Raw genomic sequence first — 57,140 nt, forward strand, 5'->3', positions numbered from 1 at the left:
AGGGACTTCTTATACTTCCTGCAGGTCCGAACGTGATTCGTCTCCTTCCGCCTCTCACTGTTACAATGAAACAGCTTGAGGCGGCTTTGCAAATTTTAGATGAAGTATTTCATGACCAATAAATGGTCTCGAATCAAGAACCGAACATTCGAAATGAGGCCCAATATTGTTTTTTTCCTTAGATGAAAACTCTTTTATCGCTCCTAGTTGATTGTCATCTCTACGGGTGGGAGCTTGCCGCGGGCATGACGTAAACTTCCGGAATCTCCCTACGCTCGATTCCGGTGATTTTCCGTTCATGTTTCTCACGCAGGGAAACGAGGAGGCTGAAGGATTGCCCGTGGATAAGCGTCCGCCTGGATATTTCTTTTCAGGGTAACCAAATGTAAAGTGGACAAAACAAAAACCGGACGAGCATGTCCGGTTTTTGCTTTGTCCTATTTTGTTTTGTCTCATACCCTACTTGACTTTTATCTCAGATTCTTTTATCGATCATCTGATACGAAGTTCTGAATCTTTATCGAAGAAGTGTGCTTTGTTCATATCAAGAGCCAGCTCGATCGTGTCGCCACCGTCGATATCCGAACGGGAATCCACGCGGGCTACGAACTCCTGGTCTCCGATCCTTGAATAGAGATAAGATTCTGCACCCATCAGTTCGGCCACTTCAATATAAGTTTCGATTTTTTTATCTGCGTTGGAGTCAAGGAAGAGCTGTTCATCGTGAAGGTCTTCCGGACGTACACCGAGTACGATTTCCTTGCCGACATAACCACCTTCACGTAATGTCTTCATTTTCCCTTCTGGTACAGCTACTTTAGCGCCATCGATTTCCATATGGTCCTCTCCGAGTTTTCCTGAAAAGAAGTTCATAGCAGGAGAACCGATGAAACCGCCTACAAACATGTTTTCCGGTCTATCGTATACTTCCTTCGGCGCTCCGACCTGCTGTATGATTCCGTCTTTCATAACGACAAGGCGTGTCGCCATTGTCATGGCTTCCGTCTGGTCGTGCGTAACGTAAATCGTTGTTGTCTGGAGACGTTTGTGCAGTTTCTGGATTTCAGCACGCATCTGTACCCGGAGTTTCGCATCAAGGTTTGAGAGCGGCTCATCCATGAGGAAGACTTTCGCGTCCCTCACAATTGCACGGCCGAGAGCTACACGCTGACGTTGACCGCCGGACAGCGCTTTCGGTTTACGGTCGAGCAGAGCTTCAAGGCCAAGAATATCAGCTGCTCGTTGCACGCGATCATCAATTTCCTTTTTATCCATTTTACGAAGCTTCAGACCGAATGCCATATTGTCGTAAACGTTCATATGCGGGTAAAGAGCATAGTTCTGGAAAACCATGGCTATATCCCGGTCTTTCGGCGCCACATCATTCATACGGCTCTCATCAATCAGGAAATCTCCATCAGTAATATCCTCAAGACCAGCAATCATACGGAGTGTTGTCGATTTTCCGCAACCGGAAGGGCCTACGAACACTACAAATTCTTTGTCATCGATATGTAAATTGAAATCCTGTACCGCCTGTACATTTCCGTCATACACTTTCTGAATGTTGTTCAAATTAATTTCAGCCATTCTTTATACCCCCAGTATTTTTTGAAATCGCTTTCTTCATATCTCAAAGTCTACCTTAGATAAGGAGGAAAGAAAATGGACAACGTGAACAAGAATACTTACGATTATTTGTGCACCTTTTCAACCGCGTTCGTAGAGAATGGATAAATAGACGAGCATCCCGGTGGGGAAGTATTTAATGTCCATACCGGTCATTTCTGTAAATTTATCGATTCGATACTGCAGACTGTTCCGGTGCATATACAGTTCTTTTGCTGTGGCAGAAACATTCGCTCCGTTCTCAAGAAACACTTTAACAGTATCAAGCAGCTCGGAATCATTCCTTGTTTTACCAAGGATATAAGTAGAAAGCATTTCTTTCCTTTCTTTCTGCACACCGTCCATATAAAGATAAAAAGCGGAATCCAGAGGGGTAGCGAAAGTCCCCGGAATGTATTGATTTGCGAGGTCACCCATTTTTTGCGCAAAGGAGAATTGTTCCTGGATCTTATGAAAATCTTCAAAAAACTCACTGACATAAAAACGTATTTTCATATAAAAATCGCTCATCAGCACATCCATGACTTCCTGAAAAGAAATGTCTTCTTCTTTCGTCCCATTTTTTTCTTCAATGAGGACTCCTTCTCTGCTATTTTTCCATAATACAGGTACCGGGAACGGAAAGAGAGCCTGGAACGCTTCGTGTAACGTCTCCTGGTCTTCTGTCTGATGCTCGGCCGTGAAAAAAATGAAACGGTATCTTTCCGGTTGGGGAGTGATCGTGACGTTGTCCTTATGAAAGAGGAGGCGTTTCCAGGATTCTTCCCGCGTGGAGGCTTCCGGGTGTGCTTTCGGGAAAAGTTCCAGCAGTAAAGTGTGTTCTCTGTCCGGTACTTCTTCGCGGGATATTCCGATTATTCCTCTTTCTGTTTCAAACCAGAAAAAATCATCGTATTTCCGGCTGGAAACTTCTTCGATTGGGGTATAGGAAGAATAGAGCTTCCTTAGATATGAAGCATGCATTGAATGATATCCTTTCTTTTTGTATAATCCCGAGTAATGTAGTAGTATTAGAAGAAATTAGGTAAACACCAAGATGAGGGGGCTCCTTAATGGAAGATATACAGAATAAAAATGAATACGATCAGGACGTCAAAAATCGTTTGAAAAGGGTGGAAGGTCAAGTTCGCGGTGTCCTTAAAATGATGGAAGAAGGCAAAGAATGCAAGGACGTAGTAACTCAACTATCCGCTGCCCGTTCCGCTATGGACCGTTCCCTAGCTTATATTGTAGCAAAGAATCTCGAGACATGTATCCGGGATGCCGAAGATCAGGGAGAAAATGCAGATGAAGTGATAGGAGAAGCTATACAGATGCTCGTAAAAAGTCGTTGAAGCGTTCCGGTTTCCCGGAGCGTTTTTTTGTATCCGGATTTCCCATCTGATAAATAGTGACAATCATGAATTCCCTGCATATGTTCAAGGAAAAAGAGGAAAGAGGAGAAAGAATGCTCAGGGTTCTTTCGTAGATTGAAGGCTTATACTGATTGCGCCGCTTTCCCTGATTAGCTTATACTGGAAAGAAGATAAATGAAATGAGGATTTTTTATGGACCCGATATTTTTCTCGATAATGATGATAGCGATAGGAGCGCTGATAGGGGGAGTGACGAACTCTCTGGCAATTCGTATGCTGTTTCGTCCCTATCATCCTGTCTACATAGGAAAGTTCCAGATTCCTTTTACCCCCGGGCTTATTCCGAAACGGCAGAGTGAACTGGCTAAACAGCTCGGAGAAATGGTTGTAGAGCACCTCGTGACCCCGAGCGGTCTTCGTAATAAACTATTGAATGATACGTTTCGGGAAACGCTGATCAGAGGTTCGCGCCGAGAAGTCGATCGCTTCCTGCAGTCCGAGATGACACTTGGAGAGCTTATTCAACCGGTAGCCCCCGAATTGACGAAGGACAATGTACACGTAGAATTGGAAAAGCAGCTGGAAAAAGGGATCGGTGGATGGCTAGACAGAAGAAAGGATACTGAACTGAAAGATATTGTGCCTGGAGAATGGGAAGAGAAAGGGGAACTATTAACGAAACGTGCGGGTCATTATGTACAATTGAAGATCGCTTCATATCTTGAAAGTGCGGATGGCCGATACCGTGTGAAAGCTCTCATCAATGATTACTTTGAAAAACACGGAATGTTCGGGCAGTTGATGTCTTCGATTTTCAGTTCAAGAAACATGAGTGAACGATTGCACGGAACTATGGTGCGTTATGCCAATAAAGACGAGACGAGACGCTGGATTGAAGACGTAATGATTGAAGAATACCGGCATCTATTGACGATGAAAGTAGAAGACGTGGAGAAGAATATCGACCGGAAAGAAGTGATTTCATCGTTTGCAGAAGCGCTCAGCAGTCTCGTACCTTTAGAGAGATATTGGGATAAGCCCCTTTCTGAGATTTCCACTCCTATCCGGGAAAGAGTAGTAGGAGACGGGGTAGCTTTCATGGTTCCGAAAGCTATTGATTTTCTGTCTGCACAAATGGAAAGTGTCATCAAGCACCTGCACTTATCCGATATCGTGAAAGAGCAAGTGGAAGCATTCGAAGTAGCGAGACTGGAAGATCTTGTTCTCGGAATATCAAGGCGTGAATTCAAAATGATCACGTATCTTGGGGCGATGCTCGGAGGCTTTGTAGGACTTTTGCAAAGTGGGATTGTACTACTGATAGGATTATAGTTTTTTCGCTATACAGATAGAAACTGTTTTGTTATAGTAATAAAAGAGTCAAATTTAGGAGGTATTTTTTTAATGTCTAACATTTATGATTATGCATATGATCTTGAAAAAGCACTAAGAAATAGTGAGGAATTCACTGCACTTAAAGACGCTTATGATAAAGTGATGAGTGATGAGTCTTCCAAGCAGATGTTCGAAGATTTCCGTCAGACACAAATGACGCTTCAGCAAAAGCAGATGCAGGGAGAAGAGATTTCAGAAGAAGAAGTTGAAAAAGCGCAAAGCGTTGTACAACTTGTTCAGCAACATCCTGACATCTCCAAACTCATGGAAGAAGAACAGCGTCTGAACACAGTCATCAATGACGTGAGTCAAATCATCACGAAACCGCTCGAAGACCTGTATGGTACTCCGGAGCAAGGAGAACAGGGAGAACAGTAAAAAAGTCGCCTCAGGCGGCTTTTTTTTATGGGCAATTATCCGGATCCCTACCTGTATTCAGATGAATCTACATCTTCTCTCCCGCTATTCCAGGTATATCCCTTAACCAACCGCATTGTCTTTAAGGCATTGATTTGTCCATATTCTAAAAGGGATTTCCTGTATGTCTGTCGAATATTGAAGGTGAAAGTGTTTTTATTAAAGGAGGGGGAAGAAAAATGAACTTTTTTCGTGTAGAAGAACAGGAATCTTATATCCACATCCGTTTGGCAAGGCCTGATAAGTATAATGCACTGGACACGGCTATGTTGCGTGAATTCAGAGAAGCACTTGGACAAGTCCGGGGGAGTGACAGGAATCTTGTACTTATTTCGGGAGAAGGTCCCGGATTTTGTGCAGGCGGCGATATTTCGATGATGAAGGAATTCTCGGACGAGGAGAAATATAACGATCTTATGGATGATATCGATGCTATTGTGACTGAAATATACACGATGCCGAAGATTGTGGTAGCTGCCCTCCACGGTGCAACAGTCGGACTCGGCTTAAGTATTGCTCTTAGCTGTGATTACATTATTGCCGAAAAGGAATCGGTGATTTCTATGAATTTTATCGGCATCGGTCTTGCTCCGGATGGCGGAGGACATTATTGGTTGAAAGAAAGACTGGGCGTTCATCACGCTAAACAGTATGCCTGGGAAGGATCGAAATTATCCGCCGAGGAAGCCCAAAAACTCAAACTGGTGGATATGGTTACAAGTGACCTGCTTAATCAGGCAGAAGCCCTGATGACGAGCTGGAGCCGACGGCCGCTTCAATCAATGATAGCAACAAAAACCTTGTACCATCAGGCAGGTCTGGAAGAGCTGGAATATTACCTGAAGCAGGAACGGATCAACCAGCGGAAACTGAGTGAAACGAAAGATCATCAAGAAGCTGTGCGTGCTTTCATGGAAAAAAGAAAACCTGAATTCAAAGGTGAATAAAAATATCGGAAGCTATTTCTGAAAAAACGGAGATTTTTAAAAGAAAAAACTCGTTGTCCTTCAGGTGGATGCTCTCCAAACACTATACAAAGGCCTTCCTCAGTTCAGAGAGGAAGGCCTTGCCCATACCCATAACTTTATCTATGGAATAGCACCAGGTGCCCTTCAGGGGCCGCACAGCGATGGGTTTTCTCTTCATGTCCCAATTCACTCAATTTTTCTTTTCCAATCTCAGCAGCTTCCTTGTCGTTTTCTGCTTCAAAGGTTTCGTCGACTATATTTGTACCATCCGGTTCGAATACCGTTAAGAAATAAGTTTTCATAAAATATCCTCCTCTAAAAATGAATGTTCATTCATATTATAAAAGGTTTGAAGATAAAATGAAACGATTTTCCAAAAGAAACATAAATATGTCAGAAGGGAGTTGGAAAGTAATGTTGAAGTTAGAAAATGTAACAAAAAAGTTCGGAGACTTTGCCGCTGTAGACCACTTGTCCTTGGAAATTCCTGCGAAGCAGATGTTCGGATTTCTAGGTGCCAACGGAGCGGGTAAAACGACGACATTCCGGATGATCCTCGGGTTGATGGATCAGACGGAGGGGGATATCTCCTGGAATGATGGAGAAATCGGCTATGAACAAAGCCATCTTATCGGCTATTTACCCGAGGAGAGAGGCCTCTATCCGAAACTGAAAGTAGAAGATCAGCTTGTGTACCTTGCGAAGTTGAGAGGGATGAGTAAGCAGGAAGCGGTTCCTGAAATTAACAGATGGTTGGAGCGCTTCAAGGTGCCGGAATACCGGACGAAGAAGGTAGAGGAACTTTCCAAAGGGAATCAACAGAAAATCCAGTTCATTTCCGCCGTCTTACATAAGCCTAAGCTGCTGATTCTGGATGAACCATTTTCCGGGCTGGATCCTGTAAACGTCGGAATGTTGAAAGAAGCAGTAGTAGAATTAAAGGAGGCCGGCACATCGATCGTCTTTTCCTCCCACAGGATGGAACACGTTGAAGAATTGTGTGAGAGCCTTTGCATTATGCATAAAGGAAAACCGGTGGTGCATGGGGGGCTGAAAGAAATCAAGCGTTCCTTCGGAAAACAGAAGGTGCGGATCGAAGCTGAATTTGATGTCGGTTTCCTCCGTGATAAGGAAGAGGTCCTTCACTACAAAGAAACCTCAGAAGGAGCGATTTGTCAGGTGAAAGAAGATAAGGACGCCGAGGAGCTTTTCGAAGCTTTGCAGGGGAGAGGGTTTGTCCGCCAATTTGTTCTTGAAGAACCATCCCTCGAGGATATTTTCATCGAAAAGGTAGGGGAGTCGTATGAATAAATTTTTTGTTATTCTTTCCCACACTTATACCAATCGCATCAAATCGAGAGCTTTTATAATTACTACTTTGCTTACAATAGCCGCTATTCTCGTAATGGCTAATATCCAGACCATTATGGACACCTTCCAGGAAGAAGGAAGTGGAGAATCTACCACTGCGATTATTGCCGAGGAGCCGGTGGCCTCTGCGCTCAGCTCTTCTATAACCGGAGGCGAACTTTATGAAGGAGGAGAGGAAGAAGCGAAAAAAGCAGTGCTTGAGGGGGAATATGATGGCTTACTTGTAGTTGAAGAAGGGGAAAACGGTTTGCCGGAAGGTCATTATTATATGGATCAGTTCACCTCTTCTTCAGGTGCGGAAGTTCGTCAGGCATTGCAACAGGTGAAGGCGACTATTGCCGCTGAAGAGCAGGAGATTTCCGGGGAGGCGTTAAGTGTTATATCATCCCCTGTTTCTTTTGAAACGACTGCACTGGAGGAAGGGGCGAAGTCGGAGGAAGAGTTGAACCAAGCCCGTGTCATCGTTTATATCATGTTGTTCGTGATGTACCTGGCAGTCGTGATGTACGGTAATATCATTGCAACAGAAGTGACTACGGAAAAATCGAGCAGAGTGATGGAAATTCTGATATCGAGTGTTTCTCCGGTAACACAAATGTTTGCGAAAATTACCGGAGTCGCTCTTGTAGGAGTGACTCAGATCGGTTTATTTATTCTTGCCGGTTTCCTTGGAATCACATTTGCAGATGATACAGAAGGGTCTCTTATTCAGATGGCGGGGCTCAGCAATCCTGATTGGGGGGTCATCAGCTACGCTGTATTATTCTTTCTTCTCGGGTACTTCCTGTATGCAACACTTGCTGCTATGCTCGGTTCTCTTGTGAGCAGAGTAGAAGATGCACAACAGATTGTTACACCGATGATGATGCTCGTCATCGCAGCCTTCTTTCTCGCTATTTCGGCACTCAGCACTCCGGAAGCGACTTATATCATCATCGCTTCTTATATTCCATTTTTCACCCCTTTTGTCATGTTTACGAGGATGGGAGTGGGCGATGTTGCGTTATGGGAAACATTGGTTTCTCTCGGGCTCCTGGTCGGCACAATCTTCCTGCTTGGAATTATCGGGGCCAGAATCTACCGTGGAGGTGTGTTGATGTACAGTAGCGCGTCTTTACTGAAAAATGTGAAAGAAGCGATGCAACTCTCCAAAAAAGAATAAAAAAACATGTTTCCCTGTCCTATCGGCAGGGGATTTGTTTTATAATGAATTAATTCTTGTCGAAATAAGGCGAAGTTTGATTAGTTTTAAAAACTGTCAAAAGTATCAAGCATTTCCTGAAGATTTTTGTTAGAATTAATTGAACAAGTAGGATAGAAAGAAACAGGAGGGGTCCTCCATTGGAATATAAGGATTGGCAACAGTATGAGGAAACGAAAGAAAAATTCATTCAGGTAATCGCGAAAAATATGAATCTCTATGGAGTAACTCCATCCATTGGACGTTTGTATGGAGTTCTTTATTTTGCGCAGGAGCCTATGACTCTCGACGACATGAGAGAAGCTCTTTCAATGAGCAAAACGAGTATGTCCACAGGGGTACGTGCGTTATCAGATATGAAGATGGTGGAACCGGCATTCAAGAAAGGGGTAAGAAAAGATCTGTACAAATCGGAAGAGGATTGGTATAAATCTTTCACCTCTTTATTTTCCAGCAAATGGAAAAAAGATACAGAAACGAATATCGAAGAAGCTGATGAAACGATCGAAGAATTGAGATCTATAAAAAATCGGACGGAAGACCCTCAGTTGAAAGCACATATTGATGAAGATATCCGTAAATTGGTCTATGCCAAAAATTATTATAGATGGCTGATGAATTTTATTAGTGTAGTCGAATCAGGAGAGATATTCAAATATGTACCGAAAGTCGATCAGTCCCTGACGGAAGAGGAGGGGGACTCATGAGTCAAGGTATCGCCCATTATCAGGTCGGAGAAACCTTCGATGATTTTCTGCTGATTATTTCCGCGAATAAAAGTGTTGCGAGTAATGGAAAACCATTTCTCGCTCTGCTGTTACGAGATCGTACAGGAGAGATAGACGCTCGGCTTTGGGGAGCAAAAAAAGAGGACGAGACCCTTTTCACCAAGGGTGTTCTGGTCAAAGTATCCGGGGAGATCGGTCAATTCAGAAACAAACCTCAGCTTAAAATCCACCACATACGTCAAGCTCAGGAAGAAGACGGGGTGGATGTAAAACAGTTTATAGAAAAAGCGCCTGTGAGCGTGGAGTGGCTGGAGGAACAGATAAAGGAATTCCTGTTTGAAATGACGAATGCAAGCCTGCAGCGTCTGACCCGTTACTTCGTGAAGGAATACTATGAAGATCTATTTACGTATCCTGCGGCAACGAGAAATCATCATAATTACGTTTCAGGACTTGCTCATCACATCGTGACTATGCTGAGGATGGGGAAAGAGATAGGGGCAATCTATCCGGAAGTGAATAAAGATCTGCTTTACGCAGGTATTATTGTTCATGACTTAGGGAAAATCAAAGAATTGTCCAACCCTGAGTCTCCTGAATATACGACGGAAGGTAGACTTCTCGGACATATTTCCCTCATGGTGGAGGAAGTGGAAACCGCAGCTCGGGAGCTGCAGATCGAAGGTGAAGAAGTGATGGCACTTAAACACCTGGTATTGAGCCACCACGGAAAAACGGAGTGGGGGAGCCCGAAGCCTCCTTATATCAGGGAAGCGGAGATCCTCCACTACATTGATATGCTGGATTCCCGCATTCAAATGATGAATGCTTCTTTACGGAAAACGAAGCCAGGTACCTTCACTGAAAAGATTTTTCCTCTTGAGCAACGTTCTTTTTATAAACCTTCCTTCGAGTCAGAATAAATAGGCGAAAAAGAAGCGTAGACTTTTAGAAAAAAATAGCCGTTAGCCACTGCTCAGTGGCTAACGGCTATTATTGTTTAGGGAGCGTTATTCTTCAGAAGAATTACCTTCCTCAGAACCGGAAGAATCTCCGCTTTCAGAGTTTTCACTTCCGGAACCTTCAGAGTTGCTGCCTCCGGTTCCTTGTTCTGCAGATTGCTGAGGTTCGAAGAGATTCTGGAATTCATCCAGTTTCACGTCAATTTCAGCATCTTGCATAATTTGGGATACGTGCTGTTGAAGTTGTTGCTGATCGACTTTTTGACTTACAAGAGTACGCTTGATTTCAGATTTAGCTTCTTCATATGGCTTCACGTCTTCTGCTTCACGTTTATCGGTCACTTTAATGATGTGATAGCCGAATTGAGTCTGAACCGGATCACTTACTTCGCCAGCTTCAAGACCGTACGCAGCTGCTTCGAATTCAGGAGCCATTTCTCCAGGACCGAAGTAACCGAGTTTACCGCCTTGCTGGGCAGAGCCATCGGTAGAGTATTCACTTGCCAGATTGCTGAACTCAGCTCCGTTATTGAGTTCTTCCTTGACCTGGTTAGCCGTTTCTTCATCTTCGACAAGGATATGGCTTGCCTGGACTTCAGTCTGCATACGTTCATAGTAATCCTTCATTTCCTGTTCGGAGATGTCTACTGTTTCAGCAGCAGCCTGCTCCTGAAGAAGACTTGAGCGGATCGTTTCTTTGAAGGCTTCTTCGCTTTCAAAACCGCTTTGTTGAAGTACCATCTCAAACTGATCTCCATACTGTTCTTTAAGGGAATCCAGTTCACTTTGTACCGCCTTGTCGCTTACATCATATTTTTCTTCAAGTACTTTATTGGTGACCATCTGTTGAAGGACCTGTTCCCCATGTTTATTTTTCAACTCGTTATAGAATTGTTCCTGAGTGATTTCACTGTTACCGGTCTCCACCACTGTTTCGGAGGATTCATCCGAACTGCATGCCGCAAGGCCGAAGACACTTGTCGCCAGAACAGTCGTCAATATCGCTTTTTTCATTTTAATCGTACACTCCTTGTGTCTAATTTGTAGAGGTTGGCGTTGTTGACTGCCTAAAAGATAATATAACATACTTTTCCTTCTGCTTACTACTATGAATGTATGTAAAAAACTCCACAGATTTCAGTCTGTGGAGTTTCTGGGAAAGTGGGTAAAAATCGTTACGGAAAACCATTCTTTATAAAACAGTTATAACTTCAACGTAAGAAGATATCAATAGAATAGTGATCAGCACATTGATTGTGCGGAACATACGTGATTGTTTTTCTTTTTCCATTTTCGTTTTCAGACATAGGGAATGAGTCAATGAGTTGAAAATGAAAAGTACAACTAAAGCGAATACTCCAAATACGACTGCGAAGTTCACAGACAGCCCCTCCTTTTACTCTTACGGTTACTTTATCAAAAACGGAAAGAAATGAAAAGACAGCCCTATTATAAGAGCTGTCTTATGCTTCTTTTCGCTGGATCAGAATGTCATAGCCGTCTTTCGCATTTTCGATGATACACCGGCGAGGTGCTTTCATGAAATGGTACAGATAAAGAAAGTCTGTAAAAGACATAGCAAAATTCACCGAAGTGATAATCATGAAATAAACGAAATAATCCGGAAACATGAACGCCATCATATAAGAAGGTATGGTGATGAACAGTGTCGGTCCCATTGCCATCAGTATAGATGTGCGTTTCGAGAGTTTTGATTTGCATTGATAGAAGAAAGTCGGAAAGACCCGTCTTCTGAATTTGAAGAACACTTTCATCCGTTTATAGGTGAGCATCAGTGGCAACATGTGCATTAAACGATGCAGCAAAGGTAAAAGGAATAATACGATGACTACTGGTAACAGACCATAGTCTTTGACGTCATTTGATCCATGATACATGGATAAAGGTATGAACAAAAAAAGAAACGATAAAAGTCCGATCAGAGCAGAAAAGATGTAAATACGATTGAGGCCAAATTCTTTATTGATGTTTACTGATTTCCAGCAGTTCATCATATAGAATCCCTCCTTTGCTATATTTATTTAGTAGGCATTTTGTTTAAAACTTAGTATGATAGAAGAAGAACAGTATCTTTTCCCGTCACAAAAGGAATCATAGTATGTTTGAGAAGAAAAAGCAACCGTTTTTTAAAAAGAATTTTCAATGCGTGGGAAAAGGCGTCAGCACAGGCTTGAAGAACTTTTTTCGCAGGAAAATCTATTGGCTGTTTGTGACTGGACAATCCCCCTTTACTATTTGTAATTTTGGATGCAAAAAAGTAAGCCAGTTCTCCATCTTTTTCTGGAAGATATGATTAAGAAAAGGACATCTGGTGAAGTTTATGAAGAAGCGTGAAACTGCTACAGGATTTAGAAGGAAAGTTATGTTCTGATTCATTGGCGTTTCATTATGGAGGGAGGCGGATCGACTTGAACTGAATTCTATTGATACTTCGGCAAAGCCATAAGAAGAGGAGGTCTATGAAGAATTAGTTAATATATTGATGATCTGGGATAAAAAAATAACCGGCAATAAAGCCGATTACTTTTTTGTAGGGAGGGTAAAGACCAGAGATAGTCTCATTTTTTCTGAGAATCGATAAGGTTACAAAAAGCTTCCGCAATCCATTCATGAAAAATCTTCATTTCCTCCGTACGTTCGTACAGATAGTTCGCCTGCTCCGCAATGTTTTCCTTGTGAAAGGTCCGATGACTTTCTCTCATATCCATTTGCAGATGGCTGATGTTGTTTTTGTGTTCGTTAGCTGCCTGCACCCAATTTTCAATAAATGAAGAAAGAAAACTTCGATATAACTCTTCATTAGCCTGGTAAAGGTCTTTTCGTACGCCTTTGACCCAGACTCTTTCTACAAGTCCCTGATCGAGAAGACTACGGATCCCTGTACTCATAGAAGTTTTACTTTTACCGAGAAACTCGCTCATTTCGTCTAAAGTCATCGGAGAGGGGTTAATGTATAAAGTGATAAACAATCGTGCGTCCCCGGGAGCCAGACCGAACATTTCCAGAGTTTTTGAAAATTCATGTATCGTTTTTGTTTGAAATTCCTCTAGCTTGGGATGGTTCGTTTTATCCATAGAATCCTCCTCCAGTGACGAACTAATCATAGAGTACTATAACGGCAAAAAACTCTAAAATAGCAAGTTGGGTAGTATTTTCGAGTAAAAGAGCGGAAAAAAAAGAAAACACCCATATTTATCTTGTACAGTTTAAACTGTACGTAATTTTTGAACTGAATCAGGTGTGTATTTAGTTTGAATTTTTCATATCAAATAGGTTATAGTATTACACGTGCTTAATAAAAACGTAATCAAACGAAACAAAAGACGCTGTTAACGAAAGAGGTGAGGGTATTGCCAGTAATCGACGTAAAGAATTTGTCGAAGATATTTGGTAAGAACGCTAAAAAAGCGACCAAATATTTAGATGAGGGTTTATCGAAAGAAGAAATATTAAAGAAGACAGGTAATACTGTCGGGGTCAACCGCGCGAGTTTCAGTGTGGAAGAAGGGGAGATCTTCGTAATTATGGGTCTGTCCGGAAGTGGTAAGTCCACGCTCGTCCGTCTCGTGAATCGACTGATCGAACCGACGGAAGGAAGCGTAATAGTAGACGGGCAAGACCTGGCTAAGATGGATCAGAAGTCTTTAAGGGAAGTCCGTCGTAAGAAAATGAGTATGGTTTTCCAACGTTTTGCACTCTTCCCACACCGGACAATCGCTGAGAATGCGGAGTTCGGACTGGAAGTTCAGAACATCGATAAAGAAGAGCGAAGAAAGAAAGCGGCGGAATCGCTTGAAATGGTCGGCCTGAAAGATTATATGCACCAGTTTCCCGGCCAGCTCTCCGGTGGAATGCAGCAGCGTGTAGGACTTGCACGTGCGCTTGCAAACGACCCGGAAGTCCTGTTAATGGATGAAGCTTTCTCTGCACTGGATCCACTTATCCGTAAAGATATGCAGGATGAACTTCTTGAACTTCAACAATCAATGAAAAAGACGATTCTTTTTATTACGCACGACCTTGACGAAGCACTCCGTATAGGAGATCGTATCGCTTTGATGAACGACGGTAAAATCGTACAGATCGGTACACCGGAAGAAATTCTGATCAACCCTGCGAATGATTATGTAGAAAGATTCGTGGAGGATGTGGATCGTTCCAAAGTGTTGACGGCAGAACATATCATGAAACGTCCGGAAACGGTGGATATTGAAAAGCACGGTCCTCGTGCAGCTTTAGAGCGTATGAGAAAAGAAGGACTCTCAAGCATCTACGTTACGGATGCCAAACGGAATCTGGAAGGTTATGTCACTGCGGATGATGTATCTGCGGCAGTGAAAAATGATGAGAACAGCCTGAAAAATATTTTACGCACTGAAGTCTTACAGGTTGATAAAGGAACACCAATACACGATATCTTTGCTGTCATTCACGATGCGACAGTACCTGTTGCCGTAGTGGAAGACGGGAAGCTGAAAGGGATTATTGTTCGTGGAGCAGTTATTGCTGCGTTGTCGGGAAGTGAGGTGAGTTTGAATGGGGATCATTCCTGAAATTCCGGTAGCTGAATGGATTACAGCAGCTACAGAGGGAATACAAGAAGCACTAGCACCGATTTTCACATTCTTACGGGATGATTTTGGAGATTTCATTGAAGTATTCGCAGAAGATTGGCTGATGGGAGTGCCGATTTGGTTATTCATCCTGGTCATCGCGGTCCTTGCGTTTTTCGCTACAGGTAAAAAATTCGGCCTGGTCGCTTTTACAGTGCTAGGGTTGTGGTTTGTAGCCAACCAGGGTCTCTGGGAAGAATTGATGAACACTTTTACTCTGGTTATATTTGCCAGTCTGATATCGGTGATCATCGGGGTGCCATTCGGGATATGGATGGCCAAGAGTAAGCCGGTCGAAAGTATTCTGACTCCGGTTCTTGATTTTATGCAGACGATGCCGGCCTTTGTTTACCTTATTCCGGCCGTTGCATTCTTTGGTATCGGTATGGTCCCGGGTGTATTCGCATCAGTCATCTTTGCTACCCCGCCGACGGTACGTTTCACGAATCTGGGTATTCGTCAGGTGTCCGGAGAGCTGATTGAAGCATCTGATGCTTTTGGTACTACCGGAGCACAGAAACTTCTTAAAGTTCAGCTTCCAATGGCGAAGAAAACGATTATGGCTGGTATTAACCAGACCGTAATGCTCGCCCTTTCCATGGTTGTTATCGCGTCCATGATCGGTGCGAAAGGACTTGGTCAATCTGTTATCACAGCGCTTCAACGTGCGCAGGTCGGACCAGGGTTCGTTGCAGGTTTCGGTATCGTTATTTTGGCTATCATCATTGATCGTTTCACGCAGAATCTCAATACACAGCGTGGCGACAATCCATAAAAATTGGAGGAAAGGTGTAACAAGCCTTTGCTATATATTTAAAATCAGAAAAAAGGGGAGATTTACATGTTTAAATTAGACTGGAAACGTCTAAGTATGACAGCCGGTTTGTCTTTGACACTACTAGCTGCAGGTTGCGGATCCGATGAAGGTTCAGATAGCTCTGGAGAGGACTCCGGTTCTGAAGGAAGCGGTGGAGAATCCACTGAAGAAGTGAATTATAGTGAACAAATGAACTATGAAATCACTGGTATCGAAGCTGGTGCCGGGGTTGTAGCTTCTGCTCAGGAAGCTGTAGAAACATATGACAGTCTTTCCGGATGGGAAGTTTCCACTTCTTCTTCCGGTGCTATGGCGACCGCTCTGGGTGAAGCAATCGATAATGAAGAGCCGATTGTTGTTACCGGTTGGACACCACACTGGAAATTCGCTGAATATGACCTTAAGTATCTTGAAGACCCGGAAGGATCTTTCGGTGATGCAGAACAGATCAAAACAATGGTGAAAACTGGGCTGCAGGATGAAAAGCCGAATGCTTATACTATCCTTGATCAGTTCCAATGGGAATCTTCCGATATGGAAACTGTAATGCTTGAAATCCAAAACGGCGCTGAGCCTGCTGAAGCAGCTAAAAACTGGATTTCCAACAACGAAGATACTGTATCTTCCTGGACAGAAGGAACTGAAGAAGTTGACGGTACTGAAGTTGAACTTGTATACGTGAACTGGGATTCTGAGATCGCTTCTACAAACGTAGTAGCTGAAGTTATGAAACAACAAGGATTTGATGTGACGATTACACCATTGGACAATGGTCCGATGTGGAGTGCTGTCGCAAACGGAGAAGCTGACGGTATGGTAGCTGCATGGTTGCCAGCCACTCACGGTTCCCAAATGGAACAGTATGGCGAGCAGATGGAAGACCTTGGCGCGAACCTAGAAGGCGCTAAAATCGGTCTTGTAGTTCCTGAATATATGGACGTAGAGTCTATTGAGGACCTTCAACCAGCTGAATAATGTAATTCAAAAAAACAGGGCCCGGCTACGCCGGGTCCTGTTTTTATAATTAGCTCTGTTATCGTTTATTGTTGATTTTCGTCCCTTCGGGTGGAAGCTTGCCGCGGGCATGACGTAAACTTCCGGAATCTCTCTACGTTCGATTCCGGTGATTTTCCGTTCATGCTTCTCCCGCAGGCGTCTCCACCCTTCGTTCCTAAAATCAACCACAGGCTTTAACAGAGCCTATCCTTTAATAAACAGCATACAAAAAGAGTTTGGACAAAACGAATAACAGCAATCAATAACCGAACATTCGAGACGATGCCCATCCTTTTATGAAGAACAACACAGAGACTCCTGCGGGAACAGCACGTGCTGAAGACCCCCATGATCAAGCGATTTTCTTGATTATGGGGCGGCTTGAAGCCGTGCCCGCGGAAAGCGATGGGTTGTTCTATTAATCCTTTTATAAACAGCGTACAAAACAAAAACCGAACACTATCGTTCGGTTTTTGTTTTGTACTATTTAGTTTTGTCCCAAGCTCGAATAAAAAACACCCATATCGGGTGTTTTTTTATTCTGAATATTCTTCTGATTCGACTGTACGATGCTGTTTCGCTTTTTCTTCAAGATCTGCAAGACTTTCTTCAATCTGTTCAAGGTATTTTTGGATGTTTTTCTGATGAGGGGCAATCGTTTGTTTCCATCCTTCGACAGAGGCACTGATATCTTCGCTCAAATGACGAATGAGGGAAAGGGTTTCTTTCGATGATTTGTTAACCTGTTCTTTGATTTGGCTGCTATCTTCTCTGTATCCGCTTAGAACGCGCGTCAACTCTTTACTTTTTAAAACGGCGTTCGAGCGGAATTCTCTTCCGGAAGAAGGAGTGCTGAATAGAACATATAAAGCACCGGCGGCTCCTCCGGAAACGATACCCATAACAAACGGTTTAATTCGGACCATAGTGATTCCTCCTTTACTCACTAACGTGAACCTACTTATTAATTTCTCCTATTATGTATGCGTTTAAACCTCAACCTCTAAAAATGGGTGTACGGCCGCTCAAAGCGGCCATGCCCTTCAGATTAAGATACGCGGAGTGCCTGTGACGGGGAGTTTCTCATGATTCTCAAAGAAACGGGATGCAAGACCATCATAAGCACAGTATTTAGGAGAGCTGTCGGAAGTACGACAGTAAGGAACATAGCTGTGAATCCTGCGTCCATCAGTCCGATCACGAACAGGATTAGACCGAGAAAGATAGAACCGCTGATGAGAGTTCCTACTGCTGTGAGAACAGCAGCCTTGATACGTTCCTGTTTGAATCTCTGCAGTCCAATAACGAGGGTGAATACGATAAGGCCGGTAAGCGGTTTTTCAATCAGGTTTGCAATTTGACCTCCTGGAGCAGTTGTGGTCAATGCAGAAACGATACCGGTCGCTACAGATAGTACAAGAACATAAGGTATCCTGGGGAACATGATGATTCCGAGGAACATCATCGCCAGAAGCATATCCGGTCTCATACCGAAAAATATCGGCGGCATAACGGCATGCAATACAGCACCTATTCCTACAAACAACGACAGCAACACTAAAATACGGGTATTCATCTAATCTCTCCTCTTCTAAGCTTCTCTTTATTCACTACAGACGTATCCTCGTGATCGACTGCTAGTGTGTTATCAGTATAACAAAAGACCCTTCAACTTTCTAAGAAATCTTTTCTTTGATTTTTTCAGCAGTTTCCTGTAGTTGTTCCTGCGTGGTAGATTCACTGTTATCTTCCCACTTCAATCCAAATCCGTCTCCCTGTCCGTACCTTGGCAGGACATGGATATGTAAATGGAATACAGACTGGTGAGCTGCTTCATCATTATTATTTACAATATTCACTCCATCTGCTCCGAACGCCTCTTTGACCGCAGTGGCGATTTTAGGGATGCGCGCGAATAAGTTGGAGGCTACCTGTGGGTGAGTTTCATAGATGTTCTTTGTGTGTTGTTTCGGTACTACAAGCGTGTGACCTTTGGTTACTTGACTGAGGTCAAGAAAGGCGTAGACTTCTTCATCTTCATAAACCTTCGCTGATGGAATATCTCCATTAACTATTTTACAAAAAATGCAATCTGACATATAATCCCCTCCTTGATGAATATTGTATCATAACAGAGCGTGTGAACTGTAACAAGACGGTAAACTATGGTACTATTTTTTAAGATGGGTCGGAATTTAAATCAAAGAAAAGAGGGAATTGATTTGGAATCATTGTTACATATAGATGAACTGTACGGAGGCTACACGCGGAAAAACGTACTACATGGGATTTCCCTTCGCGTAGAATCGGGAGAGATCGTCGGTCTTATAGGTTTGAACGGGGCCGGCAAAAGTACAACCATCAAACATGTGATAGGCATGATGGAAGCGAAACAGGGGAGCGTCTCCATTAATGGAACATCTTTTCGGGAAAATCCGGAGACGTATCGTCAGCAGCTCGCTTATATTCCTGAGATGCCGATTTTGTATGATGAACTCACGCTTGAGGAGCATCTGCGTTTGACCGCCCGTGCTTATCATATTGATGAAGATACGTTCAACAAAAGACTACCGCCTTTATTGAAAGAGTTCCGCATGGAAAAAAGGTTGCACTGGTTTCCAGTCCATTTCTCCAAAGGAATGCGCCAGAAAGTGATGATCATGTGCGCTTTTTTGATTGAACCTTCTCTCTATATCGTGGACGAGCCCTTTGTCGGTCTTGATCCTCTGGGGATCCAGTCTTACCTCGAATGGATGGAAAGAATGAAGAAAAATGGGGCAGGCGTCCTTATGTCCACTCATATTCTTGCAACAGCTGAAAAGTATTGTGACCGTTTCATTATTCTTCATGAAGGAGAGGTGCTGGCAGAAGGCACCCTCAGTGAGTTGCAGGATAACTTCTCCATGCCTGGAGCTTCTCTTGATGATATATACGTCCGGCTGACGAAGGAAGAATCCTATGATTGATGCTAAACGATTTTGGAGAGATCGAATGAGTGAGCACGTAAAAGAATTGAACCGGTACACCCGTTATATTTTCAATGGTCATATTGCGGTTGTATTGTTCTTTCTTTTTTCAGCGGGTGCTTATTTTTACCAGCAATGGTTGCAGACCATCCCTGATGATTTTCCGGCCGCCTGGGTAGTGGCTGTCGCTTTTGGAAGTATCGTAACGTACAGTCCGGTGCGCACAATGATCAAGGAACCGGACCTCGTGTTTCTGCTTCCGGCGGAATTCGAATTGAAAGATTATTTTCGTCGTTGCCTGTACTACAGTTATATAATTCAGCTGTACATCATTTTTCTGGCGGCTGCAGCTCTTGGACCTCTTTACTTTACGGTTTATCCGGAGCTCGGGATGAATCACTACCTGCGAATCATAGCATCGATGCTTGTCATAAAAGGTGTAATCATGGTTTCGAATTGGTGGATGCTACAAGAGCGTCAGCCTGGTGTCCGCCTGATGGATCAGGCCTTGAAGTGGGTATTAGCCGTTACACTCTTTTACTTCGCGGCGGTGGGAAGGCCCATCTTTGCTATACTGGTGTTCCTTTTGATCACCGGACTTGCTGCCTATGCATGGAAACTATCGAAACAAAAAGCCGGGCTTGCCTGGGACTTACTGCTCGAGAAGGATCAGGCGCGAATGAAGGTGTTTTACAGAATGGCGAATATGTTCACGGATGTTCCTCACCTGAAAAGCAGTGTGAAACGGAGAGCGTTGCTTGTGAAGCTTTTGACAAGCCGGATCCCTCTATCCCGGAAGACTACCTATACGTATTTGTATCGGATCACTTTTGCGAGGTCAGGGGATTATAGTGGGATGTATGCCCGCCTTGTGGTCATTGGAGCTATTGCCATCTGGATGGTGCCGAATATATGGGTGAGTATCATCGTAGGTATTCTTTTCCTTTATTTGAGCGGCTTCCAGATGATTACGTTATGGCATCACCATCGTACTATTGCCTGGTTGGATATTTACCCGGTTTCTTTTGATCAGAGAAAGGAAGAACTGCTCAAATTTCTGAAACAGCTCCTCCTTTTTCAGACGATTGTCTATATAATTGTCTTCACAGTACAGGCATTGTGGATGGGCGCACTTCTGACGGCTACTGGAGGCTTCTTGTTCAGTTGGCTGTTTACAGAGACGTTTGTAAGAAAACGTCTGATTTGATTGTAAATTGAAAAAGTATTCAGAAATCGGTTGACGGAGCCTGATGCAAGCATCTATAATTAGACGAAATCAAACAAAAAATATTGGACTCTTATCCAGAGAGGTGGAGGGACTGGCCCTTTGAAACCTCGGCAACCATCGTTATAAAGCGGAATGGTGCCAAATCCAGCAAAGCTGATGCTTTGAAAGATAAGAGGCCGACCGTATACATACGTGTAGAAGTCGACCTCTTTTCTGGAGGTCGATTTTTTTGTTAGGAAGGGGTTTCTGACAAATGGTATATGAAAGAGATACGAAACTTGCACAAGTCGGTAATAAAACGGATCCGAGGACAGGAGCCGTGAACCCTCCTGTTTACTTCTCCACGAGTTATGCCCATCCAGGGATTGGAGAATCGACAGGCTATGACTATACAAGAACCGAAAACCCGACACGGGCTGTGCTGGAAGAAGCGCTTGCAGACCTTGAGAAAGGGGATGGAGCTGTGGCATGCAGTTCAGGCATGGCGGCAATCCATACCGTTTTCGGTCTTTTCCGGGCGGGGGATGAAGTAGTCGTTCCATATGATCTGTATGGAGGAACCTACCGGCTTTTTGAAGAAGTACTGACGAGATACGGTATAAATTTTCGTTATGCGGAACTGACGGATCCCACGACCTTCGAAAAAGAAATAAACGCAGAGACGAAGGCGATTTTCCTCGAGTCACCGACGAATCCTCTCATGCAGGAAGCGGACATTTCCGAATATGCCTCTCTTTGTGAGAAATATGATTTGCGGCTGATCGTGGATAACACTTTTTATACGCCTCTTCTGCAAAATCCTCTCTCCGAGGGAGCGGATATAGTTATTCATAGTGCAACTAAATATCTAGGGGGACACAATGATGTCCTTGCCGGAGCAATCGTCACAAAAGGAGAAGAACTTACAACAGAAATCCGCAGATTGCAAAATGGAATCGGGGCTGCGCTCTCTGCGATGGATTCCTGGCTGTTGATGAGAGGGATGAAAACGTTGCACCTCCGTATGAAGCAGCACGAAGAGAATGCGAGGGATATCGCTTCATTTCTCAAAGAACATGAGGGTGTGAAAGAAGTTCTATACCCGGAACGGGGCGGCATGCTTTCGTTCCGGGTGAATAGGGAAGAACAGGTTCCTGTTTTTCTTAAATCGCTCAGCCTCATCACTTTCGCCGAAAGTCTTGGAGGGGTGGAAAGTTTTATAACTTACCCTGCGACTCAAACCCATGCAGATGTGCCACGCGAAAGAAGGATTAAATACGGAGTCGATGATTGCCTGCTCCGTTTTTCGGTCGGCGTGGAAGATAAGGAAGACTTGAAGAAAGATCTGGCGCAGGCGTTGAATCTTTCTCATGCGGGTCATAGTGATAATATCAATATTCCTAAACACGCTTAAAAACTACTACTGAAAAAGGAGATGTTAGAATGACGAAAAGAAGCCTGGAACAGCGATTAGAAGATGGAACCGTGATTGTAGGAGAAGGGTATCTATTTGAACTGGAACGGAGAGGGTATTTACAAGCAGGTACTTTTGTTCCTGAAGTGGCCATCGAAAATCCCGAGGCCCTGAAACAAACCTATAGGGATTATATGCTTGCCGGTTCTGATGTCGTACTTGCGTTCACCTACAATGCTCACCGGGAAAAGATGAGGATCATCGGGAAAGAAGATTTGCTTGAGCCATTGAATCGGAATGCCATCCGTCTGGCGAAAGAAGTTGCGAAGGAGCATCCAAGAGAAGAAGCACTAGTAGCGGGGAATATTTCCAATACGAATATTTTCGACCCGGAAGATGAAAACAGTAAAGTCCAGGTCCGTGAAATGTTCAGGGAAATGATTTCATGGTGCAAGGAAGAAGGGGTGGATTTCGTAAATGGAGAAACTTTCTACTACCATGAAGAAGCACTTATAGCCCTTGAAGAAATAAAAAGAGCAGGTCTTCCTGCAGTAATCACCCTAGGACTCATGGGTGAGAATATCTTGCGTGACGGCTACACCGTTGAAGATTCCTGTGCTTCTCTGAAAGGGAACGGGGCGCTTGTGGCAGGGATGAACTGCTTCCGCGGGCCTGCGACCATGCAACCGTATATTGAAAAGATAAGAAATAAAGTGGAGGGATATGTCGGAGCGCTGCCGATTCCGTATCGCACGACAGAAGAACATCCGACCTTCTTCAATCTCCCTGATGGAGGATGCAGCTGTACTCTACCTACGGAAACGACATTCCCGACCTCCCTTGATCCTCTTTACCACAACCGTTATGAATTGGCAGAGTGGGCGAAAGAGGCGCATGATATCGGGGTGAATTATCTCGGTCTATGTTGCGGTGCTTCTCCGGCTATGATCCGCGCTGTCGCTGAAGCAGTTGGAATCGAAACGGTGCAATCCAAGTATTCCCCTGATATGCATAAGCACTTCCTTTTTGGAGAGGAGGAAAGTCTGAACGAAGCGAATCTCACGTATCGCACGAAAGCATAAAAGAAGTCCCGGAATAGTCTTCCGGGACTTTTAGTTTGCAGGATCACTGACCGGGGAAGGAGGTAAGAGAAAAAGATTTAGGAGGAGACGACGTTGCTATTCAAAGGTACACACATAACTAACCCAACAAGATCATCGCTGATTCTGATCATCACCGGTTTCCTTCTTATAGGAGGGGGATTCTTCTTCTTCGCTTCTCTCGGAGAAGAAGTGCTCGAGAGGGAGAAATTCGCCATTGATGGGGCGGTGAATGATTTCGTCAGCAACATCAATCCGCCATGGATGTCGGAGACGATGGGGTATATAACAGAAGCGGGCTCGGTATGGTTTTTGACGTTGCTCTCCCTCATCGTAATTGCGTACCTTCTTTTCATATCAGATAAGAGTAAGTGGATTACGCTTTTTTTTGCTATAAATATGCTGGGTATCAGTGCACTTACAAAGGGGCTGAAGCTATCGTTCGAACGCCAGCGCCCGGAGGTGATCGAAGCTTATGATGGTGTAGGTTACAGCTTTCCGAGCGGGCATGCCACAGGTGCAATCGCATTTTATGGTTTTATGATTTATCTGATGACTGTCAGTAGATTTTCTCCTAAAACGAAATGGATTGTGAATATTCTGTTAGGGCTTTTCGGAGTGACTGTTGCTGTCAGCCGCATTTTCGTCGGAGTCCATTATTTCACCGATGTTCTTGCGGGGATCGCTCTCAGTACTGCCTGGTTGCTCGTTTCGATTGCGGCTCTTGAAATTATGTTGTTCAGGAAGAGGAGAAATACGAGGAAAAAAGAAGAAGCTCTATAAAAGAAGGGGCTTCGAGAAAAGATGATTCTTATTATAACAGCTGCCCTGAATATTTATTTTCAAGGTAGCTATTACAAAAGCATGGAAGAAAACTGCATAGAACAAAACAAAAACCGAACACGATCGTTCGGTTTTTGTTTTGTTCACATTTTTTCTGTTTATCTAGGTTGTCTTTGATAACTGAAATAAGCCTGCAAGAGTGTTTTAGCTCCATGGAGCATCGCACGTTCATCAAAATCGAATTTCGGATGATGATGAGGATAAGCATGGTCGGGTATTTTCGCACCGGTGAAGTAGAAAGCACCCGGTTTTTCTTCGAGATAGTAAGCGAAGTCCTCGCCGGCCATTGATGGTTCCACTTCTTTCGTAATAAGAGAGGGGTCCGCTTCCCCTGCTTCTTCAAGAATGAGTGAAGCTTCTTTTTCATGATTGATGACAGGAGGGTACCCTTTGTTGTAGGTGAATTCATACTCCGCACCTGCCGCTTCTGCTATCCCTTTTACGATTCGTTCCATCTCTTCCCGGATGGTGTTCTGAACGTCTGTTTCGAACGTTCTTACTGTACCCGTAAGTTTGGCCGAGTCGGCGATCACGTTGAACGCGGTACCGGCTTCGATGGTCCCGACAGTAACAACGGCAGTTCTCAGCGGGTCGATTCTTCTGGAAACAATCTGTTGGAGGGAGGCTACAACATCCGAAGCGATCACAATCGCGTCTTTCGTCTGGTGGGGCTGAGCCCCGTGTCCGCCTTTTCCTTTGATAGTGATTTCGAATGCATCGGCTCCGGCCATGAATGCCCCTTTGCTCACTTCGATGGTTCCATAATCCGTATTTGTCCAGAGGTGGGTGCCGAAAACGGCCTCCACATGATTAAGTGCTCCGGAATCGATGATCGGTTTGGCCCCGCCCGGAGTGAATTCTTCAGCATGCTGATGAAGGAGTACGAGTGTACCAGGGAGATCTTCTTTATGCTGCCATACGGCTTCTGCAAGACCGAGCAGTTCGGCTGTGTGACCATCGTGGCCACAGGCATGCATAACTCCCTCATTTTTGGAATGAAAAGGCAGGTGCTCATTCTGTTCCTGAATGGGCAGGGCGTCAAAGTCTGCTCGTAATGCCACTGTTCTTCCGGGTTTTCCGCCTTCAATAGTGGCGATCACCCCGTTTCCGCCGATATTCTTTTCATAAGGAATACCGAGTGATTCATATGTATCCGCAATATATTTCGCTGTTTCTGTTTCCTGGAAAGAAAGTTCGGGATATTGGTGCAGGTACCTTCTCGTTTTCACCATTTTTTCATAGAGGTCATCGACCGTTTCGAAAATAGATTGAGCCAAGACAGGTTCCTCCTTTTTGATTTACACTATATCATTCCAGTTAAAAAAAGAAAAAGCGGACCTCTCTCCGTGGAAAAGGGTCCGCTCACTGTAATTGATTGTTTATTCATGAAGGCGAGAGTCGCGAAGCAGTCGGTCGATTTCTTCCATATGACCCGTTTCGTCCGAAATCAAATCTTCGAGCTTTACAGAAAGTTCTGTAAGATTCAGTTCTCCTGCCTGTTCTTTTCGTTTTTCATATCGTTTGATGGTCGCTTCTTCGGCATCTCTTGCAGCTATGAGCATGTCTTTAACGTGTGATTCCTGTGGGACATCTGCTACCTTAGTTGTAGGAGTGCCGCCGAGAGTGCTGATTTTTTCTGCAAGGTACATCGCATGACCCTGTTCGTCAGCGACTTCACCCTCGAAGAATGGTTTCAATACAGAGCGATAGAGACCTGAGACGACAGCTGCATTATTTGTGTACATAATTGCAGCAGCATATTCATGAGCAAGATCTTCGTTCAATCCTTCAATCAATTCCTTCATTTTTTGATCCATGGTACACTCATCCCTTCCTTAGGAAATATCTTTCTCGTACTTGTATTCCCAAGTATTGTGAACTTAAACAAACAAAGGTTGTCGATTTTGTGAAATCATGTATAGTATTTTCAATTCATAACATTCCCTTGTATAATACAAAAAGAGAGGATGAAGTGAGGTATGAAAGGGTCTAATCATTTATTCATCGCTTGGGCCACAGCGCTCACAGCTATGCTCGGAAGCTTGTTCTATTCGGAATTCATGGGATACACTCCATGTGAGTGGTGCTGGTATCAGCGGATTCTGATGTATCCGCTCGTCATTATTTACGGAGCGTCTCTCCTTAAAAATAATAAGGCCATAGCTTTTCCCGGCCTGATTCTGAGTGGTATCGGAATTTTTGTCTCCACCTACCATTATCTGGTCCAGAAAGTCTCCATGTTCCAGTCTGCCGGTGGTAGTTGTGGTGCGGTGCCCTGTACAGTCGAATACGTTAACTATCTCGGATTTATAACCATTCCATTTTTGGCAGGCACAGCATTCGTCATCATTTTTCTGAGTCATCTATTAATGTTACGGAAGAAGGAGTAGTGTACATGAAGAAGAAAATGATCATATTCGGTTCTGTTCTTGTAGTGCTGATTGCTGCTTTGGCAGTAGTCGTAAGTCTTCAGAACTCCGAAAAAGCAGAAGGAAATCCCTATAATAAAGATGAAAGTGAACTCGATCAGGCAACCATCGATCAACTGGATGATCCGAACTACGGAAATCAGATCTTGCCTGATGAACTGTCGGAACAGATCGAGTCCGGAGATCCGGTAACGGTTTATTTTTATAGTCCAACGTGTGTATATTGCCAGAATACAACACCTTATTTGGTACCGTTGACGGAAGACATGGGCGTGGATATGAAAAAGATGAATTTAGAGGAGTTTGAGCCACAGATGGCTAAGTATGGGATTGAAGCTACACCGACTGTCGTCCATTTCGAAAATGGAGAAGAGCAGGACCGCATTGTAGGGCAGCAGCCTGAAGAAGCGTTCCGGGAATTTTTTGAAACGAATGTGACGGGCAATTAAAAGAAAGTGAGCGGTAAATCCGCTCACTTTCTTTAGAATTCGATACTATTTTCAAATACTTTTGAAGCGGGGTGGTTCCGCTTTTCATGATCCAGCTACACCATTCAGAAGCACGTAAGATAAGCGGCCACCCCCGTTTCGGGAAAGATCACCCGAAGCCAGGCCCGTCCGCTTATCTTAGAGCTTCTAAACGAATGGTTCTGCTTTTCTTATCTAGCTGCAGCGTCCAGAAATTCGTGTCATAAGTAGCTCGGATCAGAGAAAGGAAAGAACGCCTTTCATCTGACCAATCTACTTATGCCAGTATTTCTAAACGGACGCTTCCGCTTTTATTTATTCAGGGTTGATCATGTTGTAGTGGACGATATAAGCGTCCCCGTCGATGAAGGATGGTTTTTGTTTATGCTCAGGTCCTGATTTTTGGTGAGCCTGTTCGAAGGATTGGGAATTCCGCCAGTTTTCAAAGCTTGCCTTATCACGCCACTGGGTGAATACCACGTATGTTTTCCCGGATTTCGGGCGAAGGATACGGATGGCTTGAAATCCGTCCATTCCTTCTACATTTCCTTTGCGGTTCTTGAAACGATCTTCGAAGGTTGGCCGTCCTTCTTCAGAAACGGGGATATTGTTTGTGACGACGAAACCTTCGTCTTGAACTGTTCCTGTAGAGTCGACGATTTCATAGTCACGGCCCTCTGAAAAGATAGAAGGTTCTTCTCCTTCATAGTACGCAACAGTAGAGTCACTCCCCTGCATAATGTGGAATTGCTTCTCAGGGTGTTGCTCCTGGATTTTTTTCAGAAAATCGATGGTACCATTTGTCATTGAAACTATCATATCAGGATGCTCCTTTCCTCTTACTGTAAAGTTTAGCAAGAGGGGAGGAGAAACTGCAAGCAGGAAGAAGGGAGGGTCCAATTTGAAACGGGAAGAATACAAACAACTGAGAAAAAGAAACAGACGGATCAGAAATACGTTCATAGGAGCAGGTGCTCTGCTGTTTTTTATGGCTATCGGGCTTCTCATTCTCGTGTTTGGCGGCCGTCTGTTCGTGTCGGAAGAGGCGTTGGAGCTTGATACCGCTTCTACCGTAGTTGCAGAAGGAGAGGAAATCGAAGAGATTTACTCTACGAACCGGACCCTCGTCTCCCTGGAAGAAGTGCCGGAGTTTTTACAACAGGCTGTTATTGCGACAGAAGACAGTCGGTTCTATGTACACTCAGGAATCGACCCCCGGGGGATTGCGAGAGCTTTATACCGTGATGTGTTAGCGTGGGAAAAAGTTGAAGGGGCGAGTACCATCACCCAGCAAGTAGCGAAAAATCTGTTTTTCTCCAATGAAAAATCATGGATGAGAAAGACGAAAGAAGTGATGGTGGCTCTTTACCTGGAACGGAACTTTACGAAAGAGGAGATTCTGGAGCTTTACATGAATTCGATTTACTTCGGAGAAGGGGCGTACGGGGTGGAAGCGGCTTCTGAACGTTACTTTGGAACGTCCATATCCGAGGTTACGGATTCTCAGGCGGCTTTGCTCGCAGGTATGCCGAAAGCGCCGAACAGCTATTCTCCGGTCAATGATGCGGAAGCTGCGAAGGACAGACGTGATGTCGTGCTTATGAGAATGGAAGATGAAGGTTATATTACAAGTGATGAAAAAACGGCGCTGGAGAATCAGAAGCTGGAATACACCGAAAGTGTCGCTCCGGATGAAACGTGGTCGAATGCTTATGTCAATGCTGCCGTTCAGGAAGCGGTCGATCGTTTTGGTATTTCAAGGGAAGCGTTGAAGACGGAAGGGTACAGGATTGAACTGAATATGAATCCGGAGGCTCAACGAATAGCCTATAACACTATGAATAACGCTACTTACGCTTCCGGATCGGTCGAAGAAGTAGAAGGAGCTTTCGTCCTGACTGATAAAAGTGGAAGGGTAACGACGATTATAGGAGGGAGAAGTTTTGAACACGGAGATGTCAACCATGCGTTGACGAATCATCAGCCGGGTTCCATCATGAAACCACTCGTGGTGTACGGACCGGCGTTGATGAGTGAAAGGTATTCTCCTTATTCGGTGTTGAAGGATGAAGAAATGAGCTATGATGATGGGGATTATTCTCCGAAGAACATAGGGAGTTATGAAGGACAGGTCACTTTGTACGAGGCACTGATAGAATCGAAAAACGCGCCAGCTGTTTGGCTGTTGGATCAGATTGGTGTCGGGGAAGGGAAATCGTATCTTGAGAAGCTCGGTCTCCCTACGGAAGATAAAGGACTAGCGATTGCTCTTGGTGGATTGTCGGAAGGCTACACTCCTATGCAGATTGCCGGCGGATATCAGGCAATAATGAACGGGGGAGAACGTCAGCCTATGTATACGATTTCTTCGATAACCGATCGTAAGGGAGAGACAGTCGAGCCTGTGGAGGAAGAAGAGCCGGTTCGTGTATTCAGTGAAAAAGTCTCTTTTCAACTTAGAGAAATGCTGGAAACGGTAGTTTCTGATGGTACAGCTACCAGCGGCAGCTATGATGGTGCTCTTGCTGGGAAAACCGGCACAGCCGGTCACCCTACCGTAGCAGAGGCGAACAAAGATGTATGGTTTGCAGGATTCACCCCTAACTACTCGATGAGCATGTGGATGGGGTATAAAGCTTCGGGCGAAGATTACTACCTGACGGATTCGAGTAGTGTTCCGACGGCGGTTTCAAAACAGGTGATGACGAACTTGAAAGAAGTGCTCGATATGGGAGAAGAGTTCACCGATCCGGAAGGAATGACTTCTTTGGATAAGCCGGTGGAATTGCCCGAAGATATAGAGCTTCAAGGGTCCATGGATATCGGTGGATGGGCTTTTGTCCGTGGGAATCTCAGTTGGGAAGTTGCCGACAATGAAGGTGTGACGTACCGGGTTTATCGGGATATGGAAGAAGACCCGGAACTGATTGCAGAAACGACAGAGACATCTCATACAATCCAGGGATTCGGACTCCTCGGATCAAGAACGTACTTTGTAGTGCCTTTCGATCCTGAGACTGGCAGGGAAGGTAAACCTTCCAACGAAGTGACGCTTACCTGGTAGAGTGAAATGGTGGTGCGGAATACATCATCAAGTTTCAGAGCTCAGGAAGAACCGCTGAGGCATACGGAAAAGGCACAAAATCGTGACAAATCGGACGTTTCGCTATACAGAAAGTTCGTTAATCGTTATAGTTGGAATCGGATAGAATATAAAGGAGTCAGGTATTTTATGGATAACACGTTTAATGACACAATTTTAAAAGCATTCCGCGGAGAACCGACGGATCACACGCCTGTCTGGTACATGCGTCAGGCCGGACGTTCTCAGCCGGAATATAGGAAATTGAAAGAGAAATATTCATTGTTTGAAATCACTCATCAGCCGGAACTTTGTGCATACGTCACCCGTCTTCCGGTGGAAAACTACGGAGTCGATGCGGCTGTATTATACAAAGATATTATGTCTCCGCTCCCGGCACTTGGCGTAGATGTGGAAATCAGAAAAGGAGTGGGCCCGGTCATTCATAACCCGATCACCTCCCGTCAGGATGTGGAGAACCTCGGGGAAATCGATCCGCAGTCGGATGTGCCTTATGTCCTCGACACGATCCGTCTTCTGACGAAAGAACAGTTGAATGTACCTTTGATCGGCTTCAGTGGTGCGCCGTTTACACTGGCGAGCTATATGATTGAAGGTGGTCCATCGAAGAATTACCATAAAACCAAGGCTCTTATGTACAGTGATGAAAAAACGTGGTTTCTCCTGATGGATAAGCTTGCTTCCATGACGATTACGTATGTGAAATCTCAAATCAAAGCGGGAGCCCAGGCCATCCAGATTTTTGATTCCTGGGGGGGAGCACTTCATGCTCCAGATTATCGTAAATATATCAAACCCTCGATGGACCGGATTTTCCGGGAACTGAAATCGGAAGGGGTTCCGCTGATTCTGTTCGGGGTCGGTGCCCGTCACCTGATCGGCGAGTGGGACGATCTCCCTATAGATGTGTTAGGGCTTGATTGGCGTACGTCCATTACAGAAGCTCGAGACCTCGGTGTCCGGAAACCGTTGCAGGGGAATCTGGATCCTGCTGTTTTACTCTCCGACTGGGAGGTTATTGAACAGAGAACGAAAGCGATTCTTGATGAAGGATTGTCTCATGGGCCTCATATATTCAACCTCGGTCATGGTGTTACACCGGAGATTCAGCCGGAAACACTCAAGAAGTTGACGGCCTTGGTACACACATATTCCAAAACAAACTAAGGGGTGTTCAGGAAAATGGCGAACAAAAAAGTAGGTTTACTCGTAATGGCGTATGGCACGCCGTACAAAGAAGAAGATATTGAACCTTATTACACACATATAAGAAAAGGACGTAAACCATCGGAGGAAGCGCTTCAGGATCTGAAAGACCGTTATGAAGCGATCGGGGGGATTTCTCCGTTGGCTCGAATCACAGATGAACAGGCGGAGACTCTTCGTGACGAATTGAACAATATGCAGGACGATGTGGAATTCAAACTCTACATCGGATTGAAGCATATCGATCCATTTATTGAAGATGCGGTCGATCAAATGGCGAAAGATGGGATTGAAGAAGCGGTCTCTATCGTTCTTGCTCCGCACTATTCTTCGTTCAGTGTGAAATCCTATAACGGTCGTGCCCAGGAGAAAGCAGAAGAACATGGTATACGTATAAACTCTGTGGAGAGCTGGTACGATCACCCGACATTCATAGATTTCTGGAAAGATGGAATCCTCGAAGAATATGGAAAGATGAGTGAAGAAGAAAAGCAGAAAGCATGCCTTATCGTTTCCGCTCACAGTCTTCCTGAAAAGATCCTTCAAGGCGGGGATCCTTACCCTGAACAGTTGGAAGAAACCGCGAAGCTCATTTCTGAAGCCACTGGTATCAATCAATACGAAATCGGATGGCAAAGTGAAGGGAACACACCGGATCCATGGCTTGGACCGGATGTCCAGGATTTGACGAGAGATCTATTTGAACAGAAAGGGTACACATCTTTTGTGTATGCACCGGTAGGCTTTGTCGCCGATCATCTGGAAGTGCTTTTTGATAACGACTATGAGTGTAAGGTAGTTTGTGACGAGGTCGGGGCCAATTACTATCGTCCGGAGATGCCTAACACTCATCCGAAATTCATTGAAACATTGGTGGACGTAACGTGGTCCAAGTGGAAAGAAGCGAAATAATATGAATAAAAAAGTAGTAGTGGTGGGCGGAGGAATTACAGGTTTATCTGCTGCTTATTATTTACAGAAGGCGGGAGTCGATGCAGAGCTGGTGGAAAAGTCAGATCATCTCGGTGGTAAAATCGAAACGGTTCACAAAGATGGTTTTACAATTGAAAGAGGCCCTGACTCCTTCCTTGCCCGAAAAACGAGTATGCTGAAGCTGGCGGAAGAAGTTGGTTTGAGTGAAGAAGTGGTGAAGAATGCGACCGGAAATGCGTACATTCTTGCGAAAGGACGTCTGAATCGCATGCCGCAAGGGTCCCATATGGGGATTCCGACCAGACGACGTCCCCTTTTGAAATCCTCCCTTTTTTCCGGTTTCGGGAAAGGGAGAGCTCTCCTCGAACCGTACCAACGTGTGAATACGAAGAAGAATGATGAAGCTCTTGGGGTGTTTCTAAGACGTCGGTTAGGGAATGAAGTCGTTGAGAACGCTATAGAACCCCTGCTTTCCGGTATTTACGCCGGAGATATCGATCAGTTGAGTATGGATGCGACTTTTCCACAGTTCAAACAAGTGACCGAGGAGTACGGGAGTCTGGTTCGTGGGTTGAAAGCTACGGAAGCAGTCCCCCGGGAGAAAAGGACCCACAAAAAGCCGAGTGCCTTCCGGGCATTTGCAGGAGGCCTTTCAAGTTTCGTGGAAGCTATTCACTCCAAGCTCAAGCCTGGCTCTGTCCACCTCTCCAAGGGTGTCGATCATATTCAAAAGAGAGAAAATGGTTACCATATGCTAATGAGTGACGGGGAAGTCATGTGGGCTGATGAAATCATCCTTACTGTACCCGCTCCGGTAGCGGCTAAAATGCTTGCCCAGTATGAATGGGTGGAACCTTTGAAACAGATGAAGGCGACCTCGGTAGCGAATGTCGCTATGGCTTTTGATCAATCCGCAATCAAACAGGACATTGATGGCACCGGTTTCGTGGTTGCTCGAACCAGTGGTGATTATCGGATTACGGCCTGTACATGGACACATAAAAAATGGGCTCATGCAGCACCGGAAGGGAAAGCTCTGCTTCGCTGTTACATCGGAAAGCCGGGAGATGAGGAAGTGGTGGATAAGTCCGATGAAGAAATCAAAAAGATCGTTATGAATGACCTTGAGAAAATCATGAATATTACAGATCAGCCTGATTTCTTCGTAGTCACTCGCTGGCATGATGCCATGCCTCAGTATAGCGTCGGTCATAAAGAAAGACTGACGAAAATCGATCACTACTTGAAGAAAGATCTTCCTGGCGTCCAGCTCGCCGGCGCCCATTACTATGGCATAGGCCTACCTGATTGTATAAACCAGGGAAGAGCAGCTGCCAAACGTATCATTGAAAGAGGATAAACGAAAAGCTTGCAGCAAACCGATCCATTTGCTGCAAGCTTTTTTATGTGAGGGTTGTTATATTACAAATAATTTTTTGACTGAACAATATTTTTTTCGTAAAATGAGCGAATTTTTTGTTAAAATAAAAAAAGAAGCAGTGGCAGCTGCTTCTTTTTTGAAAATGTCTATTTAGCGAGCGGGGCTATCGCACTCTTGGCAAGTGTTACCGTAGCAGTCGGCCTGCTCTTGAATTACGCTCCCGCATTTAGAGCACTGTTTCTTAGGCAAGTTACGAAAAAATTCAACGACGTTCATCATAGGGTGATGCCTCCTCCGTTTTTTATGTTAAGTTCATTGTATTATAACAGAAGCGGGAAAGCAACAGTATGTTATAAAACAATTCTAAAATAGAACTAAAGTATTAGAAAAGAGGTAATTTTGTGAAAATTACAACAATAGGGTATTGGGGAGCTTACCCCGCTCAGAATAGCGCAACGTCTTGTTATATTTTGGAGGACGGAGGGTTCCGGTTGCTTCTCGACTGTGGGAGTGGTGCATTATCACGGATCCAGTGTTACGTCTCGTTGAATTCAATTGATGCGGTGATTATTTCTCATTATCATCATGATCACGTAGCGGACATCGGTGTATTGCAACACGCTCGACTTGTTCAGACGATGTTGGGGAACACGGAAGGCAAACTGCCGATTTATGGTCATGAAGAAGAGGAGGGGAAATTAGCGACGTTAGAGGCCTCTTACACGGAAGCGAGAGCGTACGATCCTGAAACTACTTTGACGGTCGGACCTTTTACTATATCTTTCTTGAAAACCGCTCACCCTGTCCCTTGCTATGGCATGAGAATTACGAATGGAGACTATACTATCGTGTATACAGCAGACACGGGTTATCAGAAAGAATGGAGTGATTTCTCTGAGGAGGCCGATCTTCTTATAGCGGATACGAATTTCTATAAAGGAATGGACGCGGGCAAAGCCGGTCATATGACGAGTGAAGAAGCAGCTACAATCGCTGCTGAAGCAGGGGTGAAGGAACTTTGGCTCAGCCACCTTCCCCATTTCGGTAACCATTCGAAGCTGAAACAGGAAGCTGCAGATATATACGGGGGAGAAGTGAAACTGGCTTCTGAAGGGTTGCGGTGGAACGGGGATTGATTGCTAAGAAATCGCCCCTCCCGTATACTTGGGTGTAGCTAAGAAAGAAAGGGTGAGGGATTTGCTTTTTATTGATAATGAAGGAGTGCACGATCCTACGATCAATCTTGCTATTGAGGAGTATGCGCTTAAAAACTTGGATATCAGCGAAACATACCTTCTGTTCTATATCAATGAACCTTCGATCATCATTGGTAAAAATCAGAATGCTATTGAAGAGATCAATACGGATTTCGTTGAAGAGAATGGCATCCATGTAGTACGGAGGTTGTCAGGTGGCGGAGCTGTTTATCATGATCAGGGTAATTTGAACTTCAGTTTTATTACGAAAGATGATGGAAACAGTTTTCATGATTTCGCCAAATTCACTGAACCTGTAGTCAATGCATTACAACAATTCGGTGCCCCTGCGGAACTGTCGGGACGTAACGATTTGACGATTGAAGGACGTAAAATTTCGGGGAATGCACAGTTCACCACTAAAGGACGCATGTTCAGTCACGGGACGTTGATGTTCAATTCGGAAGTGGAGAACGTCGTACGCAGTCTGAATGTGAAATCTGAAAAGATACGTTCAAAAGGGATCAAATCGATTCGAAGTCGTGTAGCTAGTATTTCTGAATACCTTCCGGAAAATACGACGATGGAAGACTTCAAAACGATGATTTTGCGCTACATTTTCGATGTGGAGAATGTTGAGGATGTCCCGCAATATAAATTGACGGAAGAGGACTGGAAAGAGATCCATAAACTATCCGAAGAAAGATATCGTAATTGGGACTGGAATTACGGAAAGTCTCCGAAGTCCAATATCAATCAGACGAAACGTATTGAAGGTGCAGGAACATATGATATACGTCTGGACGTAGATAAGGGGTATATCAAAAACGCCAAAATCTATGGGGATTTCTTTGGTATCGGGGATGTTGCCGAGGTTGAGAACCGACTGATCGGTACGAAGTATGAACGCGAATCGATTAAGGAATCGGTTCAGGATATCGATATTTCACATTATTTAGGGAAAATTACCGAAGAGGATTTTCTGACGATAGTGTACTGATTTTTATACCCGGTTCGAGGAACGAACCGGGTTATTCTGTAAGTGTTAAGAAATCGGTTCATTTACTGAAGCTAAAAATATGGGAGGGCTAAGGATGATTACATGGAAGGAAGAAATCAATATAGACGCAGACATCGAAACAGTATGGGACCTTTTCAAAGATGAAAATATCACCCGTATTATGCCGCAAGTGGAAGAGCATGCGCTTATTGAGAAAGAAGAAAGTGAAGTAGGGGCGAGACACCGTCAGACTTACCGCGAGGGGAAAAGGACCGAGACGTACATTGTCACAACCAAAGCCTATGAAGATGAGACGGATCATAAGAAAAAGGAAGTAGCTTTCACGATTGGTCGAGCTTTTGATATCCGGACCTGTTATACGTTCCGTAAAGAAAGAGAGAACGAGACGACCCTCATTTATGAGGGGACGAACGAAGGAGCGAACATTCTTGGGAAAATGATGCTTATGTTCGTCAGGGAAAAAAGCAATAAAAAGATAGTTCACGAGTTTCTGAAAAGGGTGAAAACTGAAGCAGAAAGGGAAGTGGAAAATGTTCGTTCATAGAATCGACGAAGACCTGGAATTGAGGTTGATTGAAGTAGGGGACGCAGAGCGTATATTCGAGCTCACCGACCGTCATCGTTCTAATTTGCGGACGTGGTTGCCGTGGGTCGATCATACAGAAAGTAAAGAAGATACGAAAAGTGCAATAAGGAATTTTCTTCATGGGTATGCAGAAAACCAGAGTATGACCGTGGTCATTTTATTTCAGGACGTGATTGTGGGGATGGCCAGTTACAATAAACTCGACTGGACGAACAAAATCGCCTACATAGGGTATTGGCTTGCCGAAGATTATCAAGGGAGAGGGATAATGACTAAAACTGTGAAGTCACTGACAACGCATGCCTTCTCCTCCATGGGCATGAATAAAGTGGATATTCGGGCAGCATCGGAGAACAGGGCAAGTTGTGCAATTCCGGAAAGACTCGGGTTTACACAGGAAGGGGTGCTTCGGGACCAGGAATGGGTAAACGACCATTTTGTGGATCATGTCGTTTATGGCATGCTGAGGAAGGAATGGGAAAATTAATTTGCGAATAGTCTGGCAATAATTTATAATTTATAGTGAAGTTCTATAAGATGAATGATTATTCATTCATTATGAATAGAAAAAGGGGGAACGATACTGATGAACGTAAGTGAACGGTTAAGCCAAACAGCTAAGGAAATGCCCGGGAAGGATGCGTTTATTTTCCAGGGGGAGCGTACGACTTATCAGGCTTTTGATACTTCTGTGACGAAGTTCGCAAGCGCCCTGAGAGATCTTGGTTATGAAAAAGGGGATCATGTTGCTTTGATCAGTGGAAACAGTCCGGTTTTCATGATTGGACTGTACGGCGCACTACGAGCCGGATTGACGGTTATACCTGTAAACCCGACGTATACGTCTAAAGAAATGGGCTACATTCTTAAGAATGGGGATGTAAAAGGTGTCATTACCCTGGATGTGATTGTCAGTCAACTCGATATCATTGACGAGAATCTGAAGGTCGAGCATTACTTCGTTGCAGATACAGGCTCAGGGATAAATCTCGACGCGTATTCTATATCGCCAAAAATGAAACCGTTTACAGAAACGGTCGGAGCGGGAACGACTGAATTCACCCCTCCCTCCCTCGAAGATGATGATCTGGCAGTCATTCTGTATACCTCAGGTACCACGGGTAAACCCAAAGGGGCTATGCTGACTCATAAAAATATCTATTCGAACGCAAAAGATGTAGCAGCATATCTGGAGATCAGTGAATCGGACCGTGTTATCGCTACGTTACCGATGTTCCACGTCTTTTGTCTGACCGTAGCTTTGAACGCTCCGATTGTGAATGGAGGAACAATAATTGTCATTCCTCAGTTCTCGCCGGGGGAAGTGTTTGCAGCTGCGAGAGATCATCAAGCGACCGTATTCGCGGGCGTGCCGACCATGTACAATTATTTATTGCAGACGGGAGACGGCGAAGAAGACTCATTCAAACACATGCGGATCAACGTCTCCGGCGGATCCTCTCTTCCGGTATCGCTTCTTGAGGCTTTTGAAGAGAAGTTCAAGGTTAATGTTTCGGAAGGGTATGGTCTTTCGGAAGCTTCCCCGGTAACAGCTTTCAACCCACTGGATCGTCCGCGTAGAGCAGGGTCCATCGGGCAGGATATTACGAATGTGAAGAATAAAGTAGTCGACGAACTCGGTCAGGAAGTACCGGTCGGAGAAGTAGGGGAACTTGTAGTCCAGGGACCGAATGTTATGAAAGGCTATTATAAGATGCCTGAAGAAACAGCGGTTACCATCAAGGATGGGTGGTTGTTCACCGGAGATATGGCCCGGAAAGACGAAGAAGGCTACTTTTATATTGTCGACCGCAAAAAGGACATGATTCTTGTCGGTGGATATAACGTGTATCCAAGGGAAGTGGAAGAAGTGCTATACCAGCATCCGAAAATCACGGAAGCTGCCGTAGTAGGGGAACCTCATCCGGAAACAGGGGAGGCAGTCATCGCTTTTGTCGTTTCGGAGGATCCTTCTCTTGATGAAGCGGCAGTCGTCGATTATTGCGGACAGGATCTGGCGAAGTATAAACTCCCGAGACGAGTGGAATTCATGGAGGAGCTTCCGAAAAATACGACAGGGAAAATTTTGAGGAAGAATTTGCGTGATCAGCTAAGCAAAAAATCGTAGTTGTAAGGTGTCAACAATTAGAAATTTCGCAAAAACGTGTGCGTTCAGCCGCAAAAACATTTCGGTGAGATTTTTGCGGGGCTATATTACAATAGTTAGTGAGAGGCAGTTCTGATAAAGAGCTGTCTGCATGGAGGAAAAGCTTTTGCAGAGTTTTTTCTTTCATGTGATTCCCTCACTCAAAAGTTAACCAGTCGTCTCTTTTGGCCAATGCTCATGTAGCATTGGCTCTTTTTTTGCAGGCATTCGATGGAGAGGACATGATGTGGCTGAAAACAGATTTCTTTCGTCTTCTTTTTACATCTGTAATAATTACAAACATCGTTGAAAAGGAGGCAGATTAATGACAAACCAAACAACCACCAAACCTATATTCGAAACGTTCACCAGTGATAAATTGAATCTTCCGAACCGTACCGTGATGGCACCGATGACACGCGGGTTTTCCCCCGGAAATGTTCCTGACGAGGAAGTCGCGGCATATTACCGTAGACGTGCGGAGAATGACGTAGGATTGATTATTACAGAGGGGACAGGGATCGATCATCCGGCTTCTGTATCTGGTGCGAATATTCCTGTGTTTCATGGGGAACAGGCATTGAACGGCTGGGCCGAAGTTGTGAAAGAAGTGCATGAGGCCGGCGGTAAAATCGCCCCACAACTGTGGCACGTAGGAATGACTCGCAGCAAAGGTGATCTTCCCAATGAAGAGGCGTCACCGGTAGGCCCATCCGGACTCAGCTTAGACGGGGAGAAAGTTAATGAAGCCCTCTCTACAGAAGAAGTGGAGGCATTAGTGGAAGCCTACGCTAAAGCAGCAGCGGATGCGAAGCGTCTCGGCTTTGATGCTATTGAAATCCATGGTGCTCACGGGTATCTGATCGACCAATTCTTCTGGGAAAACACCAATAAACGCAATGACCGTTACGGCGGTGACTTCGTCGGGCGTACGCAATTTGCTGTAGAAATCGTAGAAGCGTGCCGCCGTGAAGTCGGGGAAGATTTCCCGATCATTTTCCGTTTCTCCCAATGGAAAATGAACGACTTCCAGGCGAAACTGGTCAACACTTCCGAGGAGCTGGAACAATTCTTACAGCCGCTTGTTGAGGCGGGTGTGGATATGTTCCATTGTTCCACGCGCAGATTCTGGGAACCTGAGTTTGAAGGGTCCGATTTGAACCTTGCAGGCTGGACGAAAAAACTTTCAGGAAAACCGGTCATATCTGTAGGTTCCGTCGGGCTTGATGGTGTTTTTACAGATTTCTCCGGTGCCGGAGCGACGAATCTCGATGGTCTAGTGGATAAACTTGATCGTGATGAGTTCGATCTCGTGGCCATCGGTCGTTCCTTACTGATGGACCCTGAGTGGGTGAAAAAGATCCAGGAAGGCAGAGTAGACGATCTTTTGGCTTTCAATAAAGAAGCCCTGCAAAAATTATATTAATGATGAATATCAAAACAGGCGTCCTTCCATAAGGGCGCCTGTTTTTGTGAAAGAAACTCTGAACATAAAAGTGACAGAGCTTGGAATAGAAGGAGAAGATCAACGTCTTTCGTAGTCCACCATATATTCTTCTTTGGTGATATAAAATTCCCGGTCAGGGCGGTGGGTGATCAGTCCGAGACGTTCGAGTTTATAATAGTTCACACGTCGGTAAGGGTCGTTTTCAATAATAGGGAGCTCTTTTTCCTGCTGGACATATGTGTCTACGGCCTGTTGGATCATATCGATGTCTTGGGCTAACTGCAGGTCTCCTTCTTCAAAAAGCTCATACGTCTCACGCGACATATAAAACGTTTTTTCAGGCTTCCCTTTGATGAAGGGGGCGAGAAGGTCGTAATCGATGGTCAGGTCCGGATTGATGATGACGCTCAAAGGGACTCTTTCCGGTTTTGCCTCAGCATATTCATTGATGGCTTTTCGCACCTCTTGTAACGAAAGGTCCATAACTTCGAGTTTTTTCGTTACTGTTTCTTCCGTTTTCTTTTTTCTTCCCCACATTAGCAAATCCCCCTCATGTTTCAATGGTATTTATAGATATTATAGCAAAAAGTATCGAAATTTTCGGAAAAGAACTGAAATTCAGTAGACGGGTAGGGGATAATCTGCTATATTTATAAAGAAATTATTGGAATAACAAGAAGGGATATGGTAATGATGAAAGAAGGATTGAAAACTGAATATGAAGTGAATGAAAAAACGATAGCATTGATTGCTGTGGAAGAAGAAGGGAAAATCAGAACGAGGGTTATGGAAGAAGAGGACTCTTTCATCGTCGATCTCTGCCCTACGCGAGTAATCGATGATTCCTGCAAGTATTTTGGTAGTAACCTCTCCGGGAGAATCTCCGGTACGAAAGCTATCACCAACTACACACACAAATCCCCCATCGTCATCTCCGGAATGCTTAAACTTTACTACTTTCCGACAATGTCCCCCGCGCGGCTGGAATGTTCCTGGATTTCTCACAATTATGTACGTACCTTTTTCCCGAGTGACAGAGATCCGAAGAGAACGGCCGTTCAGTTTATGAACAAGGCATGGGAAGACCTGGCTGTCTCCCCGGGAGTATTTTCCAATCAACTGGAGCGTACGGCTCAGTTCAGGCTGATGTATGAAAAGCGTTTCGCTTCTACTGTGAGACATTCTTTTGTTTCAGAGCCTTCTCCATCAACTCCGATAAGATGACCTCGACTTTTTTTCGTATCGCGGGATTGAAGTAGTTACGTTTCTCTTCATATCCTTCAGCGATGAAAGAAAAGGTTGTGAAGGTGTCGTGCCTTGATGTTTCCACTACCTGTACATGGTGATTGTCCATGAATACACGGAGGTGTCTTCTTTCTTCTTTCGCAGCCATCTCCATCTTTCCCAGCAGCTCGAGGTAAGGCTCTTTGATTTTATAGGTTCCATTCAGTATATGGCGACGATCCTGCTTTATGACAGTAAGTGCCATCGTCAGGAACAGATAACGGGAGGCTTTATCGAGCTGTTTTTCTTTGATATGGGCCATCAGGGTTCCTCCTCTCTTATCACTTCACGAACACGCGTTCTTGTTATTCAGTATATCACAGACTGCCCGTTCATTCATAATTGAATTTCAGAAAATACTTTGCAGTAGGCATACGGTGAAATTTCGATTAAAATGAAGGTACTATAACGCACAGAGTAGGATGAACCTATAATGCCGACGCTTGAGGAACTGCAACTATTAGCTGAGAATGATCAATTGTTTGATTACGCTATCAGACAATTAGAGCGACTGGATCGTTTCGGTCCGCTACCAGGAATAATCCTTCCGCTCATTGAAGCTTTTCTCCCTATCTTACCTCTCCTGGTGTTCGTTGTTGCCAATGCCGTAGTATATGGCCTGGTTGAGGGGTTTCTTTACTCGTGGGTCGGAGCAACGACAGGAGCTGTTCTTGTATTCCTGCTTGTAAGACGTTTGGGCCGTCAGCGGTTCTTTCGGTTTCTGAGAAAGCATCCTCAGGTACAGCGGGTGATGACATGGCTCGAAGAACATGGCTTTGGTCCACTGTTTCTTCTTATGTGTTTTCCTTTCTCCCCTTCCGCTATCATTAATGTCGTAGCCGGTTTATCCGGGGTGAAGACGAGAGATTTTCTTCTGGCTGCAATTCTCGGTAAATCCGTTATGATTTTTTCCATCACTTTTGTCGGAGACAGTATCACCTCCTTCACTTCGAACCCTGTCAAAACAATCGTCGTTTTCGTCTGTATCAGCCTCTTCTGGCTATTGGGAAAATACTTGGAAAAACGTCTCGCCGCGCGTGCGGAGAGGAAGAAGGGTTAAAGTTTCCTCCCCCTGGGTAAAATAGTATTATTAAGCACCTGTGGAGGAAGCAGAATGAAAAAATACAAACATCTTATTCGCACGGTCATACTTGCCGTTCTTGTTGCAATCGTATTCCGGGCTTATTTCTTCGCGAGCTATGTCGTAGAAGGAGAATCGATGGAGCCGACCCTGTATGATGGCAACCTGTTGATGGTGAACAAAGTGTTATACGACTGGACGGATGTACATCGTCAGGATATCATCGTATTTCACTACAATAACGAAGATGATTATGTGAAAAGAGTTATAGGCCTCCCAGGAGACCATATTGCTGTGAAAGATGACAGATTGTACGTCAATGGAGAGTTCGTGGAGGAAGACTACCTTGATGAATTACGGCCGAATGATGGAAGAGTATTCACGAATGATTTCACACTCGAAGGGGTTACAGGAAGGATAGAGGTTCCTGAAGGAGAGTTGTTCGTCATGGGAGACAATCGCCGGGACAGTCTGGACAGCAGGAGTTTCGGCTTCATAGATATCCAGTCGATCGTCGGTAAGGTGGAAGTGCGTTACTGGCCGATGTCACAACTTGGAATGAAGTTTCGATGAACTGCCGCTTGGGTGGTTCATTTTCTTTTTGTATTGTAAAATAAGGGAAAAGGGGGGAAGGCGGATGAGTATAAGGTTTATTACCGGCCGTTCGGGGGCCGGGAAGAGTGATTACTGTCTAAACGATATTGAAGCGAGATTGAAAGAAGAACCGACGGGACGGACAATTATTTACCTTGTACCTGATCAGATGACCTTCCAGCAGGAGTATGCGCTGTTGAAACGGGGAAATATTGATGGGTCGACGAGAGCGCATGTATTCAGCTTTTCACGTCTTGCCTGGAAAGTATTTCAGGAAACGGGTGGAGCGACAAGATCTTATATCAGTTCCACCGGGGTACAGATGCTTCTTAGAAAAATTGTTGAGGAGCGTACATCCGATTGGAACGTATTCCAGAAAGCTATGGAGAAGCAGGGATTCATTCACCAACTTGAAGAAATGATTACAGAATTCAAGAGATATCGTGTGACGCCTGAGACTCTCGAGCATCAGATGGATACGATGGAAAACTACGCACATCAAACGGGCGGGGAGCAGGCTCTGCAGGATAAAATCGAAGATCTACATTATATTTACAGTCGTCTTGTCAGCCATATGGAAGGAACATACGTAGATGGGGAAGATCAGTTGAAACTGCTCGGAGAAAAAATTCCTCACTCTTCGTTTCTTCGGGATGCGGATATATACATAGATGGTTTTCACAGCTTCACTCCTCAGGAATACGAGGTGCTGAGAGAACTGTTTCAGCATGCAGGGCGTGTTCAGGTGACACTGACGCTTGATGAAGAGAGCAGGGAGGTCGAAGATGTCGATCTTTTTGCTGAAACGAAAGAGACGTGTGCAGTACTCAGGGAAATCGCAGAGACAGGGAAGGTGGAAGTGGAAGAAACACTTGATCTGTCCAACACAAATGGGCGTTTTCACGGCAAAGATGCATTCTTACATCTGGAAAAACATTTTGAGGATCGGCCGGCCCCCTCGTTTGAAGGGGAGACCCCGATCGGGATTTATGAAGCGGTGCATCCACGGGCTGAAGTCGAAGGCACGGCTCAGGAAATCCTCCGTCTTGTGCGTGAAGAAGGTTACCGTTACCGGGATATAGCTATCCTTATGCGTGATGCGAGTGTCTATCACAGTCTGATCGAGACGATATTTTCTGATTACGGGATTCCGGTCTTTCTTGATGAAAAGCGTACGATGCTGAACCATCCCCTACTCGAAATGATTCGTTCCGCCCTGGATGTCGTTGAAGGAGGATGGCGATATGATGCTATTTTCCGCCTTCTGAAAACAGGGTTCATTCCTTCTTCTGACAGAAGGTACCCGCTTGATGAAGATGGCATTGATGAATTGGAAAACTATGTACTTGAATACGGCATCCGCTCACGGGAACAGTGGAGGTCGAAGGAGGCTTGGAGGTATCAACGTTTTCGAGGATTCGAACAGGCGGCCCAGACAGATGAGGAGAAGAAGAAACAGGACCGCATCAATGCTTATCGTTATCAGGTGGTGAGTGCTCTTGAGTCTCTTGATGATGAACTACGCGGAAAAAGAACGAATGAAGAACGGGCAACCTCGCTGTTCGTATGGATGAGTGAAATCCGTGCACCTGAAACCCTGGAGAAGTGGCGCGGTTTTTATGACGAGAACGGAGAGGTGGAAAAAGGCCGGGAGCAAGAACAGGTATGGGATAATCTGTTGCAGCTTCTCGACGAGATGGTGGAGATGATCGGGGAGGAGTCTATGTCTCTGCAGGTCTTTCGCCAGGCGTTTGAAAGCGGTCTCGACTCTCTTACATTTGCCCATGTACCCCCGAGCATGGATCACGTCATCGTCGGGAGTGTGGACCGTTCCAGGTTGAATGGAATCAAAGCCGGATTTCTTCTCGGAGTAAACGAGGGTACATGGCCGATGAAACCCCAGGGAGATGGGATGATTTCAGAAGAGGACCGGGCATTCTTGGCACAATACGGCTTGGAATTGGCCGCAGGAAGCCGGGAAAAGTTACTGTATGATCGTTTCTATATGTATCTTGCTGTTACGATGCCAGCAGAAAAATTGTGGGTCAGTTATCCGTTAAGCGATGAAGAGGGGCGGTCGAAAGCGGCTTCACCGATCATCGCCCGTATAGAGGATCTGTTTCCGGAGTGTGCGGAACATATACTGCTTCAGGATCCGGATGATCTAGAAGAAGCGGATCGGTTCATTACGACACCGGTCAAAACAAGGTCCGCTCTAACGGCCCAGCTTGCCCGCTATATCAAAGGGTATCGGGTGCAGGACGTGTGGTGGGGCGTGTTGAACTGGTATATTCAGTCAGAAACGAAAGAAAGCACGACCAGACGGGTGCTTCACAGTCTTTCTTATAAAAATGAACCGGTATCGCTGAAGAAAGAAACGGCTCATCGCATGCATAAAAAGCAGGTAAAAACGAGTGTATCCGCATTGGAGTCTTATTATAGCTGCGGCTTTCAGCATTTCGCCGGGAAGGGGCTGAATCTGGAAGAACGACGGACATATAAGCTCGATGCCCCGGATATCGGTCAGTTGTTTCATGAGGCTCTTCGCCAAATCACTGACTGGATCGGAGAAGAGGGGCGGCAGTTCGCCGAGCTGGATCGGTCCTCTGCCGAGAAGTATGCACACCGGGCTACAGAAGAACTCGCACCCGTGCTGCAGCATCAGGTATTAAGGAGTTCGAACCGGTACAAATATATTCAGGAGAAACTGCGTGGTGTCATCGCTCAGGCTACGTATATCCTAGGAGAACAGGCGAGAAGAACGAGATTTGCCCCTGTGGGATTGGAGTTAGGCTTCGGTGAAGTGAAAGATGCGCAACTGCCTCCGATGAGCGTCGATCTCCCGAACGGCTTTGAACTCATGCTGCGTGGAAGAATCGACCGGGTCGACCAGGCGATGGATAACAATGAGCTTTTTCTTCGGATCATCGACTACAAATCGAGCGCCAAAGGTCTGAATCTATCCGATGTGTATTACGGACTCTCGCTTCAGATGCTTATTTATCTCGAAGTGATTCTGCAGAACGCCAAGGACTGGCTCGGCATGGAAGCGACACCGGCGGGAGTCCTTTATTTCCATGTCCACAACCCGATGATCACCGGGAAGAAACTTCTGAACGATGAGGAGATTGAAAAGGAAATTGTGAAAAGTTTCAAGATGCAGGGGTTGTTGCTTGAAGATGAAGGAGCGATTCGGATGATGGACACCGAAACGGAAAAGGGGCACAGTCCGATTATCCCTGCAGGTCTGAAATCAGGCGGTGGTTTTTATTCGAATTCGAAAGTAGCGGACAGGGAGATGTTCCAGGCTCTCGATGGTTATGTTCATAAACTGATGACGAAGGCTGGTATGGATATAACAGAAGGGAACATCCCGCTCAATCCGTATCAGAAAAAACAGCAGACGGCCTGCCAATTCTGTTCCTTCCGTTCGGTCTGTCAGTTCGATCCGACGCTTGAAGAGAATCAGTACCGGAAGCTTGCCGATATGAAAGACAGCAAAGTATGGGAGAAGTTGAAAGAAAAGGGGGAAGTCGATGGTTAACTGGACGAGGGAACAGGAACAGGCCATTTACGGTCACGGGCGGGACATGCTCGTCTCCGCAGCAGCCGGTTCCGGCAAAACGGCGGTCCTTGTGGAAAGGATCATTCAGAAAGTGATCGACAGGGATGATCCGGTGGATATTCACTCTTTGCTCGTAGTGACATTTACGAACGCGGCAGCACAGGAGATGAGGAACCGGGTGACAGAAGCACTGGATAAAGCACTGGAACAGACCCCGGACTCCATACATTTGAAAAAACAGCTTTCTCTCGTGCAGAGTGCCTCGATATCGACGCTGCATTCGTTTTGCCTGGAAGTAATCAGGAAGTACGCGTATCTCCTGGACATCGATCCGGCCTTCCGGATCGCCGATGCTGTGGAAGCGGATCTAATGAAACAGGAAGTACTCGAAAATCTGCTCGAGGACTGGTACGGAAAAGAAGGAGAAGAGCGCAGGCAGTTTTTCGAACTTGTCGATCGTTTCTCCGGAGACCGTCACGACCTCGATGTGGAATCGCTCATTCTTCAGATGTACACGTTCTCAGAACAGCACCCGTGGCCGGGAGAATGGTTGGATCAGGTGGCGGAGATGTATAACGTCACTGCAGAGGATGACGAGGAAGATCTGCCCTGGTTCGTACTGCTGAAAAGAGAAGTCCGCCATCAGCTTGAAGCTATGGAAAAAGAAGCGGAGGAATTTCTGGATCTCACCCGTCAGTCTGATGGGCCGTATACATACGGAGAGACTGCGGATAAAGATCTCACGCTTATACGCGAAGCGAAAGCCCATCTCGCCAGGTCTTGGCAGGCACTTGAGGATTACGTGAAAGAAGCGAAATTTCCGAAGCTGTCAGGAAAGAAATCGGACGTGGCCGAAGAGAAGAAAAATGAAGCGAAAGACGTAAGGGAAAGGTATAAGAAACGTTTCAAACAGATTCAGGAAGAGTGGTTCGCGCGTCCCATCGACAGGTATCTTGAGGAGATGGGAGAGTTGTATCCGGTCATCCGGCAACTCGGCGTTGTGGTGAAAGATTTCAAACAGCGTTATCAGGAAGCGAAGAAAGAGAGAGCAGTCGCCGATTTTTCCGATCTGGAACACTATGCACTGGAAATTCTGCGTGATGACACTTCCGTTCCGGACCATCTTGTACCTTCTGCAGTAGCCAAAAATTATCAGCGCCAGTTCACCGAAGTGCTCGTCGATGAATATCAGGATACGAACCTCGTCCAGGAAACGCTGCTCCGGCTTTTAACGGATGATACCGATGCCGGGAATCTTTTCATGGTGGGGGATGTGAAGCAGAGTATCTACCGCTTCCGGCATGCGGAACCGTCGTTGTTCCTTGAAAAATATGGCCGCTTCCAGAAAGAAGAGGAGGAAGGGGAAAGGGTCGACTTGGCGAAGAACTTCCGGAGCCGCACCCAGGTGCTTGATGCGACGAACTATCTGTTCCGTCAGATCCTCGATGAAGAGGTAGGCGAAATGGAGTATGAAAAAGAAGCAGAGCTTATTTACGGGAATACTTCGTATGATGAATGGCACAAAGAAGATACGAGTACAGAGCTTCTGCTCATAGACAGAGAAGAGGCGGAGGAAGAGGACGAGTATAATTCTGAAGAGGACTACCGGGACCTTGAGAAAGCCCAACTCGAGGCCCGGGCCTACGCCGGGAAAATCCGGGCGTGGCTCGGGTATGATGGAAATGAACCGATGCAGGTCATCGATAAAGAAACGGGACTGCCGCGTCCTCTGAAGTTCAGAGATATCGTGTTTCTGCAGCGGTCCATGACGTGGGCGCCGGTCATCATGGACGAACTGAAACAGCAGGGGATTCCGGTATATGCGGAGCTTTCTACCGGTTATTTTGAAGCGATCGAAATCCGGGTCATGATCAGTCTGCTGAAAACGATCGATAATCCGAAACAGGATATTCCGCTCGCCTCCGTGCTTAGGTCCCCGATTGTCGGACTTGATGAAGATGAATTGGCCCGGATACGTCTTGCGGATAAACGCGGCGATTATTACGAAGCTATGAAAGCTTATCGCCAAACGGAGAGTGATGAGCTGAGCGATAAACTGACCCGCTTTCTTGATATGCTCCATGATTTCAGGGAAAGAGCCAGACAGGGAGCGTTGTCCGAACTGATCTGGGACATTTACCGTGAGACGGGATATTACGATTTTACGGGAGGGATGCCTGGGGGGCGTCAGCGTCAGGCGAACCTGCGTGCTTTATATGACCGGGCGAAGTCTTATGAAACGACCTCCTTCCGTGGTTTGTTCCGCTTCCTCCGCTTCATTGAAAGGATGGAAGAACGTGGAGATGACCTTGGCGCTGCCCGGGCTCTAGGAGAACAGGAAGATGTCGTACGTATTATGACGATCCATAAAAGTAAAGGTCTGGAATTTCCGGTCGTGATTCTTGGAGGTCTCGATAGACAGTTCAATATGAAAGATCTCCATTCCCGCTATCTGTTGCATAAGGATCTCGGCTTCGGGTCGAGATACATCGATCCGAAGAAACGGCTCATGTACCCGACGATCGCTTATCACGCCTTACGTGAGAAGAAGAAGCGGGAGATTCTCGCTGAGGAGATGCGGGTATTGTATGTCGCACTGACGAGGGCGAAGGAAAAGCTCGTACTTGTCGGGAACGTCGCGTCCTTCCAGGCGAAACAGGAAAAGTGGAAGCGGTTTGCGCATTATGAACCATGGCTGCTTCCGGCTGCTGATCGTCTGAACGCGAAGTCGTACCTCGACTGGATCGGCCCCGCACTTGTGCGACATGAACAGGGGGAAATACTCACTGCCGAGGATGTGGAAGTGAAGGCGTCCGAGGCGATTCATAACAATGAATCGCAATGGTCTGTGGAAGTCGTCCACGGCAGGGACCTGACCAGTGTAGAAGAGGATTCCGAAAAACGGGATCAACAGATAAAGGAAGCTATAGATAGATGGAAACCTGTCGATCATGAGATAGAACCCTTTGTGAAAAATCGCCTTGATTTCCGCTATCCTTATGAACAGGCAGCAAAGAGAAGGGCGAAACAGACGGTCACTGAAATCAAGAGGAAACAGGAAATCGATGAGTATGCAGACACGTCGGTGGCTGTACCATATCGGGCGCCGATGAGAAAAAGACCGAAATTCATGCAGCAGGAGAGGGCTCTCACAGCAGCAGAACGGGGAACGGCTATGCACACGGTCATGCAGCATATCCCTTTGCGTTCCCATACGCCATTAGAAGTGGAAGAAGAAGTGGAAAAACTCGTAATCGATGAGATTCTCACTCGTACAGAGGCCGATGTCATCGATTCGGAAGCGATCTCCCGTTTTTTTGACACGGAAATCGGAGAACTGGTGGCACAGGAGCAGAACGTGGAGAGAGAAACAGCATTCAATTATATGCTCCCCGCCAAAGAGGTTTATGCTGACTGGGAAGGGAAAGACAGCGAGCGTGTATTCATACAGGGGATTATCGACCTGGTCATCCCCTATAAAGATGGATATATTCTGCTGGATTATAAAACGGACAGTCTGAACGGGAAGGAAACAGAAGACGAGCTCGCTTCCCGCTATCATACCCAGATCTCGATTTATACCCGGGCGCTCGAAGATATCAGGAAAAAGAAAGTACACAGACGTATGCTGTACTTTTTCGATGCGGCGAAAGTAGTGGAAATCGGAGGAGAGTGAAGGGATGGAGGACATTTGTGAGTTATGCTGGCGTTATCCGGTAAAAACCACGGAACATCATCTCGTTCCAAGACAACATGGGGGCGCCCAGGGACCGACGGCTCAGCTATGCTCTCCCTGTCATCGTCAGATCCACGCCCTGTTTTCCAACCGGGAGCTGGCCCGATTTTATAATCGGCTCGAAAGAATCCAGGATCATCCTGATATGAAGAAATATTTGAAGTGGGTACAAAAACAGGACCCCGCTAAGCGTATAACGACGAGAAAGGCTAATAGAAGAAAATAATGGGGGAATCATAATGCCGAAGGGAAATCCGATACAGGAACAGGAGCGCTTGGAGTGGATAGATACCGTGAGAGGTCTTGCGATATTCGGCATTTTCATGGTGAACGTTCCCGCGTTCAATGCCCCGTTTTTCCTCTATGGAGGAGGGGAGGAATATTTCCCTTCTGAGACGAGTGAAGCGGTTCGGGCGGTGATCGATATCTTTTTTCAGGCCAGTTTCTATACTTTGTTCGCCCTTATGTTCGGGTTCGGTCTGCAAATGATGAAAGATCGCCTTACTTCACGAGGAGTGGCGTATGAACAGGTGTTGGCACGAAGGCTATTCGTCCTGTTTCTGTTCGGAGTGATCCACGCCTTCGTCATCTGGCACGGAGATATATTACTTACCTATAGTGTGCTTGGTGCGCTGCTTCTGCTATTCATGAAAAGAAAGGACAGGACGCTTCTCCTGTTTGCTTATGGCCTTCTTGCCGCGGTAACGGTGCCGTTCACCCTGATGCTCTATGCTGCTAGAAATTATGGACTGGGGTCCGTGAACAGAGAAGGTATAGAAGCGGCGATGGCCAACTACGGAAATGGATCGCTCTTGGATATTTGGTCTCAAAACAACGCGGACTGGTGGTATACGAACAGTCTTGGAAATTGGCCGTTTCTTATTATGAGTATGCTTCCGATGATGTTATTCGGAATGTATATAGCCAGGAAGCGGTGGCTCCATGAACCGGAAAACCATGAAGTGGTGATATGGAAGTGGTGGAGCGTGACGGGGGTATTGTTTTTCTTATTCAAGCTTGGTCCCTACTTTTTCGGGACGCCCGAATGGTTCGATATGGCTCAGGATAATATCGGGGGTTCTGCATCCGCTGTATTTTATGTGCTTTCCATCACGCTTTTATATAAAACCACAGCTAAAAAAGTCGTGCGGCCTCTCAGGTGGGTAGGTCGAATGTCGCTTACCAACTATATTCTCCAATCTATTGTCAGCTTTTTCGCCTTCTATTCGGTCGGCTTCGGTTTATACGGAGAGGTGACTCCACTTCAAAGCACAGCTTTCGTTGTGATCATCTTTACTCTGCAGATTATAATCAGCAGGTGGTGGCTCCAAAAATATCGATATGGTCCACTGGAATGGGTATGGAGAAGCGCTACGTATAAAAGGAAAGTGTAAGGGTACAAAAAAAGATGATCCCTATTTGATAAACGGGATCATCTTTTCTTTTTTTATGAAAGGCTCTGTTATCGTGCATCGTTGATTTTTATCTCTACGGAGGGAAGCTTGCTTCGGGCATGGCGGAAACTTCCCGCATCTTCCTCTGCTCGATATGGGTGATTTTCCTCCCATGCTCAATTCCACAGGTGTCTCCATCCTTCGTTCCAAAATCAACCAAAGGCTTTAACAGAGTTCTATGAAAAATTATGCGCTAAACACTTCTTTGATCTTAGCAATAGCCCAGTCCAGATCCTCTTCCGAGATGATCAGAGGAGGGGCGAAACGAATCACGTTTTCATGCGTTTCTTTACAGAGAAGTCCTTTTTCCTTCATCCGTTCGCAGTATTCACGCGCAGGCTCGTTCAATTCTACGCCGATGAATAGTCCTTTGCCTCGCACTTCTTTGATGACAGGATTATCAATGGTTTTCAATTCTTTCATCATATGATTCCCCAGTTTCAGGGAGCGATCGGCAAGGTTCTCATCTTCAAGCACCTGTAAGGATGCAAGTGAGACAGCGGAGGCAAGCGGGTTTCCACCGAAAGTGGAGCCGTGAGAACCAGGGTTGAACACGCCGAGTATGTCTTTATTGGAAACGACACAGGAGATCGGGAAGACGCCTCCTCCGAGTGCTTTCCCGAGGATAAGCATATCCGGGTTCACGTTTTCCCAGTCACAGGCGAACATTTTTCCGGTTCTGGCGAGTCCGGATTGGATTTCATCAGCGATGAACAGAACGTTTTCCTGATGACAAAGCTCGGAAGCTTCTTTGAGAAATCCTTCCGGAGGCATGACGATTCCTGCTTCTCCCTGGATAGGTTCGAGAAGGAAGGCCGCTGTATTTTCGGTAATAGCTTCACGCAGGGCATCAATATCGCCATAAGGCACAATTTTAATGCCTGGAAGCGTCGGACCGAAGCCACGTTTGTTCTCTTCTTCTGAAGAAAGGGAAACCGGGGTCATAGTACGACCGTGGAAGTTACCGGTGCAGGCGATGATTTCAGCCTGGTCTTCCGCCACTCCTTTGACATCATAAGCCCAGCGGCGTGCTGCTTTGATCGCTGTTTCGACAGCTTCCGCTCCGGTGTTCATAGGGAGTGCCATTTCTTTATTCGTAATTTTACAGATCTTTTCATACCAAGGGCCGAGCTGATCGTTATGAAAGGCACGGGATGTGAGAGTTACACGGTCTGCCTGATCTTTGAGGGCCTGGATGATTTTAGGGTGGCGATGCCCCTGGTTCAAAGCTGAGTAAGCGCTGAGCATATCCATATAACGGTTGCCTTCAGGGTCTGTGACCCATACGCCTTCTGCTTTTGCAATGACTACAGGAAGCGGGTGATAGTTTTTAGCACCGTATTCCTGGGTTTGGTTGATGATTTGTTGGCTGTTGCGAGACATAGAAAACCTCCTTCAAAACTTTTCGACAATTCTTTCTCATTATAACAGGTTTCGCTTCTTATTTCTTCATACATTTTTCGTTAGTCACACCAGAAAAGAAGTGATAGGATAGAAGTAGAAAAGGAGGGTGGAGAAATGACACACTTACATATTACATCATGGGTGCTTGCATTGATTCTGCTTGCATTGACGATGATGTTCATGAACAAAGGAAGTACAAAAGCATCAAAAATAACTCATATGATTATGCGTTTGGATTACCTGCTCATTCTTTATTCCGGTGGAGATCTGTTTGCTTCTTACACGAATTACGGTCCGGGAGTCATCATCAAACTTCTTACGGGTCTATGGGTGATCGCGGCTATGGAAATGATAGCTGTTAAGAAGAAAAAAGGGAAGGCTACCGGTATTTGGTGGGGGCAACTTGCTGTTTCTGTACTGTTAGCTATCTTTCTCGGTTTTGTCGTACTGCCGATGGGTATTTTACCGTAAAACTGAACTGACGAAAAAGGAGTGTTCCGAATCAACGGAACACTCCTTTTTCTATTGTGATAAGGGGGTCAGGCACGGGGGGGGGTGCCATTCGACTATGTTTCAGGATATGACGAGGTTTCACCCTCACTTGTAATGATAATCATTCTCAATTATAAAGTCAATGAATTTTTTGAAATACATCCGATTTGCCCTGAAAGTCGCTTGTCTTATCCCGTCTGTATAGAACCCGGTCATTTCAATTTGATCGGGGCGTGGGCGACGGCGACGGTCCGTTTGCCAATCCAGAGAATAATCGCTGTCACAATGCTCAATAGAACGACTATTGTTACGTAAGGAATCAATTCTCCGTCAGTTACATTGATAAGATCACCGAAAAGGGAGTTCTCTGCTGGCGTCCCTCCGATCGTATCGGTAACCATAGTAATCAATAGCGCGAGAAGGATGTAGGCAGCTATTCCGAATCCACCGAATCTCAGGTAGCCGGTAGTGATCATCCACCCAGCCATGTAGTAAATGAAAACATGTAGAATCATCACCAGTACGCTCGGAAGCAATCCGAAGACTGGAGACGGGGAACCGAAGATCAACATTTCTATTACTGTGAGAGAAGTGATGATTATCATGAGAAACAAAGAGAGAAGAACAGCAGCAATCATATTTCCTGTAAATGCCGATTTTCTTGTAACACCTTGTCTTACGAAGGGCGAGAAGAACATTCCTCCAGCTACAATACCGACGATCAGACTGAAAATTTTAGCCGACTGGCATAAAAAGCTGAAAAAAGTGTCATAGCCGAGTTCTATAGGTGGCAGGAACGCTTGAAATACGATATAAATCGTCAGAAGGGTGACAAGAAAATAAAAGGACCATTGAAATTGAAAACGGAAGATATCAAAAGCGACCTTTCGTTTATTCGACATGGGCGTTTTCCTCCTTTGTCATATGGATGAACAGGTCCTGCAAGGAAGCGGGTGATATGTCGAGACCTGACTGTTCAGCCTGCTTTCTTTCCTCTCGGGATGGGGCGTGAAGCAAAAGAGCAGTGAGAGTGGGACCGAAGCTTTTCTGATCCAACACTTTTTTGTCGTTGCTCCATGCGAGCACATTCTCTTTCCGTCCGTGCACAAATACCGCTTTTTCCGTGATAGACTCCATCGATTCATGAATCATTATCCTTCCTTCATGGAGAAAGATGACATCTTCGAATAGATGATCCATCTCGGAAACGAGGTGAGTGGAAAGTATGAACGTGCGCGGGTGCGTTTCGTATTCTTTGATGATTTCTTCATAAAATATTTCGCGCGCCGGGGCATCCATCCCGGAGTAGGATTCATCGAATATACTGATCGGTGCCCGGCTTGCCAGACCGATAATGACCGTGACCATAGATTGCATCCCTTTGGATAATTTCTTCATTGGCCGTTTGCGAGGGAGATTGAAGCGGTCCATCAGTTCTTCGGCATAATTGAGGTCGAAGTAAGGGCGATACTTTTCAGCAGTTTTGATAAGGCTTGTGACAGTGGCCGTCTCTTCACTATAATCTTTTTCATATGAAAAACTGACGTGTGGCATGAGCGTTTCATTTTCATAAGGGGATTCTCCACCGAGGGTTAAAGAGCCTTCGGTCGGTCGTTGAAACGAAGCGATTATGGCAAGGAGAGTGGATTTCCCAGCCCCGTTTCTTCCGATCAGACCATAAATTTTCTTCTCGGGAAGTGTAAGGGTTATATTATTGAGCGCTGTATTTTTTTGAAGCGTACGTTCAAGTTTTCCATTACTATATCAAAATTCATCATTTTTCCTCCCCTTTAGCATAGATTCCAGTTCTCCGCGAGAAATCCCGAGTTTATCCGCCTCTTCGAGCATGGGAAGAACATATTCGTCCATGAAAGTTTCTTTGCGTTCCTCGAGAAGCTTCTGTTTTGCCCCTGCAGCCACAAACATACCTACTCCTCTTTTTTTGAAAATGACCCCTTTTTCTACCAGAAGATTTATTCCTTTGGAAATGGTGAGATGGTTGATCTTATAGATTTGGACAAGCTGAGTGGTAGAGGGGATCTGTTCCTCATCTTTCAATTGATCGTTGACGATCTGATCTTCAATCCGTTCTTTCACCTGAAGAAAAATAGGCTTGTTTTCATCGAAATGTGTCAATGGTGGCTCACCATTTTCTTCACACCTTCCTCTTATATGGTTATATAGTTATATATAAGTATATATGGGTTATTCATATTGGTCAACTTTAAAGACCGGATTAAAAGGAAACTTATTGATGGGCCTGTTTTCTGAATAATGGAAGATAAGGGTTTTCCATTTCCAATCCAACATTAGTACAAATTAGTGAACCCTGAATAAATAGTTGACGGTATAGGGATGGGGAGGATAACCTTAAAGAATGAGTGAAAAATGCAGGAGGGTCGGAAGATGAAAAAGGTGCCAGGACTGTTCATCATCCTTTCGTCTCTTCTTTTTTGTATACTTCCGGGACAGGCAGTGGCAGAAGAGAAGGAGAGCTGGAAAGGCGAAAGCATTTATTATATAACGGTCGATCGTTTTATGAATGGAGATACAGCCAACGATATGAATCTTCAGACCAATGAAGGAGACGGATATCACGGTGGCGATATCCAGGGGGTCATCGAGCGGATGGATCATATCAGAGATCTAGGGTTTACGACGATCTGGCTCTCCCCATTGATGAGTTCCTCAGACTTTGAGGGTTATCAGGTGGAGGATTATCGGACTGTGGATGAACACCTTGGTACGATGGAGGATGTTCATGCGCTCGTAGAAGCGGCTCATGCGGAAGGTATAAAGGTCATCATGGATATGCCGCTGACGAGTGTCGATGAAAATCATGAATGGACAGAAGAGGGATGGACAGCTCCTCCGGAAAATGGGGAAGCTTCGGTGAATACAGAGAAAGATGAAGTGCAGGAGGAGATTATAAAGATACTTTCCTACTGGACAGAAGAAGCCGGGCTGGATGGTTTCGGCTTCCCTGAAGTGGAAAAAGCGAGTCCGGAATTTTGGAACACGGTAACAACCAGTACGGAAGATGCTGTATTTCTCGGTAAAGGAAACGATGCTTCCTATAGCGAAGCCGGATTTGATATCTGGTATGATGAATCATATCAGAAAGATATTGCGGAGGCTTTTGCGAATGCCGGTGAGATCGGGACGCTTGAGACTGGAGAAGCGGAAGTTTCTGCCAGTTCTGTGGACTTCCGCGATACGAAGCGATTTACAACAATGGCGGAAGCATCAGGATCGAATCCGATTACGAGATGGCAACTTGCCCTTAGCCAACTGTATGCGGATCAGGATGTCCCTGTAGTAATGTATGGAACTTCGATTCCCATGGGAGAAAAACCGGGAATCGGGAACCTTCCGATGATGAATTTCGGCGGTTCGGATGAAGAAATGAATCAGCGACTAGAGAAATTGAATTCGATGAGATCAGAGTTCCCTGCGCTTGTCGAAGGAGAAAAACAGCAACTCTATAAAGAAGACGGTATGGCTGTATATCAGATGCAAGGAAGCGAAACAATGCTTATGGCTGTAAACAACTCGGAAGAGACGAGAACGGCTGATGTATCGCTTCAGGACGGGAAACAGTTGCGAGGACTT

Annotated in this window: 58 protein-coding genes and 1 riboswitch (2 of these 59 cut by a window edge); of the genes, 38 read left to right on the top strand and 20 right to left on the bottom strand. The window is 45.4% G+C overall.

Annotated features, from left to right (window positions below; all coding sequences use genetic code 11):
• Positions 1-122, top strand: partial view of an acetylornithine transaminase gene (locus tag BW944_RS08430; protein ID WP_076558661.1) — the 3' end only. It extends 1,018 nt beyond the left edge of the window; 122 of the gene's 1,140 nt are visible here — the last part of the coding sequence; the start codon falls outside the window, past its left edge; the stop codon is at positions 120-122.
• A gap of 370 nt (positions 123-492) precedes the next feature.
• Here BW944_RS08430 and BW944_RS08435 read toward each other — a convergent pair whose 3' ends face one another.
• Both BW944_RS08435 and BW944_RS08440 read right to left on the bottom strand, forming a co-directional pair.
• Positions 493-1,590 carry an ABC transporter ATP-binding protein gene (locus BW944_RS08435; protein WP_076558663.1) on the bottom strand — a complete coding sequence of 366 codons (1,098 nt, stop codon included), beginning with the start codon at positions 1,588-1,590 and terminating at the stop codon, positions 493-495.
• A 120-nt stretch (positions 1,591-1,710) separates the two neighbouring features.
• A complete protein-coding gene (locus BW944_RS08440; RefSeq protein ID WP_076558665.1) occupies positions 1,711-2,592 on the bottom strand; it encodes a PucR family transcriptional regulator in 882 nt (293 codons plus the stop codon).
• 89 nt (positions 2,593-2,681) lie between these two features.
• Between BW944_RS08440 and BW944_RS08445 the strand changes: the two genes are divergently transcribed.
• The 4 genes from BW944_RS08445 to BW944_RS08460 all read left to right on the top strand — a co-directional run bounded on the left by BW944_RS08445 (position 2,682) and on the right by BW944_RS08460 (position 5,743).
• Positions 2,682-2,963 carry a metal-sensitive transcriptional regulator gene (locus tag BW944_RS08445; protein WP_076558667.1) on the top strand — a complete coding sequence of 94 codons (282 nt, stop codon included), beginning with the start codon at positions 2,682-2,684 and terminating at the stop codon, positions 2,961-2,963.
• A 213-nt stretch (positions 2,964-3,176) separates the two neighbouring features.
• Positions 3,177-4,316, top strand: coding sequence for a DUF445 domain-containing protein (locus tag BW944_RS08450; RefSeq protein ID WP_076558670.1), 1,140 nt, complete (start codon positions 3,177-3,179; stop codon positions 4,314-4,316).
• A gap of 72 nt (positions 4,317-4,388) precedes the next feature.
• Positions 4,389-4,757, top strand: coding sequence for a YlbF/YmcA family competence regulator (locus BW944_RS08455; protein WP_076558673.1), 369 nt, complete (start codon positions 4,389-4,391; stop codon positions 4,755-4,757).
• Positions 4,758-4,975: 218 nt separating this feature from the next.
• Positions 4,976-5,743, top strand: coding sequence for an enoyl-CoA hydratase (locus BW944_RS08460; RefSeq protein WP_076558676.1), 768 nt, complete (start codon positions 4,976-4,978; stop codon positions 5,741-5,743).
• Between the two features lie 137 nt (positions 5,744-5,880).
• On the opposite strand, the gene BW944_RS08465 is transcribed toward BW944_RS08460, so the two are convergent.
• Positions 5,881-6,066, bottom strand: a complete 186-nt coding sequence (locus BW944_RS08465) for a YhzD family protein (RefSeq protein ID WP_076558678.1) — start codon at positions 6,064-6,066, stop codon at positions 5,881-5,883.
• Positions 6,067-6,178: 112 nt separating this feature from the next.
• On the opposite strand from BW944_RS08465, the gene BW944_RS08470 reads away from it, so the two are divergent.
• From BW944_RS08470 to yhaM, 4 genes are all read left to right on the top strand, one after another.
• Positions 6,179-7,075, top strand: coding sequence for an ABC transporter ATP-binding protein (locus BW944_RS08470; RefSeq protein ID WP_200806504.1), 897 nt, complete (start codon positions 6,179-6,181; stop codon positions 7,073-7,075).
• Positions 7,068-8,297, top strand: coding sequence for an ABC transporter permease (locus tag BW944_RS08475; RefSeq protein ID WP_076558683.1), 1,230 nt, complete (start codon positions 7,068-7,070; stop codon positions 8,295-8,297). Before BW944_RS08470 ends, BW944_RS08475 begins: the two co-directional genes overlap by 8 nt.
• A 179-nt stretch (positions 8,298-8,476) precedes the next feature.
• Positions 8,477-9,043, top strand: coding sequence for a GbsR/MarR family transcriptional regulator (locus BW944_RS08480; RefSeq protein ID WP_076558685.1), 567 nt, complete (start codon positions 8,477-8,479; stop codon positions 9,041-9,043).
• Positions 9,040-9,987: a 3'-5' exoribonuclease YhaM gene (yhaM, locus tag BW944_RS08485; RefSeq protein WP_076558687.1), complete on the top strand. Its 948-nt coding sequence runs from the start codon at positions 9,040-9,042 to the stop codon at positions 9,985-9,987. The genes BW944_RS08480 and yhaM overlap by 4 nt, the downstream gene beginning before the upstream one ends.
• Positions 9,988-10,074: 87 nt before the next feature.
• On the opposite strand, the gene BW944_RS08490 is transcribed toward yhaM, so the two are convergent.
• The 4 genes from BW944_RS08490 to BW944_RS08510 form a co-directional block, all read right to left on the bottom strand.
• Positions 10,075-11,040: a peptidylprolyl isomerase gene (locus tag BW944_RS08490; RefSeq protein ID WP_076558690.1), complete on the bottom strand. Its 966-nt coding sequence runs from the start codon at positions 11,038-11,040 to the stop codon at positions 10,075-10,077.
• A gap of 178 nt (positions 11,041-11,218) precedes the next feature.
• Positions 11,219-11,407: a hypothetical protein gene (locus BW944_RS08495; protein ID WP_076558693.1), complete on the bottom strand. Its 189-nt coding sequence runs from the start codon at positions 11,405-11,407 to the stop codon at positions 11,219-11,221.
• A gap of 82 nt (positions 11,408-11,489) precedes the next feature.
• Positions 11,490-12,041 (bottom strand): DUF3267 domain-containing protein, encoded by a 552-nt coding sequence (locus BW944_RS08500; RefSeq protein ID WP_076558695.1) that lies wholly within the window; start codon positions 12,039-12,041, stop codon positions 11,490-11,492.
• Positions 12,042-12,605: 564 nt separating this feature from the next.
• Positions 12,606-13,121, bottom strand: coding sequence for a GbsR/MarR family transcriptional regulator (locus tag BW944_RS08510; protein ID WP_076558700.1), 516 nt, complete (start codon positions 13,119-13,121; stop codon positions 12,606-12,608).
• Between the two features lie 276 nt (positions 13,122-13,397).
• On the opposite strand from BW944_RS08510, the gene proV reads away from it, so the two are divergent.
• The 3 genes from proV to BW944_RS08525 all read left to right on the top strand — a co-directional run bounded on the left by proV (position 13,398) and on the right by BW944_RS08525 (position 16,452).
• Positions 13,398-14,600 carry a glycine betaine/L-proline ABC transporter ATP-binding protein ProV gene (proV, locus tag BW944_RS08515; RefSeq protein WP_076558702.1) on the top strand — a complete coding sequence of 401 codons (1,203 nt, stop codon included), beginning with the start codon at positions 13,398-13,400 and terminating at the stop codon, positions 14,598-14,600.
• A complete protein-coding gene (locus BW944_RS08520) occupies positions 14,584-15,435 on the top strand; it encodes an ABC transporter permease (protein WP_076558704.1) in 852 nt (283 codons plus the stop codon). Before proV ends, BW944_RS08520 begins: the two co-directional genes overlap by 17 nt.
• Positions 15,436-15,501: 66 nt before the next feature.
• Positions 15,502-16,452 carry a glycine betaine ABC transporter substrate-binding protein gene (locus BW944_RS08525; protein WP_076558708.1) on the top strand — a complete coding sequence of 317 codons (951 nt, stop codon included), beginning with the start codon at positions 15,502-15,504 and terminating at the stop codon, positions 16,450-16,452.
• Positions 16,453-17,009: 557 nt separating this feature from the next.
• Here BW944_RS08525 and BW944_RS08530 read toward each other — a convergent pair.
• The 3 genes from BW944_RS08530 to BW944_RS08540 form a co-directional block, all read right to left on the bottom strand.
• Entirely contained in the window at positions 17,010-17,399 is a 390-nt protein-coding gene (locus BW944_RS08530; RefSeq protein ID WP_076558713.1) for a YtxH domain-containing protein, read from the bottom strand.
• A gap of 122 nt (positions 17,400-17,521) precedes the next feature.
• Positions 17,522-18,049 carry a tryptophan transporter gene (locus tag BW944_RS08535; protein ID WP_076558716.1) on the bottom strand — a complete coding sequence of 176 codons (528 nt, stop codon included), beginning with the start codon at positions 18,047-18,049 and terminating at the stop codon, positions 17,522-17,524.
• A 100-nt stretch (positions 18,050-18,149) separates the two neighbouring features.
• On the bottom strand, positions 18,150-18,572 hold the full coding sequence (locus BW944_RS08540) for an HIT family protein (protein WP_076558718.1): 423 nt from the start codon (positions 18,570-18,572) through the stop codon (positions 18,150-18,152).
• A gap of 123 nt (positions 18,573-18,695) precedes the next feature.
• Between BW944_RS08540 and BW944_RS08545 the strand changes: the two genes are divergently transcribed.
• The 5 genes from BW944_RS08545 (at position 18,696) to BW944_RS08565 (ending at position 23,943) form a co-directional block, all read left to right on the top strand.
• Positions 18,696-19,439: an ABC transporter ATP-binding protein gene (locus BW944_RS08545; RefSeq protein WP_076558720.1), complete on the top strand. Its 744-nt coding sequence runs from the start codon at positions 18,696-18,698 to the stop codon at positions 19,437-19,439.
• Positions 19,432-20,646 carry an ABC transporter permease gene (locus tag BW944_RS08550; RefSeq protein WP_076558722.1) on the top strand — a complete coding sequence of 405 codons (1,215 nt, stop codon included), beginning with the start codon at positions 19,432-19,434 and terminating at the stop codon, positions 20,644-20,646. The genes BW944_RS08545 and BW944_RS08550 overlap by 8 nt, the downstream gene beginning before the upstream one ends.
• 88 nt (positions 20,647-20,734) lie before the next feature.
• Positions 20,735-20,842: riboswitch (SAM riboswitch) on the top strand.
• 78 nt (positions 20,843-20,920) lie between these two features.
• Positions 20,921-22,060 carry a methionine biosynthesis PLP-dependent protein gene (locus BW944_RS08555; protein ID WP_076558724.1) on the top strand — a complete coding sequence of 380 codons (1,140 nt, stop codon included), beginning with the start codon at positions 20,921-20,923 and terminating at the stop codon, positions 22,058-22,060.
• Positions 22,061-22,089: 29 nt separating this feature from the next.
• Positions 22,090-23,142, top strand: coding sequence for a homocysteine S-methyltransferase family protein (locus BW944_RS08560; protein WP_076558726.1), 1,053 nt, complete (start codon positions 22,090-22,092; stop codon positions 23,140-23,142).
• A 93-nt stretch (positions 23,143-23,235) separates the two neighbouring features.
• Complete coding sequence (locus tag BW944_RS08565) at positions 23,236-23,943, top strand: phosphatase PAP2 family protein (protein ID WP_076558728.1); 708 nt, start codon at positions 23,236-23,238, stop codon at positions 23,941-23,943.
• 158 nt (positions 23,944-24,101) lie between these two features.
• Here the strand turns inward: BW944_RS08565 and BW944_RS08570 are convergent, their stop codons facing one another.
• Positions 24,102-25,280: a M20 family metallopeptidase gene (locus tag BW944_RS08570; RefSeq protein ID WP_143525695.1), complete on the bottom strand. Its 1,179-nt coding sequence runs from the start codon at positions 25,278-25,280 to the stop codon at positions 24,102-24,104.
• A 102-nt stretch (positions 25,281-25,382) separates the two neighbouring features.
• The gene (locus tag BW944_RS08575) at positions 25,383-25,820 is read right to left on the bottom strand and encodes a ferritin-like domain-containing protein (RefSeq protein WP_076558730.1); all 438 of its coding nucleotides are present in this window, start codon (positions 25,818-25,820) and stop codon (positions 25,383-25,385) included.
• A gap of 162 nt (positions 25,821-25,982) precedes the next feature.
• On the opposite strand from BW944_RS08575, the gene BW944_RS08580 reads away from it, so the two are divergent.
• On the top strand, positions 25,983-26,393 hold the full coding sequence (locus BW944_RS08580) for a disulfide oxidoreductase (protein ID WP_076558732.1): 411 nt from the start codon (positions 25,983-25,985) through the stop codon (positions 26,391-26,393).
• Between the two features lie 5 nt (positions 26,394-26,398).
• On the top strand, positions 26,399-26,881 hold the full coding sequence (locus BW944_RS08585) for a thioredoxin family protein (RefSeq protein WP_076558734.1): 483 nt from the start codon (positions 26,399-26,401) through the stop codon (positions 26,879-26,881).
• Positions 26,882-27,214: 333 nt separating this feature from the next.
• On the opposite strand, the gene BW944_RS08590 is transcribed toward BW944_RS08585, so the two are convergent.
• On the bottom strand, positions 27,215-27,718 hold the full coding sequence (locus tag BW944_RS08590) for an antibiotic biosynthesis monooxygenase family protein (protein ID WP_076558736.1): 504 nt from the start codon (positions 27,716-27,718) through the stop codon (positions 27,215-27,217).
• 82 nt (positions 27,719-27,800) lie between these two features.
• Between BW944_RS08590 and BW944_RS08595 the strand changes: the two genes are divergently transcribed.
• The 4 genes from BW944_RS08595 (at position 27,801) to hemY (ending at position 33,501) form a co-directional block, all read left to right on the top strand.
• Positions 27,801-29,963: a transglycosylase domain-containing protein gene (locus BW944_RS08595; RefSeq protein ID WP_076558738.1), complete on the top strand. Its 2,163-nt coding sequence runs from the start codon at positions 27,801-27,803 to the stop codon at positions 29,961-29,963.
• A 168-nt stretch (positions 29,964-30,131) separates the two neighbouring features.
• Positions 30,132-31,169 carry a uroporphyrinogen decarboxylase gene (gene hemE / locus BW944_RS08600; RefSeq protein WP_076558739.1) on the top strand — a complete coding sequence of 346 codons (1,038 nt, stop codon included), beginning with the start codon at positions 30,132-30,134 and terminating at the stop codon, positions 31,167-31,169.
• Positions 31,170-31,184: 15 nt separating this feature from the next.
• Complete coding sequence (gene hemH / locus BW944_RS08605; RefSeq protein ID WP_076558741.1) at positions 31,185-32,120, top strand: ferrochelatase; 936 nt, start codon at positions 31,185-31,187, stop codon at positions 32,118-32,120.
• A gap of 1 nt (position 32,121) precedes the next feature.
• Positions 32,122-33,501, top strand: a complete 1,380-nt coding sequence (gene hemY, locus BW944_RS08610; protein ID WP_076558742.1) for a protoporphyrinogen oxidase — start codon at positions 32,122-32,124, stop codon at positions 33,499-33,501.
• Between the two features lie 171 nt (positions 33,502-33,672).
• Here the strand turns inward: hemY and yhfH are convergent, their stop codons facing one another.
• Positions 33,673-33,801: a protein YhfH gene (gene yhfH / locus BW944_RS08615; protein WP_076558744.1), complete on the bottom strand. Its 129-nt coding sequence runs from the start codon at positions 33,799-33,801 to the stop codon at positions 33,673-33,675.
• Positions 33,802-33,923: 122 nt separating this feature from the next.
• Between yhfH and BW944_RS08620 the strand changes: the two genes are divergently transcribed.
• The 6 genes from BW944_RS08620 (at position 33,924) to BW944_RS08645 (ending at position 39,897) form a co-directional block, all read left to right on the top strand.
• Positions 33,924-34,658 carry an MBL fold metallo-hydrolase gene (locus tag BW944_RS08620; protein ID WP_076558746.1) on the top strand — a complete coding sequence of 245 codons (735 nt, stop codon included), beginning with the start codon at positions 33,924-33,926 and terminating at the stop codon, positions 34,656-34,658.
• Positions 34,659-34,719: 61 nt separating this feature from the next.
• Positions 34,720-35,718: a lipoate--protein ligase gene (locus BW944_RS08625; protein ID WP_076558748.1), complete on the top strand. Its 999-nt coding sequence runs from the start codon at positions 34,720-34,722 to the stop codon at positions 35,716-35,718.
• A 94-nt stretch (positions 35,719-35,812) separates the two neighbouring features.
• Complete coding sequence (locus BW944_RS08630) at positions 35,813-36,283, top strand: SRPBCC family protein (RefSeq protein ID WP_076558750.1); 471 nt, start codon at positions 35,813-35,815, stop codon at positions 36,281-36,283.
• Complete coding sequence (locus tag BW944_RS08635; RefSeq protein ID WP_076558752.1) at positions 36,270-36,812, top strand: GNAT family N-acetyltransferase; 543 nt, start codon at positions 36,270-36,272, stop codon at positions 36,810-36,812. Before BW944_RS08630 ends, BW944_RS08635 begins: the two co-directional genes overlap by 14 nt.
• Positions 36,813-36,911: 99 nt before the next feature.
• Positions 36,912-38,453 carry a fatty acid--CoA ligase family protein gene (locus BW944_RS08640; RefSeq protein ID WP_076558754.1) on the top strand — a complete coding sequence of 514 codons (1,542 nt, stop codon included), beginning with the start codon at positions 36,912-36,914 and terminating at the stop codon, positions 38,451-38,453.
• 343 nt (positions 38,454-38,796) lie between these two features.
• Positions 38,797-39,897: an NADH:flavin oxidoreductase gene (locus BW944_RS08645; RefSeq protein WP_076558756.1), complete on the top strand. Its 1,101-nt coding sequence runs from the start codon at positions 38,797-38,799 to the stop codon at positions 39,895-39,897.
• 99 nt (positions 39,898-39,996) lie between these two features.
• On the opposite strand, the gene BW944_RS08650 is transcribed toward BW944_RS08645, so the two are convergent.
• Positions 39,997-40,455 (bottom strand): DUF3939 domain-containing protein, encoded by a 459-nt coding sequence (locus BW944_RS08650; protein WP_076558758.1) that lies wholly within the window; start codon positions 40,453-40,455, stop codon positions 39,997-39,999.
• Positions 40,456-40,608: 153 nt separating this feature from the next.
• Between BW944_RS08650 and BW944_RS08655 the strand changes: the two genes are divergently transcribed.
• On the top strand, positions 40,609-41,142 hold the full coding sequence (locus BW944_RS08655) for a competence protein ComK (protein ID WP_159438216.1): 534 nt from the start codon (positions 40,609-40,611) through the stop codon (positions 41,140-41,142).
• On the opposite strand, the gene BW944_RS08660 is transcribed toward BW944_RS08655, so the two are convergent.
• Positions 41,087-41,464 (bottom strand): YhjD family protein, encoded by a 378-nt coding sequence (locus BW944_RS08660; protein ID WP_076558760.1) that lies wholly within the window; start codon positions 41,462-41,464, stop codon positions 41,087-41,089. The two genes, BW944_RS08655 and BW944_RS08660, sit on opposite strands and share 56 nt — an antisense overlap.
• 171 nt (positions 41,465-41,635) lie before the next feature.
• Here BW944_RS08660 and BW944_RS08665 point away from each other — a divergent pair, with 171 nt between their 5' ends.
• The 6 genes from BW944_RS08665 (at position 41,636) to BW944_RS08690 (ending at position 51,572) form a co-directional block, all read left to right on the top strand.
• Positions 41,636-42,262, top strand: a complete 627-nt coding sequence (locus tag BW944_RS08665; RefSeq protein ID WP_076558762.1) for a TVP38/TMEM64 family protein — start codon at positions 41,636-41,638, stop codon at positions 42,260-42,262.
• 54 nt (positions 42,263-42,316) lie between these two features.
• Positions 42,317-42,856 carry a signal peptidase I gene (gene lepB, locus BW944_RS08670; protein WP_076558764.1) on the top strand — a complete coding sequence of 180 codons (540 nt, stop codon included), beginning with the start codon at positions 42,317-42,319 and terminating at the stop codon, positions 42,854-42,856.
• Positions 42,857-42,920: 64 nt separating this feature from the next.
• A complete protein-coding gene (gene addB / locus BW944_RS08675; protein WP_076558766.1) occupies positions 42,921-46,421 on the top strand; it encodes a helicase-exonuclease AddAB subunit AddB in 3,501 nt (1,166 codons plus the stop codon).
• Positions 46,414-50,118, top strand: coding sequence for a helicase-exonuclease AddAB subunit AddA (gene addA / locus BW944_RS08680; protein WP_076558768.1), 3,705 nt, complete (start codon positions 46,414-46,416; stop codon positions 50,116-50,118). Before addB ends, addA begins: the two co-directional genes overlap by 8 nt.
• A gap of 4 nt (positions 50,119-50,122) precedes the next feature.
• Positions 50,123-50,404 carry an HNH endonuclease gene (locus BW944_RS08685; RefSeq protein WP_076558770.1) on the top strand — a complete coding sequence of 94 codons (282 nt, stop codon included), beginning with the start codon at positions 50,123-50,125 and terminating at the stop codon, positions 50,402-50,404.
• A gap of 13 nt (positions 50,405-50,417) precedes the next feature.
• Positions 50,418-51,572, top strand: coding sequence for a DUF418 domain-containing protein (locus BW944_RS08690; protein ID WP_076558772.1), 1,155 nt, complete (start codon positions 50,418-50,420; stop codon positions 51,570-51,572).
• 246 nt (positions 51,573-51,818) lie between these two features.
• On the opposite strand, the gene BW944_RS08695 is transcribed toward BW944_RS08690, so the two are convergent.
• Entirely contained in the window at positions 51,819-53,015 is a 1,197-nt protein-coding gene (locus BW944_RS08695; RefSeq protein WP_076558774.1) for an ornithine--oxo-acid transaminase, read from the bottom strand.
• A gap of 135 nt (positions 53,016-53,150) precedes the next feature.
• On the opposite strand from BW944_RS08695, the gene BW944_RS08700 reads away from it, so the two are divergent.
• Complete coding sequence (locus BW944_RS08700; protein ID WP_076558776.1) at positions 53,151-53,507, top strand: YisL family protein; 357 nt, start codon at positions 53,151-53,153, stop codon at positions 53,505-53,507.
• A gap of 233 nt (positions 53,508-53,740) precedes the next feature.
• On the opposite strand, the gene BW944_RS08705 is transcribed toward BW944_RS08700, so the two are convergent.
• The 3 genes from BW944_RS08705 to BW944_RS08715 are packed head-to-tail and all read right to left on the bottom strand — an operon-like array spanning position 53,741 to position 55,664.
• Positions 53,741-54,430 (bottom strand): hypothetical protein, encoded by a 690-nt coding sequence (locus BW944_RS08705; protein WP_076558778.1) that lies wholly within the window; start codon positions 54,428-54,430, stop codon positions 53,741-53,743.
• The gene (locus BW944_RS08710; protein WP_143525696.1) at positions 54,420-55,238 is read right to left on the bottom strand and encodes an ATP-binding cassette domain-containing protein; all 819 of its coding nucleotides are present in this window, start codon (positions 55,236-55,238) and stop codon (positions 54,420-54,422) included. The genes BW944_RS08705 and BW944_RS08710 overlap by 11 nt, the downstream gene beginning before the upstream one ends.
• Before the next feature lie 54 nt (positions 55,239-55,292).
• On the bottom strand, positions 55,293-55,664 hold the full coding sequence (locus tag BW944_RS08715) for a GntR family transcriptional regulator (protein ID WP_076558780.1): 372 nt from the start codon (positions 55,662-55,664) through the stop codon (positions 55,293-55,295).
• A gap of 270 nt (positions 55,665-55,934) precedes the next feature.
• On the opposite strand from BW944_RS08715, the gene BW944_RS08720 reads away from it, so the two are divergent.
• Positions 55,935-57,140 carry the 5' portion of an alpha-amylase family glycosyl hydrolase gene (locus BW944_RS08720; RefSeq protein ID WP_076558782.1) on the top strand. The gene runs 207 nt beyond the window's last position, so the window shows 1,206 of its 1,413 coding nt (coding positions 1-1,206); the start codon lies at positions 55,935-55,937; its stop codon lies off the right edge, out of view.

This window comes from Salimicrobium flavidum (genome assembly GCF_900156645.1).
Classification (GTDB): Bacteria; Bacillota; Bacilli; order Bacillales; family Halobacillaceae; genus Salimicrobium; species Salimicrobium flavidum.

What these genes read in the sequence shown, in the direction of transcription:
- BW944_RS08635 (WP_076558752.1), top strand. Translation starts at nt 36,270, where the DNA reads ATGTTCGTTCATAGAATCGACGAAGACCTGGAATTGAGGTTGATTGAA.
- BW944_RS08520 (WP_076558704.1), top strand. Translation starts at nt 14,584, where the DNA reads ATGGGGATCATTCCTGAAATTCCGGTAGCTGAATGGATTACAGCAGCT.
- BW944_RS08585 (WP_076558734.1), top strand. Translation starts at nt 26,399, where the DNA reads ATGAAGAAGAAAATGATCATATTCGGTTCTGTTCTTGTAGTGCTGATT.
- BW944_RS08650 (WP_076558758.1), bottom strand. Translation starts at nt 40,455, where the DNA reads ATGTGGGGAAGAAAAAAGAAAACGGAAGAAACAGTAACGAAAAAACTC.
- BW944_RS08525 (WP_076558708.1), top strand. Translation starts at nt 15,502, where the DNA reads ATGTTTAAATTAGACTGGAAACGTCTAAGTATGACAGCCGGTTTGTCT.
- BW944_RS08475 (WP_076558683.1), top strand. Translation starts at nt 7,068, where the DNA reads ATGAATAAATTTTTTGTTATTCTTTCCCACACTTATACCAATCGCATC.
- BW944_RS08705 (WP_076558778.1), bottom strand. Translation starts at nt 54,430, where the DNA reads ATGTCGAATAAACGAAAGGTCGCTTTTGATATCTTCCGTTTTCAATTT.
- BW944_RS08440 (WP_076558665.1), bottom strand. Translation starts at nt 2,592, where the DNA reads ATGCATGCTTCATATCTAAGGAAGCTCTATTCTTCCTATACCCCAATC.
- BW944_RS08445 (WP_076558667.1), top strand. Translation starts at nt 2,682, where the DNA reads ATGGAAGATATACAGAATAAAAATGAATACGATCAGGACGTCAAAAAT.
- BW944_RS08575 (WP_076558730.1), bottom strand. Translation starts at nt 25,820, where the DNA reads ATGGATCAAAAAATGAAGGAATTGATTGAAGGATTGAACGAAGATCTT.
- BW944_RS08510 (WP_076558700.1), bottom strand. Translation starts at nt 13,121, where the DNA reads ATGGATAAAACGAACCATCCCAAGCTAGAGGAATTTCAAACAAAAACG.
- BW944_RS08560 (WP_076558726.1), top strand. Translation starts at nt 22,090, where the DNA reads ATGACGAAAAGAAGCCTGGAACAGCGATTAGAAGATGGAACCGTGATT.
- BW944_RS08550 (WP_076558722.1), top strand. Translation starts at nt 19,432, where the DNA reads ATGATTGATGCTAAACGATTTTGGAGAGATCGAATGAGTGAGCACGTA.
- BW944_RS08685 (WP_076558770.1), top strand. Translation starts at nt 50,123, where the DNA reads ATGGAGGACATTTGTGAGTTATGCTGGCGTTATCCGGTAAAAACCACG.
- BW944_RS08660 (WP_076558760.1), bottom strand. Translation starts at nt 41,464, where the DNA reads ATGGCCCATATCAAAGAAAAACAGCTCGATAAAGCCTCCCGTTATCTG.
- hemY (WP_076558742.1), top strand. Translation starts at nt 32,122, where the DNA reads ATGAATAAAAAAGTAGTAGTGGTGGGCGGAGGAATTACAGGTTTATCT.
- addB (WP_076558766.1), top strand. Translation starts at nt 42,921, where the DNA reads ATGAGTATAAGGTTTATTACCGGCCGTTCGGGGGCCGGGAAGAGTGAT.
- BW944_RS08490 (WP_076558690.1), bottom strand. Translation starts at nt 11,040, where the DNA reads ATGAAAAAAGCGATATTGACGACTGTTCTGGCGACAAGTGTCTTCGGC.
- BW944_RS08500 (WP_076558695.1), bottom strand. Translation starts at nt 12,041, where the DNA reads ATGATGAACTGCTGGAAATCAGTAAACATCAATAAAGAATTTGGCCTC.
- yhaM (WP_076558687.1), top strand. Translation starts at nt 9,040, where the DNA reads ATGAGTCAAGGTATCGCCCATTATCAGGTCGGAGAAACCTTCGATGAT.
- BW944_RS08640 (WP_076558754.1), top strand. Translation starts at nt 36,912, where the DNA reads ATGAACGTAAGTGAACGGTTAAGCCAAACAGCTAAGGAAATGCCCGGG.
- BW944_RS08645 (WP_076558756.1), top strand. Translation starts at nt 38,797, where the DNA reads ATGACAAACCAAACAACCACCAAACCTATATTCGAAACGTTCACCAGT.
- yhfH (WP_076558744.1), bottom strand. Translation starts at nt 33,801, where the DNA reads ATGATGAACGTCGTTGAATTTTTTCGTAACTTGCCTAAGAAACAGTGC.
- BW944_RS08530 (WP_076558713.1), bottom strand. Translation starts at nt 17,399, where the DNA reads ATGGTCCGAATTAAACCGTTTGTTATGGGTATCGTTTCCGGAGGAGCC.
- BW944_RS08455 (WP_076558673.1), top strand. Translation starts at nt 4,389, where the DNA reads ATGTCTAACATTTATGATTATGCATATGATCTTGAAAAAGCACTAAGA.
- BW944_RS08665 (WP_076558762.1), top strand. Translation starts at nt 41,636, where the DNA reads ATGCCGACGCTTGAGGAACTGCAACTATTAGCTGAGAATGATCAATTG.
- BW944_RS08555 (WP_076558724.1), top strand. Translation starts at nt 20,921, where the DNA reads ATGGTATATGAAAGAGATACGAAACTTGCACAAGTCGGTAATAAAACG.
- BW944_RS08630 (WP_076558750.1), top strand. Translation starts at nt 35,813, where the DNA reads ATGATTACATGGAAGGAAGAAATCAATATAGACGCAGACATCGAAACA.
- addA (WP_076558768.1), top strand. Translation starts at nt 46,414, where the DNA reads ATGGTTAACTGGACGAGGGAACAGGAACAGGCCATTTACGGTCACGGG.
- BW944_RS08700 (WP_076558776.1), top strand. Translation starts at nt 53,151, where the DNA reads ATGACACACTTACATATTACATCATGGGTGCTTGCATTGATTCTGCTT.
- BW944_RS08435 (WP_076558663.1), bottom strand. Translation starts at nt 1,590, where the DNA reads ATGGCTGAAATTAATTTGAACAACATTCAGAAAGTGTATGACGGAAAT.
- hemH (WP_076558741.1), top strand. Translation starts at nt 31,185, where the DNA reads ATGGCGAACAAAAAAGTAGGTTTACTCGTAATGGCGTATGGCACGCCG.
- hemE (WP_076558739.1), top strand. Translation starts at nt 30,132, where the DNA reads ATGGATAACACGTTTAATGACACAATTTTAAAAGCATTCCGCGGAGAA.
- BW944_RS08535 (WP_076558716.1), bottom strand. Translation starts at nt 18,049, where the DNA reads ATGAATACCCGTATTTTAGTGTTGCTGTCGTTGTTTGTAGGAATAGGT.
- BW944_RS08690 (WP_076558772.1), top strand. Translation starts at nt 50,418, where the DNA reads ATGCCGAAGGGAAATCCGATACAGGAACAGGAGCGCTTGGAGTGGATA.
- BW944_RS08460 (WP_076558676.1), top strand. Translation starts at nt 4,976, where the DNA reads ATGAACTTTTTTCGTGTAGAAGAACAGGAATCTTATATCCACATCCGT.
- lepB (WP_076558764.1), top strand. Translation starts at nt 42,317, where the DNA reads ATGAAAAAATACAAACATCTTATTCGCACGGTCATACTTGCCGTTCTT.
- BW944_RS08590 (WP_076558736.1), bottom strand. Translation starts at nt 27,718, where the DNA reads ATGATAGTTTCAATGACAAATGGTACCATCGATTTTCTGAAAAAAATC.
- BW944_RS08465 (WP_076558678.1), bottom strand. Translation starts at nt 6,066, where the DNA reads ATGAAAACTTATTTCTTAACGGTATTCGAACCGGATGGTACAAATATA.
- BW944_RS08580 (WP_076558732.1), top strand. Translation starts at nt 25,983, where the DNA reads ATGAAAGGGTCTAATCATTTATTCATCGCTTGGGCCACAGCGCTCACA.
- BW944_RS08695 (WP_076558774.1), bottom strand. Translation starts at nt 53,015, where the DNA reads ATGTCTCGCAACAGCCAACAAATCATCAACCAAACCCAGGAATACGGT.
- BW944_RS08450 (WP_076558670.1), top strand. Translation starts at nt 3,177, where the DNA reads ATGGACCCGATATTTTTCTCGATAATGATGATAGCGATAGGAGCGCTG.
- BW944_RS08470 (WP_200806504.1), top strand. Translation starts at nt 6,179, where the DNA reads ATGTTGAAGTTAGAAAATGTAACAAAAAAGTTCGGAGACTTTGCCGCT.
- BW944_RS08655 (WP_159438216.1), top strand. Translation starts at nt 40,609, where the DNA reads ATGATGAAAGAAGGATTGAAAACTGAATATGAAGTGAATGAAAAAACG.
- BW944_RS08540 (WP_076558718.1), bottom strand. Translation starts at nt 18,572, where the DNA reads ATGTCAGATTGCATTTTTTGTAAAATAGTTAATGGAGATATTCCATCA.